This window comes from Tunturibacter gelidoferens (genome assembly GCF_040358255.1).
Classification (GTDB): Bacteria; Acidobacteriota; Terriglobia; order Terriglobales; family Acidobacteriaceae; genus Edaphobacter; species Edaphobacter gelidiferens.
In genome coordinates this window covers 2,018,503-2,076,173 of record NZ_CP132938.1, presented here as the reverse complement: position 1 = coordinate 2,076,173, position 57,671 = coordinate 2,018,503, and the positions used below count along the sequence as shown (strand labels likewise).

The 57,671-nt window shown below is 57.9% G+C and carries 41 protein-coding genes (2 of these 41 only partly in view); 26 read left to right on the top strand and 15 right to left on the bottom strand.

Going from position 1 to position 57,671, the window contains the following annotated elements; translation table 11 throughout:
- The 3 genes in view from RBB81_RS09200 to RBB81_RS09190 are tightly spaced (at most 9 nt apart) and all read right to left on the bottom strand, a layout consistent with a single transcriptional unit that may run on beyond the window.
- A protein-coding gene (locus RBB81_RS09200; RefSeq protein ID WP_179581645.1) for a GumC family protein crosses the window boundary here: on the bottom strand, nucleotides 1-103 show its beginning. Its footprint begins 1,436 nt before the window's first position; only the first 103 of its 1,539 coding nucleotides appear in the window; the start codon lies at nucleotides 101-103; its stop codon lies beyond the left edge, outside the window.
- Nucleotides 104-112: 9 nt separating this feature from the next.
- Nucleotides 113-1,441 (bottom strand): hypothetical protein, encoded by a 1,329-nt coding sequence (locus RBB81_RS09195; protein WP_179581644.1) that lies wholly within the window; start codon nucleotides 1,439-1,441, stop codon nucleotides 113-115.
- An 8-nt stretch (nucleotides 1,442-1,449) separates the two neighbouring features.
- A complete protein-coding gene (locus RBB81_RS09190) occupies nucleotides 1,450-2,178 on the bottom strand; it encodes a polysaccharide biosynthesis/export family protein (RefSeq protein WP_353073471.1) in 729 nt (242 codons plus the stop codon).
- Between the two features lie 439 nt (nucleotides 2,179-2,617).
- On the opposite strand from RBB81_RS09190, the gene RBB81_RS09185 reads away from it, so the two are divergent.
- The 3 genes from RBB81_RS09185 to RBB81_RS09175 all read left to right on the top strand — a co-directional run bounded on the left by RBB81_RS09185 (nucleotide 2,618) and on the right by RBB81_RS09175 (nucleotide 6,609).
- On the top strand, nucleotides 2,618-3,529 hold the full coding sequence (locus RBB81_RS09185) for an exosortase/archaeosortase family protein (RefSeq protein ID WP_353073470.1): 912 nt from the start codon (nucleotides 2,618-2,620) through the stop codon (nucleotides 3,527-3,529).
- Nucleotides 3,526-4,191 carry an exosortase C-terminal domain/associated protein EpsI gene (locus tag RBB81_RS09180; protein WP_353073469.1) on the top strand — a complete coding sequence of 222 codons (666 nt, stop codon included), beginning with the start codon at nucleotides 3,526-3,528 and terminating at the stop codon, nucleotides 4,189-4,191. The genes RBB81_RS09185 and RBB81_RS09180 overlap by 4 nt, the downstream gene beginning before the upstream one ends.
- Nucleotides 4,192-4,311: 120 nt before the next feature.
- A complete protein-coding gene (locus RBB81_RS09175; protein ID WP_183789636.1) occupies nucleotides 4,312-6,609 on the top strand; it encodes a tetratricopeptide repeat protein in 2,298 nt (765 codons plus the stop codon).
- A 52-nt stretch (nucleotides 6,610-6,661) separates the two neighbouring features.
- Here the strand turns inward: RBB81_RS09175 and RBB81_RS09170 are convergent, their stop codons facing one another.
- From RBB81_RS09170 to RBB81_RS09160, 3 genes are all read right to left on the bottom strand, one after another.
- Nucleotides 6,662-7,834, bottom strand: coding sequence for a glycosyltransferase family 4 protein (locus tag RBB81_RS09170; RefSeq protein WP_353073468.1), 1,173 nt, complete (start codon nucleotides 7,832-7,834; stop codon nucleotides 6,662-6,664).
- A 58-nt stretch (nucleotides 7,835-7,892) separates the two neighbouring features.
- Nucleotides 7,893-9,236 (bottom strand): O-antigen ligase family protein, encoded by a 1,344-nt coding sequence (locus tag RBB81_RS09165; RefSeq protein WP_353073467.1) that lies wholly within the window; start codon nucleotides 9,234-9,236, stop codon nucleotides 7,893-7,895.
- 64 nt (nucleotides 9,237-9,300) lie between these two features.
- The gene (locus RBB81_RS09160; RefSeq protein ID WP_353073466.1) at nucleotides 9,301-10,416 is read right to left on the bottom strand and encodes a glycosyltransferase family 2 protein; all 1,116 of its coding nucleotides are present in this window, start codon (nucleotides 10,414-10,416) and stop codon (nucleotides 9,301-9,303) included.
- A gap of 550 nt (nucleotides 10,417-10,966) precedes the next feature.
- Between RBB81_RS09160 and RBB81_RS09155 the strand changes: the two genes are divergently transcribed.
- A complete protein-coding gene (locus RBB81_RS09155) occupies nucleotides 10,967-12,424 on the top strand; it encodes an oligosaccharide flippase family protein (protein WP_179581637.1) in 1,458 nt (485 codons plus the stop codon).
- 59 nt (nucleotides 12,425-12,483) lie between these two features.
- On the opposite strand, the gene RBB81_RS09150 is transcribed toward RBB81_RS09155, so the two are convergent.
- A complete protein-coding gene (locus RBB81_RS09150; RefSeq protein WP_353073465.1) occupies nucleotides 12,484-13,452 on the bottom strand; it encodes a glycosyltransferase in 969 nt (322 codons plus the stop codon).
- A gap of 62 nt (nucleotides 13,453-13,514) precedes the next feature.
- Nucleotides 13,515-14,672: a glycosyltransferase gene (locus tag RBB81_RS09145; RefSeq protein WP_353073464.1), complete on the bottom strand. Its 1,158-nt coding sequence runs from the start codon at nucleotides 14,670-14,672 to the stop codon at nucleotides 13,515-13,517.
- 341 nt (nucleotides 14,673-15,013) lie between these two features.
- On the opposite strand from RBB81_RS09145, the gene RBB81_RS09140 reads away from it, so the two are divergent.
- The 11 genes from RBB81_RS09140 (at nucleotide 15,014) to RBB81_RS09090 (ending at nucleotide 34,454) form a co-directional block, all read left to right on the top strand.
- The gene (locus tag RBB81_RS09140; protein WP_353073463.1) at nucleotides 15,014-15,589 is read left to right on the top strand and encodes a serine O-acetyltransferase; all 576 of its coding nucleotides are present in this window, start codon (nucleotides 15,014-15,016) and stop codon (nucleotides 15,587-15,589) included.
- Nucleotides 15,579-17,489: an HAD-IIIC family phosphatase gene (locus RBB81_RS09135; RefSeq protein WP_353073462.1), complete on the top strand. Its 1,911-nt coding sequence runs from the start codon at nucleotides 15,579-15,581 to the stop codon at nucleotides 17,487-17,489. Before RBB81_RS09140 ends, RBB81_RS09135 begins: the two co-directional genes overlap by 11 nt.
- Nucleotides 17,490-17,494: 5 nt before the next feature.
- The gene (locus tag RBB81_RS09130) at nucleotides 17,495-17,743 is read left to right on the top strand and encodes an acyl carrier protein (protein ID WP_183789654.1); all 249 of its coding nucleotides are present in this window, start codon (nucleotides 17,495-17,497) and stop codon (nucleotides 17,741-17,743) included.
- A complete protein-coding gene (locus RBB81_RS09125; RefSeq protein WP_353073461.1) occupies nucleotides 17,740-18,168 on the top strand; it encodes a VOC family protein in 429 nt (142 codons plus the stop codon). Before RBB81_RS09130 ends, RBB81_RS09125 begins: the two co-directional genes overlap by 4 nt.
- A gap of 84 nt (nucleotides 18,169-18,252) precedes the next feature.
- The gene (locus RBB81_RS09120; protein WP_353073460.1) at nucleotides 18,253-19,044 is read left to right on the top strand and encodes a polysaccharide deacetylase family protein; all 792 of its coding nucleotides are present in this window, start codon (nucleotides 18,253-18,255) and stop codon (nucleotides 19,042-19,044) included.
- A complete protein-coding gene (locus RBB81_RS09115; protein WP_353073459.1) occupies nucleotides 19,019-20,185 on the top strand; it encodes a glycosyltransferase family 4 protein in 1,167 nt (388 codons plus the stop codon). The genes RBB81_RS09120 and RBB81_RS09115 overlap by 26 nt, the downstream gene beginning before the upstream one ends.
- Nucleotides 20,182-21,387, top strand: coding sequence for a glycosyltransferase family 4 protein (locus tag RBB81_RS09110; protein ID WP_353073458.1), 1,206 nt, complete (start codon nucleotides 20,182-20,184; stop codon nucleotides 21,385-21,387). The genes RBB81_RS09115 and RBB81_RS09110 overlap by 4 nt, the downstream gene beginning before the upstream one ends.
- 564 nt (nucleotides 21,388-21,951) lie before the next feature.
- On the top strand, nucleotides 21,952-24,393 hold the full coding sequence (locus RBB81_RS09105; protein ID WP_353073457.1) for an Ig domain-containing protein: 2,442 nt from the start codon (nucleotides 21,952-21,954) through the stop codon (nucleotides 24,391-24,393).
- Nucleotides 24,394-24,987: 594 nt separating this feature from the next.
- A complete protein-coding gene (locus RBB81_RS09100) occupies nucleotides 24,988-31,773 on the top strand; it encodes a beta strand repeat-containing protein (RefSeq protein WP_353073456.1) in 6,786 nt (2,261 codons plus the stop codon).
- Nucleotides 31,770-33,494 (top strand): hypothetical protein, encoded by a 1,725-nt coding sequence (locus RBB81_RS09095; protein WP_353073455.1) that lies wholly within the window; start codon nucleotides 31,770-31,772, stop codon nucleotides 33,492-33,494. The genes RBB81_RS09100 and RBB81_RS09095 overlap by 4 nt, the downstream gene beginning before the upstream one ends.
- A gap of 84 nt (nucleotides 33,495-33,578) precedes the next feature.
- The gene (locus tag RBB81_RS09090) at nucleotides 33,579-34,454 is read left to right on the top strand and encodes an FkbM family methyltransferase (RefSeq protein WP_353073454.1); all 876 of its coding nucleotides are present in this window, start codon (nucleotides 33,579-33,581) and stop codon (nucleotides 34,452-34,454) included.
- A 10-nt stretch (nucleotides 34,455-34,464) separates the two neighbouring features.
- On the opposite strand, the gene RBB81_RS09085 is transcribed toward RBB81_RS09090, so the two are convergent.
- Nucleotides 34,465-35,361, bottom strand: coding sequence for a glycosyltransferase family A protein (locus RBB81_RS09085; RefSeq protein ID WP_179581623.1), 897 nt, complete (start codon nucleotides 35,359-35,361; stop codon nucleotides 34,465-34,467).
- 365 nt (nucleotides 35,362-35,726) lie between these two features.
- On the opposite strand from RBB81_RS09085, the gene RBB81_RS09080 reads away from it, so the two are divergent.
- Nucleotides 35,727-36,638, top strand: coding sequence for a hypothetical protein (locus tag RBB81_RS09080; RefSeq protein WP_353073453.1), 912 nt, complete (start codon nucleotides 35,727-35,729; stop codon nucleotides 36,636-36,638).
- A gap of 121 nt (nucleotides 36,639-36,759) precedes the next feature.
- Here the strand turns inward: RBB81_RS09080 and RBB81_RS09075 are convergent, their stop codons facing one another.
- On the bottom strand, nucleotides 36,760-38,127 hold the full coding sequence (locus tag RBB81_RS09075; protein WP_183792288.1) for a nucleotide sugar dehydrogenase: 1,368 nt from the start codon (nucleotides 38,125-38,127) through the stop codon (nucleotides 36,760-36,762).
- A 393-nt stretch (nucleotides 38,128-38,520) separates the two neighbouring features.
- On the opposite strand from RBB81_RS09075, the gene RBB81_RS09070 reads away from it, so the two are divergent.
- Nucleotides 38,521-39,492 (top strand): SDR family oxidoreductase, encoded by a 972-nt coding sequence (locus RBB81_RS09070; RefSeq protein WP_353073913.1) that lies wholly within the window; start codon nucleotides 38,521-38,523, stop codon nucleotides 39,490-39,492.
- Between the two features lie 97 nt (nucleotides 39,493-39,589).
- Here RBB81_RS09070 and RBB81_RS09065 read toward each other — a convergent pair whose 3' ends face one another.
- Entirely contained in the window at nucleotides 39,590-40,306 is a 717-nt protein-coding gene (locus RBB81_RS09065; RefSeq protein ID WP_353073451.1) for a PEP-CTERM sorting domain-containing protein, read from the bottom strand.
- A 489-nt stretch (nucleotides 40,307-40,795) separates the two neighbouring features.
- Between RBB81_RS09065 and RBB81_RS09060 the strand changes: the two genes are divergently transcribed.
- From RBB81_RS09060 to RBB81_RS09040, 5 genes are all read left to right on the top strand, one after another.
- A complete protein-coding gene (locus RBB81_RS09060; protein ID WP_353073450.1) occupies nucleotides 40,796-41,668 on the top strand; it encodes a hypothetical protein in 873 nt (290 codons plus the stop codon).
- Between the two features lie 164 nt (nucleotides 41,669-41,832).
- On the top strand, nucleotides 41,833-42,909 hold the full coding sequence (locus tag RBB81_RS09055; protein ID WP_353073449.1) for a type III polyketide synthase: 1,077 nt from the start codon (nucleotides 41,833-41,835) through the stop codon (nucleotides 42,907-42,909).
- Nucleotides 42,910-42,954: 45 nt separating this feature from the next.
- Entirely contained in the window at nucleotides 42,955-43,173 is a 219-nt protein-coding gene (locus tag RBB81_RS09050) for a hypothetical protein (RefSeq protein ID WP_353073448.1), read from the top strand.
- Nucleotides 43,174-43,269: 96 nt separating this feature from the next.
- Nucleotides 43,270-43,527 (top strand): acyl carrier protein, encoded by a 258-nt coding sequence (locus tag RBB81_RS09045; RefSeq protein WP_353073447.1) that lies wholly within the window; start codon nucleotides 43,270-43,272, stop codon nucleotides 43,525-43,527.
- 248 nt (nucleotides 43,528-43,775) lie between these two features.
- On the top strand, nucleotides 43,776-45,221 hold the full coding sequence (locus RBB81_RS09040; RefSeq protein ID WP_353073446.1) for a PP2C family protein-serine/threonine phosphatase: 1,446 nt from the start codon (nucleotides 43,776-43,778) through the stop codon (nucleotides 45,219-45,221).
- Nucleotides 45,222-45,257: 36 nt separating this feature from the next.
- Here RBB81_RS09040 and RBB81_RS09035 read toward each other — a convergent pair whose 3' ends face one another.
- Nucleotides 45,258-45,884, bottom strand: a complete 627-nt coding sequence (locus tag RBB81_RS09035; RefSeq protein ID WP_353073445.1) for a class I SAM-dependent methyltransferase — start codon at nucleotides 45,882-45,884, stop codon at nucleotides 45,258-45,260.
- Between the two features lie 561 nt (nucleotides 45,885-46,445).
- Between RBB81_RS09035 and RBB81_RS09030 the strand changes: the two genes are divergently transcribed.
- The gene (locus RBB81_RS09030) at nucleotides 46,446-47,126 is read left to right on the top strand and encodes a VOC family protein (protein ID WP_353073444.1); all 681 of its coding nucleotides are present in this window, start codon (nucleotides 46,446-46,448) and stop codon (nucleotides 47,124-47,126) included.
- A gap of 404 nt (nucleotides 47,127-47,530) precedes the next feature.
- Nucleotides 47,531-48,766 (top strand): beta-ketoacyl-[acyl-carrier-protein] synthase family protein, encoded by a 1,236-nt coding sequence (locus RBB81_RS09025; RefSeq protein WP_353073443.1) that lies wholly within the window; start codon nucleotides 47,531-47,533, stop codon nucleotides 48,764-48,766.
- Between the two features lie 14 nt (nucleotides 48,767-48,780).
- Here RBB81_RS09025 and RBB81_RS09020 read toward each other — a convergent pair whose 3' ends face one another.
- Nucleotides 48,781-50,328: an MFS transporter gene (locus tag RBB81_RS09020; RefSeq protein ID WP_353073442.1), complete on the bottom strand. Its 1,548-nt coding sequence runs from the start codon at nucleotides 50,326-50,328 to the stop codon at nucleotides 48,781-48,783.
- Between the two features lie 225 nt (nucleotides 50,329-50,553).
- Between RBB81_RS09020 and RBB81_RS09015 the strand changes: the two genes are divergently transcribed.
- On the top strand, nucleotides 50,554-51,372 hold the full coding sequence (locus RBB81_RS09015; protein WP_179581611.1) for a glycosyltransferase family 2 protein: 819 nt from the start codon (nucleotides 50,554-50,556) through the stop codon (nucleotides 51,370-51,372).
- Between the two features lie 2 nt (nucleotides 51,373-51,374).
- On the opposite strand, the gene fabF is transcribed toward RBB81_RS09015, so the two are convergent.
- Nucleotides 51,375-52,628 (bottom strand): beta-ketoacyl-ACP synthase II, encoded by a 1,254-nt coding sequence (gene fabF, locus RBB81_RS09010; protein WP_353073912.1) that lies wholly within the window; start codon nucleotides 52,626-52,628, stop codon nucleotides 51,375-51,377.
- A 658-nt stretch (nucleotides 52,629-53,286) separates the two neighbouring features.
- Between fabF and RBB81_RS09005 the strand changes: the two genes are divergently transcribed.
- A complete protein-coding gene (locus RBB81_RS09005) occupies nucleotides 53,287-56,571 on the top strand; it encodes a carboxypeptidase regulatory-like domain-containing protein (protein WP_353073441.1) in 3,285 nt (1,094 codons plus the stop codon).
- 73 nt (nucleotides 56,572-56,644) lie between these two features.
- Here the strand turns inward: RBB81_RS09005 and RBB81_RS09000 are convergent, their stop codons facing one another.
- A protein-coding gene (locus RBB81_RS09000) for a phosphoketolase family protein (protein ID WP_353073440.1) crosses the window boundary here: on the bottom strand, nucleotides 56,645-57,671 show its 3' end. 1,391 nt of this gene lie beyond the right edge of the window; only the last 1,027 of its 2,418 coding nucleotides appear in the window; its start codon lies off the right edge, out of view; the stop codon is at nucleotides 56,645-56,647.

Sequence of the window (57,671 nt, the reverse complement as noted above, 5' to 3'; positions counted from 1 at the left end):
ATCCGACGATGGGAAAGATCGCCGCCGGAATTGCAATCATCCACCATCTTCGTTTCAGAATGGTGATGTAATCCTGCACCGTCAATGCGCGATGGCCAAGCATGTTGTCTCCTTAAAATTGCCCCAGATTTGTAGAACGGGGAGTGAACGTAACTCCAAACCCAAATGTCTGGTAGGTCCCATCCAATACGTTTTGTGTGACCGGCACAATCAGGTTGTTGTTGTTTGACTGACTCGCGGCGGTATAGCTCGCATACCCGGAGAAGTGAGGGCTGAATCGGCGCGTAACCTGAAAGCCACCATAGACGGTGTCATAGGTATCGTTGCTTACGATGATCGAAGAGCCCAGTAGAAATTGGTTGAGACCGGAGCTGCGAGTGTAGGCGCCGCTAAGCGAGACAACCCAGTCCCTGCCATAGGTGCGGCTCGCGGAGGCCACAAAGGAGTCGGAGAGGGCACCGGGCAGCACCCCAGATCCATTGTTTACTCCACGCGTGTAGTTCAGGCCAGCGTGCACATTCCTATTTCCATAGGAGATTCCCGCGCTCACGGCGATGTCGGTCGAGTTGGGAATGGCGGCGCTGTTGGAACTTGATACCCACTGTGGACCGACTGAGGCGCTAAAGCTGAGCGTGCGGGACAACACCCGCTGATAAGAGAGATTTATTCCGCGAGTTTGAAAGTCAGGCGTAGTCAGGCCTGCTCCAGAGCCGCTGTAAGAATAAGTCGAGTAGACACCAGACACGCTGACTGAACTCCGAGCGTCGATTCGACGGTTTAGAGCGACGACTCCCGATACCTGGCTGCTATCGAGCCCCGCGTTGCTGTCGAGATAATGAAGCACCCCCCAATTGCCCGAACCGCTGATGGAGGTATTGCGACTGATTTCCCGTTCAACACTACCGCTCAGGCCGTTGCCGATGCGATCGCCATTCGTTGTCAGGATATCCCCGATCGGTCCCGCCGATGGGCCTTGGATCGGAAGTGCTCCGAGATCTCCCACGCCGGCGATTCCCGATAGCCCTGTCGTGGGAGACTGCGGAAGAAAGCTAAAAGAGTCGGAGATATTGAATATCCAGTGACGAGTCACGTACCCCTGCGAGGCAGAGATGTTCCAGAAGGTTGAGGTTCCGTTGCCGGTCTGGTTGCCCAGAATGACTCCCCCCGCGAAGAGCACGCTGAACGGTCGCGCTGTGCTGCGCGAGGTATAGGCTGCGTTGCCGGAAAGATCGGTCGCATAAGTCGTTTCGCCGGACTTGTAGTATCCGTACTGAATAACCTCCGATGCGCTGAGAGCGTAATGAAAGACCCCATCGAGGTCGGGCAGGTTCGGACCTAAGGTGGAGGCCATCGACGACTCTGCGGTCGGCAAGGCCTGGCCCTGGGCGATGGAGGTGGCCATCGACAGCAACAAGGCCAGAATCAGTGTTTGAATCTTCATACCATCCTTCATGGGACGACGATCGTGTCTCCGGGAAGAAGCGAGACCCCCGCATTTTCGCCCTTGAGCGCTTGCTTGTAGTTGAACGGGATCTTCTGCTGTTTGCCGGCGATCGTTCGAAGGATGTAGATGCGCTTCGAGTTCGCAAACTGCGTCAGACCGCCGCCGGTGACAATCGCCTGAAGCGGGGTCATTCCCGGACTCATGGCGACGGGACCGACCTTACCCACCTCGCCTACCAGAAAGATTCGCTGGCTGTTGACTCCAAGAACCACTACCGTGACCACGGGATCCTGGATGTACTTCTTGAGTCGCTGGCTGATATCGGTCGACAGTGCAGTCGGCGTCATTCCGGCCGCTGGGATATCTCCCACCAACACCATGGAGATCATTCCGTCCGGCCGCACCGGGATCGTACCGGAGAGCGTAGGCTCCTTCCAGACGGTTATCTGCAAGGAGTCCTCGGGGCCGATAATGTAACGCGCTGCATCCATCGGACCTGCATAGCTCGCACTTGCCGTTGCGGGAGACTTCGACGTGTCGGGAGCGGACGTCTGTTGATTTGCTGGCGTCGCGTTCGGTGCTGCACCTGTCGTGGCCGCAGGGTTTGATGTGACTTGTGCTGCGAGTGGCCCGGCCGCAACTGGTAGCAGGAGCAGCATGGCGCCCATGGAACGAAACCGCTTCATCAAATTGCCCTCAACCTTCACTTTGCTCATTCGCTTGGATTGACTCATCTATTCTGACGCATCCCCTTACGCGTGAGAGTACTTCGCCTCGAATCCATTTAGAAGATCACACCCGGGATACACTCTGTCACCCCATCGCCTCAGGATCGGAGTGAAGATCCCTAATCTTCTATCGGCGAAATATGATGCTTCCTGCAACGCGAGGGCCAAAACTCACCATTTGTCCTTTTTTCCCCGAGAAAACCGAAAAATATAGGTATTCTTTGGAAAATTGCCGCGCTGCCCTCCTTGGGTTCCCTGTGGTATGCAGATTATCAGTGCCAGTGTGAAAACTTTTTCCCATAGGACGTATCCTTGCTACCACTTTTGTGTCGATAGACTCCAAATCGGTGAAGAAATCGAAGTTCCAGAAAGAGGCAGGTGAATTGCTTACAGGGATCAGGTGAAGTATAACGTCATACGAGCAACACCGGGGACAACTCACATCATGCCCTATGCAGTGGATGTAGACGCAAAGGAGGCCAATACCGAGCTGCCGCTCACCTCTCCTTCCGGCGCTCCCGCCGGGCTTGGCTGGCTTCCCTACGCTTCCATTGCCCTCCTGGTCGTCGTTCTGTACTACCGCGTGGCTATCAAACTGGTATACGACTGGGCCACTCTTCCGGATTACTCTCATGGCTTTCTGGTCCCCCTTTTCGCGGCCTTTTTAGTCTGGGACAAGAGGAAGGTGCTCCAGACCACCCCGATCCGGCAGAGCTGGTTTGGAGTTCCTCTGATCGTCTTCTCGATCGCGGTTCTGATCCTTGGCGTCTATGGCGTCGAACTATTCACGTCGCGCATGTCCTTCTTATTCCTGATGACCGGCCTGATCTGGACCTTCTTCGGCTGGGCGATGGTGCGTGCGCTCCGTTTTCCCCTCCTCGTTCTGGTTCTCGCGATTCCCTTTCCCGCCATCCTCTTCAACCAGATCACCTTCCCACTGCAGTTGCTGGCGTCGCGGATCGCCAGTGACATTCTTCCGCTGCTGGGGGTGCCGACGCTCCACGAGGGCAACGTGATCGAACTGCCGGTCATGAAGCTGGAGGTCGCCGAGGCCTGCAGCGGCATCCGCTCGCTGATGAGCCTGTTCACGCTTGCGGTCTTCTACGGCTATTTTCTGGAGCGGACCAACAGGCGTCGCGTCCTTCTTGCTCTGGCGAGCATTCCCATCGCCGTCGCGGCCAACGTTGCGCGCATCGTAGGCACCGGCCTGTGCGTCCAGTATTGGGACCCGGAGAAGGCGTTGGGATTCTTCCACGAGTTCTCCGGTTGGGTCATGTTCGTGATCTCTCTCGCCTGCCTCTACCTGGTTCACCGGGCCATGCAGCTGATCTCCCCCGTAAGGGCACAAACCACATGAGATCCCCACGCTTCTGGCTTGTGATCGTTCTGCTCGCCTCGACGGCCTTTATTCTGCAAAGCAGAGGCGACGCGGACCGCATACCCATCAGCCAGCCGCTCAGTCAGATGCCGGAACACTTCGGTGGCTGGACCGCACAGGATGTTCCGCTTACCGACGATACCCTCGCCGTTCTGGGTAAAGGCGACTTCCTGAATCGGATCTACACCAGCCAGCCAGCAGCAACTACTAGCTCGACGACCAGACTTGCCCCCGTCAGCCTCTTTATCGGCTACTTTGCCAGCCAACGCACAGGCCAGACCATGCACTCTCCGCAAAACTGCCTGCCGGGCGCGGGTTGGACCTTCGACTCGCAGAGATACACTGGCCTGCAGGATATTAACGGCAAGCGGTATAAGGTTGGCGAATACGTTATTAGCAACGGAGACATCAAACAGTTTGTTATTTACTGGTATCAGGCGCATGGCCGCAGCATCCCCAACGAGTACAGGGCCAAGCTCTACATGGTCGCCGATGCCATTCGCATGAACCGCACCGATGGAGCCCTGGTTCGGGTCATCACCCAGGTTCTGCCTTCGGAGTCGTTAGACAGCGCTAGGGAACGGGCTACCCAATTCACCCAGCTGATGGCGCCAAATCTGCCCCGGTTTATTCCTGACTGAGAACCGGCAGACCGAACTTTCACCTAAGTTGTATATCGGAGAGCCACGTCGGGCCCCGACAGTATCAATTACAGTGCGAGAATGACAAGATCGTTTGAAGAACAGTTGAGGAAATGCGCGATGCGAACTACCCTCCCCCAGGCAGCCCGTCAAATCGCAACAGTGCTGGCAGTCTCGCTTGCCCTTGGACTCACCGCGGGCTGTCATCGCGATCCCAACAAACAGAAGTTGCGCTATCTCGAAAGCGGCAAGCGCTATGCCGACCAGGGCAAGCTCAAGGAAGCGACGATTCAGTTCGCCAACGCCCTCAAAGTGGACCGCAACTACGCCGATGCTCACTACCAGCTCTCTAAGGTCTTCCTGAAACAAGGATCGGTCATGCCCGCGTACGGTGAGTTGATGCGCACGGTCGATCTGCAGCCTGGCAACCTCCAGGCGCGGATCGATCTCGGCAACATCCTGCTGGCCGGCAAACAGATCGATCGCGCCACCGCCCAGGCCACCGCGGTCCTCGCCATCGACAACAATAACGCTGACGCTCATGCTCTCCTCTCCAGCATCGCCGCAGCCAAGGGGGATCGCATCGAGGCACTGGCGCAGATTCAACAGGCTCTAGCGGCCGACCCGAATCGCGCCGCATTCCATGCCTCCCTGGGTCTGTTACAGAGCAACGATCCCGCCACCGCCGCCGCTGGGGAAGACCAACTCCGTAAGGCTGTTTCGCTGGACGGGAAGAATGTGACCGCGCGTGTGGTCCTGGCCTCGCTTCTGCAGAAGAAGGGTGACCTTCAGGGTGCCGAGGATCAGATGAAGGCTGCCATTGCGGCCGACCCCAAGAGCGTGTTGGCGCGGGCCAGCCTCGCGGATCTCTACATGCGTCAAAAGGACACTGCCAAGGTTGAGCAAACGCTTCGTCAGGCGTCGGAGGATCTCTCGGACTCCGAGAGTGGTGCAGGCATGTTGGCTACCTACTACATACGCACCAACCAGCTCCCTCAGGGCGAGGCCGCCTACGCGGATCTTGTCTCCAAACATCCAAAGAGTGCGCCGCTTAAGATCGCTTATCTGCGACTCCTGATTCTGAACAAAGATCTGCCCAAAGCGAGGACCGTCGGCGCGGAGCTAGCCAAAGCCGACAGCAATATTCCAGAGGTTGCCGTTCTCAATGGCATGCTGCTGCTCAACGATGGCAAGACCGGCGATGCCTTCACCATGCTGCAAAAGGCGGCCAAGGCCAATCCCGACAATCTGGTCGTCAAGCTCTGGCTCGGCCGGGCAGCCCGCGCTAAAGGCGATATGGCAGTTGCTCAGCAGAGCTTCCGCGATGCCGCTAAACTCAGCCCCAATAGTTTGGAGGCGCAGGCCGGCCTCGCAGAGGTCTCAATTGATACCCACGACTTCAGCACGCTTCATCAAGTAGCCGATACGGCCATTTCTATCAACCCACAGATTGCCGGACCCTACATCTGGCGCGGAATGGCCGAAGGCAGCCAGAAGGAGTTCGACAAGGCAGACGCTGACTTCCATCAGGCCATCAAGCTGGACCCGAAGAACCCCACCGGCTATCTGGAACTTGCGCAGCTTCGCCTCTTCCAGCAGAAGACTCCCGAAGCCCAGACCCTGCTCGAACAGTCGCTCGAGCTGAACCCCAACTCCTCACGCGCTCTGCGTCTGCTGGCCTCCGCTCTGCTGTATCAAAAGCAGCCGGCTAAGGCGATCAGCCGAGTTCAGGACCAGATCGCGAAGTCTCCGCAAAACGCCGACATGTACAACCTGCTGGCTGAGTTGCAGTTGAGCACTGGCGACCCCAAAGATGCGCTGACCTCATCCGAGAAAGCGATGCAGCTGAATCCGAACGACAATTCAGCAGTCATCAACTACACTCGAGCCGAAGTTACAGCTGGCGATCCCGCCAAGGCCGTGGCCAAATGGCAACAGTGGACCACGGATCATCCCACAGACGCTCAGGGGTTCACCATGCTGGGTACCATGCAGGAGTCCCAGGGCGACCGCAACGGAGCTATGGCCAGCTACAAGAAGGCTCTGGCCGTGCAGCCCGAACAACCGATTGCAGCCAACAATCTTGCGTACCTTATGGTGGAGACTGGACAAAACCTTGACGTTGCCCTCTCTCTGGCCCAGGTAGCGCGACGCGCCATGCCATCTTCGCCAAACACCGCGGACACCCTGGCCTGGATCTACTATCAGAAGGGCAACTTTGCTTCGGCCCGCGATCTTCTTGAGGATGCCGTCAAAGCAGCTCCCAACAGTGCGTCCATTCACTATCACCTGGGTATGACCTACACCAAGCTCTCCAACACCGCCGATGCAATGACTCACCTGAAGAAAGCGGTAGCCTTGGCGCCGAACACACAGACCGCGAAGGACGCCGACAAGGAACTCGCTCTGTTGAGCTGAATCCCCCTCCGAGGCATCAATGCTGTATCGGCTCCGAACGGCTCATGAGGGACTATTCTCCCCTGAGCAGAGTTGCGTAAACACTGGTGATCTGGCCCATCATGGCCTCGGTCGTGAACTTCTCGGCGGCCAGCCTCTTTCCCTCTGCTCCCATCTTCTTCGCCTTAGCGGTGTCGGAGAGCAGACTGATGATCGCGGACGCCAGAGCATCAGAGTCATCCGGCGGAACGATGATGCCGCTCACACCATCCTGGACGGCCTCTGCGTTGCCACCTACGTCAGTGGCGACTACGGGAAGGGCCGCAGCCATTGCCTCGACGATCGCATTCGAAAAACCTTCGCTCCGTGATGGCAACACGAAGACCTCGGCTGCAGAGAGGTAGCCTCTGAGATCGGTCACGCCTCCAACGAAGTGAAAGCGGCCGGACAGTTTCAGTTCGCTGACCAGTGCCTGCAACTCCGCAAAATACTCCGGCTCCAGAACATCGCCGGCGATACGGAACGACGCGTGGGGAAACTTTCTAATGACAGAGGCGGCGGCGCGAATAAAAACATCATGTCCTTTTACCCGGCGAATATTACCAACCGTCGCCACGATAGATTCTCCAGCGCGTTCTGCCGATCTGGAGTCCGCATTCCAGTCTGCTAGATCGAGCCCGTTGTAGACCGTCTGCACGCGCGACGGATCGATGCCGTCCACCTCAATACAATGCCGGCGCACTTGTTCGGAGACGGCAAACACCTTATCTGGAGCTCCTGCCATAAGGCGGTAGGCTGCATGATGCTTGCCGGTCCGAAGGATACCCATATCTCTTCGACTCCAGATGAGCTTTGCACTGGACATCGCTTTAGTTACAAATCCTGCCCAGATGTCCGAGCTCTCAAAGAACGTCTGAACGATCCGGATTCGTTGCTCCTTGAGGAACCTTCTTAGATCAAGACTGCCTCGTATTGCCTGCAGATCGTAGGTTCGCTGCAAAGGCAGCAGGTACACAGAGCATGGCGGCGACTGAAGACCAGCGCTTGCCGGGTCGGCTGAAAAGGTCAGGATCGAGACGCGGTATCCATATTGAGGAAGGAGAGCGGCGAGCTTGAGTACGATACGTTCTCCGCCGCCAAGTGTTTTGGGAAACTGATCGAGCACGAGCAGCACGTGAGGCAATTCAGCATACGCCGCGTTCCTGCCAGTCGATTCCTCAAGGTGGAGCGCCCGAATCATACTCATTTAGAAATCTTCCAGCCGCACGCAAAGTGAAGAACAGCACAGACAACGCACTCGCACATTACCGATACGCGAGAAATGGATTCGTACTGATCGTTGCATTCGAAGCGGTCGCCTCCGTCACCGGTGCGGCCTCGGAGAATTCAGTGGCGCGAAGAGTGGTTCCGACCAGCAGCCACAGCGGCGAGGTAATTTCGATATACGTCCATCGATCGCCAAAGCAGTTCGCTACGAGACAGGCGCAGATCGCCAGGAAGAGGCCGAGCCCAAGACCGCGATAGAGAGGGTCTTCCGCGATCTTGAAGAGGCGATAGGCCGCCGCAAGCATCTGCTGGAGCATGGCAAGCACAATCAGCATTCCGACGATGCCAGTCTCCACCAATACCTTGATGTACCAGTTATGCGTGTCCCTCAGGTTGTCGACGTGGGCTGTCAGTTGATAGGTGGCGAAGCCTGCCCCGAAGATCGGGTCGGCTGCGATGGCATCCTCAGCATCCTGCCACAATCGTACCCGCTCGTTGGCCGAGGACTCAAGCTGACCATTCGAGTTCTCCGTCATGTTGACTCTTTCACGGACGGCGGTCGGAACGATAGCCTGCCAGGTCACCAAGAAAAGTGCAGCGACGATGAGTAGTTTTCTGTCCTTCAAGAATCCTAGAACAACTACCGAAAAGATGATCGCAAGATAGGAGCCGCGCGAAAACGTGTACATGTCCGTGAAAATGGTCAGCGCGACGATTCCGTAAGAGATCAGCCGCAGTTTCTTCCTTTTTAGAAACTGTGCAAAGCCCCAGAAGAACATCGAAAATTGAGCGAGGTACGCTGCAGTCTGATTTGATCCGAAGCCCAGAGGACCGCCTCCGCGCTTGTTTTCGTCGAAGTTGGACCAACTTCTGGACATGCTGTCCATCAAACAACTTCGGTCGATGGCGACTACTGAAAATGCAGTGAGAAAAATTATGATCCTCACCGACTTTCTGTCTTCTACAACGAGACCCGCCGCGAGAAAGACTAGAGGAATCAGCATGTAGTCTTTCCACGTCACAAAGTTAATGTCCTGCAGCCAGATCGGTGGGGGCGCATTTCCCATCGCTACGCCGAGCCACATGGAGAGATAAAGATAGATCGCGAAGATCAGCCAGATCAGGTAGAGTTTCCCCTTTCCCTTGGGCAGACGCTTGCCTTTGATCAAGGCTCCCACAATCACAGCGATTACCAGGATGGTGAGCATGTTGCCACCCAGAGGATAGTCCAGAAAGTGATCGCGCATGGTGCGATAGGGCAGGAACGGAACCATGTAATAAAGCCCGTAGAGAGGCCTTTTGAGCAGCGACACGACGATCATGACGCAGAAGCCCAGATACGCAACCAACGGAATGTAATGTCCGATTCCTGTTCCTAACATGCAGTCTCATTTCATCGATCTATGAAGGACTAACCCCGCAACTGATAGATCGACTTCCTATCTCCTAATTCCAGACTTCTTTTCGTCCTACGATGAAATTGTAGAACGCCAGTGCGGCGGCCGTATTAAGCATTACGAACGTACTGGCGATTGCGATTGGTCTAAATTTTTTAGCAGATGGAATCAACGTTCCAAACGCGGCTGAGATATAGAACACGATCTGAATCCAGAAGATCGTCGCATAAAGCGGTCCTTTGGCCAACGCAGAGGACACGAGCATCAAAATCATCAGAAATGGAACGAGCAGCCGGAGAAGCTTGTGGCTCACGAAGCGGAAGAGTAGAGGATTCGACGGCGAAAGCAGCCACGGGGCCAGCCGAAGCAACTGGTAGTTCCCGGTCAGCGTACGAACCTTGCGCGAGAACTCCTTTCCTTTCTTGCTGAAGATCCGGTCTCTCGCAATTGCAGAAGGCTGAAACACAATCCGCTTTCCCTTCCGCGCCACATTCATCGGGACAAAGACGTCATCAAGAATCGTCCCTGGGGGAATCTCCGTGTACAGTTCGCGCCGGATTGCGTAGATCGCTCCCGTCACCCCCACGACCGAGCCGGACGCAGACTCGAGTTTGCGCACCGCTTTTTCGATCTTCCAGTAGATCCCGAGGCCCTCTTCACTGGCGTCGCCGGCAGGTGTCTCGAGCAAAAGCTCACCACTCACCGCGCCGATCGTCGGATCGTCAAAGCATGCGACCAACTCCGAGACGGCGTCCTCGTCGACGGTCTGCCGCGCGTCAAGAAATACGAGGATTTCGCCCTGCGCCAGACCCACGGCCTCGTTCAAGGCGGCAGCTTTGCCATTGGACCTCTCGAGAACTACCGGGACGATGCTGGGAGCTTGCTCCCGTAGAATTTCGGCTGTGCGGTCCGTCGATCCGTCGGAGACGATGACGATCTGAAGCCGGTCTCTCGGGAAGGTCAAACGACGAAGATTCTCCAGCTTGGCTGGCAAATTCGCCTCTTCGTTACGCGCCGCCATAATGATCGAGACGTTTGGAGTTGCGGAGCGAGTTCCGGGAAGACGACGTTTGCGGAAGCGAACACAGAACCAAAGCCAGATCGCGTAGCCGAGATACGCGTAACCTGTCAGCGCAAAGCAGTACCAGAAGATCAACTTTGTCATACTGTATGCTTCCGGAGAGCGTGGAGCGGTCTCGGTCGTACGCTAAGGCTAAGAAACGACGCAGATTCGGACTTGAGACGTTTCATTGGCTGATCCGGGGACTTCAACAGCTATTTGCATTGCGAGCCGAAGTCGGCGATGACCCACAGGTCTACGATACGCTGCTATCTCCATACCAGACAACAATATGATTTACACCGAAGTGGTATTGGCGGCGTCGGTGGAACCGCGTAAAAAGTCTCCAGGGTCGCCCGCAAATTTCAAATTGGGCTCTGTTTAAACGATAGTCACGTTCGACCCGACCCGGATGGCCGAACTCCCGAGAGGAACACATCTTGCTGATATAAACTGGTCGTCGAAAGTCATCGACGGCCTCAACGTAGCCGATACTCAGTGAGGCAACGACTTTCGGGACCCTGAGTGAAGCAGCATCACGAAGTTCCTCCGCTTCTAAGCCAAACGTCCATTCTGGAGCCTCAACTTGCCGCAGTTGCGTGTACGACACATTGCTCGGAACGTACTGTTCAATTGGCTGGGAACACTCGCCAATATGGCAGTCGGATTCTTTTTTGCGCCATTCATTCTGCATCGCCTCGGAGACGCCGCCTACGGAGTATGGGTGCTGGCCATCTCGGTCGTAGGCTATCTGGGCCTGATGGACCTGGGCCTGCAAAGTTCTGTCCTGAGGTTTGTCTCGAAGGGCCATACCACCGGAGATCATGAAGGATCCTCGGAGGCAATCTCCGCCGCGCTCTGGGTACGCTTACAGATCGGCGCAGTCTGCCTGGTGCTGAGTGTCGGCCTGGCTGCCATCTTCCCATTGTGGTTCAAAGTCCCACCCGCGCTGGCGAGCGACGCTCGCAAGGCCATTCTTTTGATCGGGCTAACCACAGTCATTGGAATGACCTTCGGTGTCGCTTCGGCTGTTCTTTCTGCGCTCAATCGTTACGATCTGCAAAATTATGTCGGTCTCACGCAGACTGCGATCCGAGTCATGGGAGTTGTCTACGCACTACGCACCGGGCACGGGATTATCTCCATTGCTTTCTGCGAGCTCATCGCGATCATCGTCAGCAGTGCCCTTCTCTTGTATACCGCGCATCGTCTTTATCCTGAACTGAGAGTGAAGCTGCAAAAACCGAAGAGGGAGACCCTGCGAAAACTCTGGGTCTACAGCTCGTATGCCTTTCTGACGACCATCGCAGTCCAGTTGGTCTATCAGGCGGACAATCTGGTTGTCGGCGCCTTCGTCTCCGCGACTGCAGTCACTTACTATGCCATCGGCAACTCCCTCTGTCGATACGCCAGTCAGATCGTAGGCTCGATCGGCGGATCCTTCGTTCCAGCCGCAAGCACCTATGAGGCGGCTGGCGACACGGCTGGACTTCTTGCGCTCTTCAGAAACGGGACGCGAGCGACGATCATGGTCTCCCTGCCGATACTCATCACCCTGGTCGTTCGCGGTCGCACCTTCATTTCACTTTGGATGGGACCGCAGTATGCGCAGAGCTCGGGAACAGTTCTGATCATTCTTTGCACGGCGCTTTTCTTCTCGTTCGCAAACAGAACCGCCGCATCAATTGCCTACGGAGTAGAAAAACATAAGGCCTCCGCTCTCTGGGCGATCTCAGAGGGAGTCACAAATCTGATACTGAGCGTCGTCCTGGTTCGCTGGTACGGCATCTATGGCGTTGCGCTCGGAACCATGATCCCGAGTTTGATCGTCCATGTGGTCTTCTGGCCGCGCTACATCTCAAAGCTGGTCGGACTCAGTGCTTTTGAGGTCATATGGAATGTCTGGGCTCCCATGTTTCTCGCCGGGGTACCCTTCGTCATAGCTTCTTACGCCATGGCAGCCTTCCCGGTCCATAACTTGACGATATTTTTCATCCAGGTTCTAGCTACGTTGCCGGTTTACTTTCTCGCGGTTGCCTTTATCTTCCGAGGCTATGTTCGACAGCAGGTCGTCCCGCGAATACGTTCTTTGTTGTTTACCAGCGCGCACTGAAGCTCTTGTCACTGGCTGGAGATACGTCAGCCCGTCACCGCAGGGCGCACCAACATCCGTCATTCGGACTTAGACAGCATTCGATGCCGGGCGGTCATGATCGTCTTTACGAGACCATATTGCAGCAGGTAATTCCGTATCATCTCTTTGTGAAACATTCCATACGCCTTCGTTGAGCGAAAGTACGTCTTCGGCTTGCCTACAGCAACCGCGGTAGTGACGGCAGCTCTTCGATAGGAGGCCAAATCGGCCAAAGCCACTCTCACCTCCGCGTCGCGAATAGCTTTCCCCCTCAGATCCATCGCATCCTGCGGAGAGAAGCCGGTGAAGAGGAGATCCGCATTCAGCTCCGCCATGGCATCGAAGTAGGTGTGGTACTTCGAATTGGCCTGACCCATCGTACTTGCGGAGTGTTGCCTGTATTTAAGAAGCACCTCCGGCAAATTCGCCAGTTCAGAGATTAAACTCACACGAAACCATAGATCGTGATCCTCAAAAGGCTTCAGATCTCGGTAGTTTCCAGCTTCCAAGATGATGCTGCGCCGAAACATCACGGTGGGATGGCAGATAGGATTAAGCCATCGCACCAGCCAGCGGAGATCCGCGTCCTGTGTCGAATAAGGTGTGATATGAGGGCGTATCGCACCCTTCGAATCGATAAATTCGACCTCGGTACCCAAAACTCCGGCTTCAGGATGTTGTTGCATGAACGCAACTTGCATCCCGAGGCGATGTGGATACAGGACGTCGTCTGCGTCGATCCTGGCACACAACTCCGTCTTCGCCTCGAGAACCAATCTCGCCAGAGAAGGCCCAAGCTTCAGAGGTTCCCCCGAGATGACTCGTCCGGGAAGCCGCGAAGGAATCCAGCGATGCAGCTCCTCAAGCGTTCCATCGGTCGAACCGTTGTCCCATACCAGAATCTCCCAGTTTTTATAATCCTGACGCTCGATCGATTCCAAGGTCTCCGGCAGGAAAGGCATGCCGTTCAGCACAGGCATCAGCAGAGTGAGAGAGGGCTCGCTCATAAAATTTCCGATCTCAAACGAATACAGCCACGCAGCAACGATGTAATTCTTTCTGTCATCAGTCAGCTCGGCAGAAATTCACGATAGATTTGGGCCACATTGGCTGTAAACACCTGAGAGTTGTAGGTGCGTCTGCAATGTTCGCGTGCCGCATCTCCAATTTGCTTAGCCAACTCCGGATGCTCGATACATTTGAGGATCGCATTGGCCAACTCATCGCTCTTCTCGTGACCGTGGAGATATCCGGTTACACCATCGATAATCACCTCAGGAATTCCATCGACTCTGGTTGCAATGACAGTCTTGCCTAATGCCATCGCCTCGAGGATCGAGAGCGGCAGACCCTCCCTGTGAGTGCAGAGCACGAAGAGATCCAGTGCCGAAACGATACGCGGCACATCCGATCGAAAGCCCGTGAAGATAAACCGGTCGGCGATACCAAGGTCAACCAGACGCTGGTGCACATGCCGGTAGTGCTCTCGATTCATCTCCACCACAGAGTTGTCCCCGACCACCAGAAACTGTACATCAGTTCGGTGAGCAAGAACCAACGCAGCCGCGTTGGCCAACGTGTCGTAGTCCTTCTGTGGATTTACCCTGGCAATCATTCCCACCAGGGTCGCGCCCTCGGCCACGCCTAATTCCTTGCGGAGCGTTTTGCTGACGGAAGCCTTTTGTGGTTCGGTGATATCCACTGCGTCATAAAGGACCCGCGCCTTGGCATCGGGAATCCTCAGCGCGAACTGTCGTCTTGAGTCCTGAGAAACAAAAACGTATCCTGCCACTCCGAGAAAGCCAAGCCGATCGCGCAGGCCAATCTCGGGATATCTCGATCGCACATGGGTAATCATCGGCACTCGAGCCAGAAACGCCGCGAGACTGTTGTGATAGGTCGCCTTCGTCTCGGAACAATGGGCCAGATTTACGCCAAGCCGCTTCATCTCTCGCGCCACAGTCAGGGACTGTTTGAAGTAACGCAGTGCATGCCGAACGCTTGGCTCTGGCGGAATGTACGACACCACCACCACTCCCGCTTTTTCGCAGGCTTCCTTCAACTCCAGCGCGGCTGGCTTACAAAACGCCACGTGACGAAACTGATCCCGCGTTGCCTCTATGATTCGGAGAGTCGCAATCTCGACGCCTCCGATGCCGTCCCACGGGAGAAAATGTGCGATTGTCGGCTTTTCAGCCTCAACCACGTTGGAATCTGCGCTTCGCATGTATCCTCATATCCAATCCTACGAGGATGGACACAAAAGATATATCGATATCTCAGCAATCTCGTATCAATCGCTGGTACTTTTGGGGAGTGCGGCGGCGCTGGGGCCGTTGATACAGTCAAGATGATTGCACTCGTTGCCCGACTCCATAAACACTCGGGGTCCCGTCGGTCCTGCAGCCGAACTGTCACAAATCGGGTCATCTTTCCGCAATCTCGCCGAAGATCAATCCCGTATTAATAACGCGCAAGATCGTTTGCCTCGCAAGGATAGAGGACTGATAAGATCGCTGTACCGTAAGGCAAATTGGCAGCTGAGCCCATTTTTTCAGGGCATTGAAGATGAATAAATTCTCCGAAGATATAGCACGTTACCGATCCATGGGCCATAGCGGGAAACAGCTTTGGCTGAACCCCGCGATATGGGCGATCACGATCTATCGATTTGGTAATTGGCTCTACTCTGCGAACCCTTTTGTCTTGATTCGGATTCCTCTAAAGATCGTGTACTTCTTCGCCTACATGTTCTCTGAGGTCGTCATGGAGATGTGTCTCGATCCCCAGGCTACGATCGGCGGCGGCCTCTACATCGCGCACATCGGCGGCGTTCACATCAACCCACAGGCGATTATCGGAAGCAACTGCGACATCGCCCATCGTGTAACCATCGGCGCTTCTGCAATGGGCCGCAAAGGCGCGCCGGTCCTTGGCGACCGGGTCTACATCGGCACAGGCGCGACGCTGGTCGGCAAGATCAAGGTGGGCAGTGGCGCAAAGATTGCCGCCAACACGCTCGTCATGAGCAACATTCCAGAGGGCGCGACGGTCATGGGAGTACCCGGCCGCATCATCATGAGAGCACCGAAGGCGGTCGAATCCCCCGCCCCCGCGGTAGCGGAGACCACAGATGCAAAGTGATACAGAGCGACAGGAATTGCGCCGCGCTATCAAGGATGCCGCGACGTCGCAGGATGCAGCAACTGCGGTAGGGGTTGCGCGAAAGCTCCTCGCCACCTCCAGCAAACCCGCCGACGTTATGTTCTGCGCCTCGTCGTTTACAGCCCTGGGCGACGCTCTCGTGAGCCAACTGCAAGCCAGACGACTCAAAACTCACATCGTCCGGTCAGTAACGATTGAGCCGATCCTACCCTCTCTGACCACCGAAGCGGTGCTGTCAAACTATGTCCTCGATCTGAACATCGGTGGCTACGGCTCTTACGTCGATGAGCTGCTCAATCCCCTAAGCGCCCTCGCCAAGTTCAAGCCTGACCTCGTCTTCATCCTGTTGGATCTCGAAGACATCGCAGGCCGTCTGCCAGATCTCTGTGCGGACGGTATAGGCGACGCTGTTGAGGCAGAGATCGAAGAATCCGTCACGCGCATCGCTCAGCTGCTGGGAAACTTTCGCTCCGGCAGCTCTGCGCGCATTCTCTTTCAAGGCTGCGTTGTTCCCGACCAAACCTCGCTTGGAGACGTCGGAGAGGCGAACCTCCCCCACAGTCTAACCAACGCGGTCTACCAGCTGAACCAAAAGCTCGCGGCCTTATGCCGTTCCGTCTCAGACTGTGTCTTCTTCGATGTGGATCATCTTGCAGCCCGTCACGGCCGCGCAAGCTGGCGCGACGCGCGAATGTTTTTGGCATCCCGCCTTCCCGTAGCCTCTGCCTGCTTCGGAGCTTACTCGCGCGGCCTGGTTCGCTCGTTCTCCCCGCTCTTTCGTGCTCCCCGCAAAGTTCTGTGTACGGACCTCGACAACACCTTATGGGGCGGAGTTCTGGGAGAGGAAGGGCCGGAGGGCATCGCTACCGGCAGCGCCTTCCCGGGCAACTGCTACCTCGAATATCAGAGGTATCTCAAGCAACTATCGTCTCGCGGTATCCTTCTCGCCATCGTCTCAAAGAACAACGACGCAGACGTTCGCGAGGCCTTTCAAATCCGCGCCGCCGACCTGGGACTCACCCTGAATCATTTCGTCGCGACGAAGATCAGCTGGAACGAAAAGGCAACCTCTATTCGTGAGCTTGCAGAAGAGCTTTCTCTCGGCCTCGACTCCTTCGTCTTTGTCGATGACAACCCGGTAGAGTGTGAAGCAATCCGTCAACAACTGCCCGAGGTGGCCGTGATCGCAGCTCCGGTCGAGGAACCATGGAAGCTGGTTGAGCTCCTTTCGTCTCAACCGTTCTTCGACGCCGCTGTCGTCACCGACGACGACCTCAATCGTCTGAACGAATACAAAGCGCAGGCTCAACGAGCAGAGCTCGCCAACACAGCAGGAGATCGCGATGAGTTTCTCGCCTCGCTCGAGATCGTCTGCACCTTCCTCAGTGCTTTGGACGCCCCCCTCGCACGTTCAGTTCAACTTCTCGCCAAGACAAATCAGTTCAATCTCACCACACGCCGGCATTCCACAGCTGAGGTAGAGGAGTTCGCTTCCGCCGCAGGAGGTCAGGCAATCGCCGTTCGCGTACGCGACCGTTTCGGCGATGCTGGAGTTGTCGGGCTAGCCCTCGCACGTACAGAGGGTGATACCTGTTCCATCGATTCCCTGCTGTTATCGTGCCGGGTGATCGGCCGTGGCATCGAAACCGCGCTGTTGGCGCACCTCGGAGCGAATGCCATCAGAGCGGGCGCCATACGTCTGGTCGGCGAATTCATTCCGACGAAGAAAAACGCTCCTTGCGCAGACTTCTATCTCGATCACGGCTTTGTCAAAGATCCCTCATCGAGGGATGCTTCGCCTGACTCTATCTTTTATCAACTTGATCTGACCACCGCGGCGCCTGAGAGCCCCAAGTGGCTAAACCCTGGAAGGAAATGAATCGAATGAGTTCTCAGCAAGTGCCGTCGTCGCTTCGTGACATTCTCGCAGACGTCCTGGAAATCTCGCCCGAAGAGGTCACACCTGAGCTCGGTGTCGGCACCATCGACAACTGGGACTCCTTCCGCCATCTGCAGGCGATACTCGCCATCGAAGGCGAGTATGGCGTTCAGTTCGACCCGTCCCGCATCGCGGAGCTGACCACCGTCTCGCTGATCCAGGCAGAGCTGGTCGCCAAGGGAGCGACACTTTGAACGCTGAGGATCTCGGCTTCAAACTCCGTCATGTAGGAGTAGCGGTTCCCAAACTCGGGCCTACGACGGACGCGCTCGAAGCGCTGTTCGGCTACAAGGTCGTCTCCGGCCCATTCGACGACCCGATCCAAAAAGTCAGCGTAAACTTCCTCGCAAAGTCAGACAACGACGTAGCTGAGATCGAGCTCATCGCGCCTCTCAGCGAAGACTCTCCCATCACTGCGATGCTTGCGAAGGGCGGAGGTGCGGCCTACCACCTCTGCTTCGAGACCAGTGACATCGAGCAAGCCGTGGCTCACGCAAAAAATAACGGCTGCATCATCGTCAGCCCGCCGGTTCCCGCAGTCGCCTTCAACGGCCGCAGAATCGCCTGGATCTACACCCGCTCCCGCCAACTCTTCGAACTCGTCGAAGCTGCGGTTTAGCCGATGCAATCTATGTATGATTCAGCCAATGCCTCCCAATCTGTTTGAGAGAAAATCATCGCTCGTTGAATCGGGACAAATCCGGTGACCAGGCCGCCATACAGACTCTATCTTCTCTATCACGAACTGCGGCCCAGCCGAAGCGAGTACTCCTACGTCGTCGAGACAGACCAGTTTGAAAAACAGGTCGACCTTTTTCTCGAACTAAGAAAAAGACACCCGCCAGGCCTTTTTCCCGAGATCACCTTCGACGACGGGCATGTCTCAAACTTCGAGTTCGCTTTGCCTATCCTGCAATCGCGCGCCATCAAAGCATGGTTCTTCATCACAACAGGCTGGACGGGCCAGAGGCCGGGCTACATGGGATGGCAGGAGCTGCGCGAACTGCAGCAAGCCGGCCAACAGATCGGCGCACACGGATGGTCCCACGCACTCCTCACCCATTGCGACCCGGCGCAGTTACATAAAGAGTTAGTCGAAGCGCGACTCACGCTCGAAGACAAGCTCGGAGTACCAGTCACAGGGATGTCGCTGCCCGGCGGACGATCGAATCAACGCGTTCTCGATGCCTGTCGCGAGGCTGGGTACACCAAGGTTTTTACCTCGGTCCCAAGACCAGAACCGCATCCGACCGGGACAATCGTAGGTCGTCTGAACATTCGCGGCGATATGACGCTGGAGTGGATCGCGAAACTCTTCGAATCGGAGAGCGGCGTCTTATCCAGCCTCAAACGACAGCACCACATAAAGGCCACCGCCAAGACTCTGCTAGGCGACCGGCTCTACGAAAAGCTTTGGGCTCTCCTCAATCAACAAGAGCCGGACACCAACGACGGAGAAGCTGCTACTCATGAAGATCCTGCACATCATCAGTAGCGGAGGCATGTACGGCGCAGAGGCGGTGATCCTGAATATGTCGCGCACTCTGAACGAGAGCTCGCATTCGAGCATCCTCGGGGTCTTTTCGAACTCCGCGAACCCGAACCTGCAGCTTCACGAAGTTGCTATTGCGCAGGGGATCGACTCGCATCTGATCTCCTGCGCGGGACAGATTGATCGGACCGTACCTGCAAGCATCCGAGAGCTTATCGCTCGCACCAACGCGGACATCGTCCACGCGCACGGCTACAAAGCAGACATATACTCCTACTTCGCCCTGCGCCAATCGGCCGTTCCGCTCATCTCCACCTGCCACACTTGGTACGACAACGATCTGGCTGTCTCCCTATACGGGAGGGCGGACCGCTTCGTGCTCCGGAGTTACGCGGCAGTAGTTGCAGTGTCCGAAGAGGTGAGCCAGCGCCTGTTGAAGGCTGGCGTTCGCAAGGACAGGGTTCATATCGTTCGAAACGGCATCGACCTCCGCCCCTTCGATAACGCGTCTCCGTTGCTGCGAAGTGTCTCTTCCCAGGATCAACCTCCAATCGTAGGACTGGTTGGGAGGCTCGCCACGGAGAAGGGCGTAGACATCTTTCTTCGAGCGGCCGCGCGCGTCCTGGTTGAGCTTCCGTCTACAAAGTTCGTCGTGGTCGGCGAGGGGCCGGATCGCGAACAACTTGAATTGCTCATCAACGAGTTGCAGATTCGGAGAAACGTCTCCATGCTCGGACGTCGAGACGACATGCCTTCTGTCTACGCCTCGCTCGACATCATGGTCTCCGCGTCCCGCCAGGAGGGCCTGCCGATCGCCATTCTCGAGGGCATGGCAAGCAGCCTGCCAATCATTGCAACCGCAGTAGGCGCGGTGCCAACTGTAATTCTCGATGGTCGCACGGGAGTGCTCATTCCTGCGGAAAACGTCGAGACTCTGGCGTCGGAGATCATAAAACTCCTGCCAAACCAAACGCGGCGACAGAATCTCGGGAGCGCCGCGAAAAAACTCGTTGAAGAAGAGTTTTCCGCCCAGCGTATGACAGCAGACTACCTCCGCATCTACGAACAGGCGATCGCAACCAAGAAGCAAACCGCAACCACCCCCTCAGATTCCTCCGCAGTCCCGCAAGGAAAGACCAAGTGAGCGAAGATACCCGGCGACCAACCGTCTTCATGATGGATCTCTGGGCCACTGTGCCCTACTACACGGCGTATCTGTCGAAGGCGCTCCTGAAGAAACACGTCAATCTCATGGTCGGTTCCATCTCTTACTATCTCGACCCCGGTTGCTTTTCAAATCGCGGCATCATGCTCGACCCAGGATTGATGGACGTAGTCGGCAAGTTCCGATTGCCGCGACTCCCACGCAGAGTTCTGAAGCTCCTTGAATCACTTCTCAATCTCGCTGCGCTGGCGGTGCGCTTCCTCATCTCTTCGCCCGATGTTGTCCATGTGCAGTTTCTTCCCATGCTGACCTCGCGCCTACCGCTCGATCTCTGGTTCGTTCAGTTCTGCCGCCGACGCGGCTCTAAGATCGTGCTGACGGTCCACGATCTTCTTCCCCATAACACCGGCGAGAGTCACAAGCAGATCTTCCACGACCTCTATCAAATGGCCGACCGGATCATCTGTCACTCGGAGAGCATTCGAGAGAGACTCGCGGTTGAGTTCTCAGTGAAAGGAGAAAAGGTCGCGGTCATCCCTCATGGTCCGTTCTTCTACGACCTCCCTGCCACTGCCGAACAAACATTGCAGAGCTTCGAGCTGGATCCACGAAAGATGCTCGTGCTATGGCAAGGCATCATCTCTCCCTACAAGGGAATCGATCTCCTCCTCGAGGCCTGGCGGAACGTTGAAGCAACCGTCGAGAACGTCGACCTGCTGATCGTTGGTACAGGACCAACAGAACTACTCGATCAAATTCGCGAACAAATTCGCAGCCTGAAACTCCGGCGCGTCCGGCTTCACCCACGCTTCATCTCCACGGAAGAGCTCTTAGCCCTCTATCGAGCCGCAGACATCGTCGTCTATCCGTATGGCGCGATTACGACCAGCGGAGCGCTTGCAACCGGGCTGGCCTTAGGCAAAACCATCGTCGCCAGCGATCTGCCCGTCTTTCGTGAGCTGCTCACCGACCGCGAAAATGTATTTTTCTTCGACCCCCAAAGACCAGTCGAACTTGCCGATGCGCTCGTTCAGCTCCTGGAAGATGCTCTTTTAAGAGAACGACTTGCAGAAAATGTGCGGAAGATGAACTTTGGAGAGGAATCCTGGTTGTCAATTGCGGATAAAACAATTGAGTGTTACAAATTCGTTCAGCCTCTCCGGCTATGGTATAAAAATTAAGTAATCCCTTTTTGAAGCGTTCGTCGTTGTAAGTCGTCGCTCTTTCTATCTGCCGGTTCTGATGCGTTAGGAGATCGCTCTCTCAAGAGCTATCTTTCTCAGGCGGGCAAGACCAATTCGATATAGAACTTATAAATTCGCATCCTCCCTGTTCCCCACCACCATGCATTGCGCTGGACTTGGTTCGTTGGCCTCAACACCTGCCGCGGACATAACGACGTCTGCCTCGTCGAGCGCTAAATCCTGCATACAACGAACGTGGGATAGTTCTATCGGCTTGAGTAGGGTGTACTGCACCAACAAGTTACTTTAGTAATTAAACCTTGGTTCTCCAAGCTCTGTTTCTTTGTGTCATTTGCGAACTCACTGCATGCAAACCTAGCTGGACATGCAGATGAGAGACTTTGCCTCGCGATAGACGAAGTGGGCCCCGGTTTCCGTTGCAGGGTAACTGTAGTAACCATTTCAAAACAAAATATTCATCCGGATGTCCGGGCCCCGATTTACTTTCGGCTCAGGCAGCGTGATTTGACTAACCAATTTCCTCTTTGTACGGAGCATATTTTGCGAAAAGTATTCAGAACCCTCGTAACCAGCATCACCCTCGCACTTATCTTCTTCTGTCTGGATTCGACCTCCCCGTCACAGACAGCGAACGCCGCCACAGCGCTTGCCATCAGCACCACCTCGATACCCCAAGCTACCCTTGAGAAGGCCTATAGCGCCTCTCTCAAAGCGACCGGCGGCACCGTGCCTTACCACTGGAAGGTTGTTTCTGGCACTCATCCCCCAGGGTTCGCTCTCAACGGTGGCACAGGCCTGCTCTACGGCACACCGACGAGGGACGGATCGTTCCCGCTTACCTTCTCTGTGACGGACTCCTCAAAGCCGGCCCAGACCAAGACCGTCAGCCTCACCGTTGCTGTTGCAACTGCCAACGCCTCACCCTCGCCACTCTCGATCACCTCGGCGACGCTAGCCGCAGGTACCGACGGCACAAACTATTCTTCGCAGTTGAAGGCCAGTGGCGGCACTCCGGCCTACACCTGGTCGATCACCTCCGGCAAACTGCCCGCAGGGCTCACCCTGGCTGCGACCACCGGCATCATCTCCGGCACACCCACCGCCGCCGGCACCTCCAGCTTCACTGCAACCGTCACCGACAACAGCAACCCAGACCAGACCAAATCCGCTGCGACCTCCATCGCCGTTGCCGCGGAAGGATCGCAGCAGAGCGGCTCTGGCACGAGCTGGTACATCCGTCCCGACGGCGGAACGCGTTACTCCGCGAACGCCACGACCGGCCAGTGCGACGGCAAGGCCGACGTAGCTTACTCCGGCACCGGCACCAACCAGCACTGCGCCTTCAAGGATCCCCGCTATCTCTGGGATGACCAGAGCTACGGCAACCACGCCTGGGTCATCTCCGGCGGCGATACGGTCATCCTCCGCGGCGGACCGTGGCGCATCGGCTTCGATAAGGCTCCCGGCAGCTGCAGCGGCGCAGGCTGCGGCGCAGGCTACACCTGGTGCTTCGGCGGCGGCGGAAACTACGGCTGCTACAACCCCCCAATCCCCGCAGGAACGGCCAGCCAGCACACCCGCATCCTGGGTGAAAACTACGCCTCCTGCAACAGCGGCGGCGTTACTACCCGCTCGCAGCTCACGCAGATCTTCGGCGGATTCGGCGTCACCGAAGCGCTCAACCTCACCGGAGCGAAGTACGTCGATGTAGAGTGCCTCGAAGTGACTCGCCACTCACAGTGCATCGCATTTGGCAGTCCTGCAGTTCCAGCAAGCTGCGTCAGCGGTTCGGCAGACGACTACGACTCCGACGGCATCCACACCGACAACACCACCCACGATCTACTCATGCAGGACCTCTGGATTCACGGTCACATCGGCCGCGGCATCAAGGGACCCATCGGCGGCCTGGTTACCTGCCTCAGATGCGATATAGCCTTTAACGGCGGCGCAGGCTGGGACTTCGACGATGGCAGCGCCACTCCCATGGTCAACGGCGACTGGCACTTCCTCTACTCCACCATCGAGTGGAGCGGATGCAACCAGGAGTACCCGGCAGTCCACACCATCCCTGTCGCCTCCTGCTACGGCCAGAGCGATGGCGGATACGGTGACGGCGTCGGCACCCCGCACGGCACCGGTCTCTCCGCCACCATCGACCACTCGAAGTTCATCTACAACACTCAGGATGGACTTGACCTCGGCCACATCGACACCGGCGGACCCTACACCCTCAGCATCACCAACTCCATCGCCTACTCCAACAGCGGAGGAACCTTCAAGATCGGAGGCAACTTCGGCACCGCGATGATCACCAACAATGTGGCCATCGGAGACTGCGACAGAATGGCTTACCCGATCAGCGGAGCGCCGAGCACTTACAACGCCCATCTCGGAGACTTCTGCCGGGCAAGCGATGCCTTCCCCTTCGACTTCCGCCAGAACAGCACCTTCACCATCGCCAACAACACCATCGTGACCTACGCACCCACCATCTTCGATATCTCCTGCTGGGACGCTCCAGGCGTCCAGGGAGCAAACGGTAAGGGATGCGGCGGAGCCACGTTGAACTTCCACGACAACATCGTCGTCGGCTATGACAATCCCGCTACCTACCCCCTGGGCAGTCAGGTAGGCGGACCCGGAGCCTGGTACTTCCAGGAAGCAGCCCCCAGTGGGAGCAAGTCTGGCACCGTCATCGGCACGATCAATCGCAGCAACAACCTCTACTACGGCATCGGCCACGGCTTCACCTGCCCCACCGGCTACTCCAGCGAGAAGTGCGTCACCCCGGACTTCGACAAGCAGCCCACTGGAAACGGTACGAGCTTCACCCCTACCGAACTCGATAACTTCAACTTCAACATCTCTTCAGGAAGCGCGGCAGCAGGAACAGGAGTCACCTACTCCGGCGTTCCGGCCACCGACTACAACGGAGTCAGTCGTCCGAACCCGCCCTCCATGGGAGCTGTCGAACCATAAGCCGCAAGTCTGCGTGACTGTCGCCCCTCACAACGATCTCTGTTGTGTCGGGCGACCGGTCGACAACACGAGCAAGTTACAAATTATGCACCGATGGCGGAACGAGTGGTTGGAGCAATTCAACCACTCGTTCCAGATCACCAGCCGTCGGGTCCGCGTCTCTACCAACCCCTCGACCTGGTGTAAAAGCAACACCAACTGAACAAATTCTGAAACTAACTATGGCGTGTCTCTCGAAAGGAGACACGCCATTTCCTTTTAAATTCCGGACAAACTCGGGTCCACATACCACGGAAGTGGGATGTTCCCTTTTTGGCACAGAGTCCCATACTTTTCAAAGTGGTTACTGTTGTGTGCAATTTACGACTTTGACCCGCCCCTGATTGTCTGTCTCACTTTGCAACTCTTCTGCAAGCAAGCCTGAATGAGTCGGTTAGCAATTCCGCCCACTCACACGGAAGTGGCAGCTCAGATCCCCCATCGGGTAACTGTAGTCACCACTTTTAACCTGTAACGTTCATCCCGAGAGCCTCAACCTGGCTGCCAAAGATGCCGTTATACGGATAACAAGTTTGATTTTTTTCGGGGTGCAATTTGGGAAAAGTAATCAAGACGATCGCTGCGAGTCTGAGCATCACCCTCATCATCTTTGGTCTCGGTTGCGGATCGGGCATCACCGGACCGGCAGCTCCAAGCATCAGTCAGGTTACTCCGCAGACGATCCCCGCGGGCTCACAAACTCAGACCCTCAAGGTCACGGGCGCGAACTTTACCAGCGCCGCCGTCATTCTCTGGAACGGCTCGCCAATCTCCACCTCCCTGGTCAGTTCCACAGCTCTGACCGGGACCATCGGTAGCAACAATCTCGCCACGCCCTCCACGGCCAAGCTGCAGGTGCAGAATCAGGATACGAGGGCTGAGTCGCAGACCATTCCCGTAGTTGTCTCGGCAACTGCAACCGGTAACTCCCTCACGCCGCTCGCAATCACGGCGACCTCCTTACCTCAAGCTACTTCCGGCACCGCATACTCTGCAACCCTTTCGGCGACGGGAGGAACCTCTCCCTACATTTGGAGTTTCGTTTCGGGAAACATCCCCGCAGGTCTCAACCTCTCCGCAAGCACCGGCATTCTCTCCGGTACCCCCACGACCAGCGGCAGCTACTCCTTTGTCCTGTCGGTGACCGATTCCAGCTCGCCCACACTGTCGACAACCGCCACAATCTCCTTGTCGGTGGCCCCAGCTGCGCCGATCGTTCCGCCAACGGCTCCCCTGACCATTACCTCGTCCGCTCTTCCCACCGGCACCAGCGGTTCGTCTTATTCAGGTGTTCTGCAGGCTAATGGAGGCGCCGCACCTTACCTCTGGTCGATCACCGGAGGCAGCTTGCCCACCGGCCTCACCCTCGGAGGCAGCGGTCTGATCTCCGGCACACCCACGACGAGCGGCAACTTCCCCATCACCGTAACCGTTCAGGACTCCTCCTCCACTCCGCAGACCACTGCCCTCTCGTTGTCCCTCTCGATCGTGGCCGCAGGATCACCGCTCTCAATCACCTCAAGCACGCTGCCTGCAGCCGCAGCAACCCAGCCCTACAGCGCCACCCTCAACGCAGCGGGAGGCACCGCACCTTACACCTGGTCGCCCAGCAGCTCTCTACCCGCAGGACTCAGCCTCGCCTCCAACGGCTCGATCTCAGGCACGCCGACAACCAGCGGAACCTTCCCCTTCAACGTCACCGTAACTGACTCGTCGAGCCCCACCCAGACGGCACATGCCGCGGTCACGCTCTCCATCGCACCCACGCAGCTGACCATCACGTCCTCAACCTTGGCGCCCGGAACGATCGGTTCAAGTTACTCTCAATCCCTCCAGGCGGCCGGAGGCAGCGCCCCTTATGCCTGGTCGGTCTCCTCAGGCAGTCTCCCCGCAGGACTCAGCCTCGCAACCAGCGGCTCAGTCCTGGGCACACCCACCGCCACTGGAACCTTCAACTTCACCGCCACCGTCACCGACGCGAGCAGTCCCGCACAGAGCAAGTCTGTTCCGGTTTCGCTCACCATCGCCCCCGCAACCCTCGCCATCATCTCTTCCACCCTTCCCTCTGGAACCGTCGGCGCGGGCTATTCGGTCCCCATCCAGGCGCAGGGAGGCACGAGCCCCTACACCTGGTCGATCACCTCAGGCAGCCTGCCTTCAGGGCTTATCTTTGTCTCTTCCACCGGCATCGTCTCCGGAACGCCAACTGCAAGCGGCACCTTCAACTTCACCGCAACCGTCACCGACGCAGCCAGCCCCGCTCAGAGCAAGTCCGTCGCAGTCTCCCTCACCATCGCACCGGCGACACTGGCCATTACCTCTTCCACCCTCCCCTCCGGAACGAACGGTTCAGGCTACTCCAACGCGCTTGAGGCGTCTGGAGGCACCGCCCCCTACACTTGGTCGGTCACCGCAGGCGCTCTGCCGGCCGGTCTCACCCTTGGCTCAACCACTGGCGTAGTCTCCGGCACACCCACCGCCAGCGGAAGCTTCACCTTCACCGCCACCGTCTCTGACGCAGCCAGCCCAGCGCAGAGCAAGTCCGCGATAGTCTCTCTTTCCATCGCTCCCGCAACCCTCAACATCCTCACATCGACGCTCCCCTCCGCCACTCAAGGATCGAGCTACTCGAGCACACTGCGCACGAGCGGAGGCACCGCGCCCTTCACCTGGTCGATCACCGGAGGCAGCCTGCCTGCCGGACTTACTCTCGGCACGGCCACCGGCATCGTCTCCGGGACACCCACCGCAAGCGGCAGCTTCAGCGTCACCGTGATGGTCAAAGACTCAGCCACAACCGCGCAGACAGCAACGGTAACCTTCTCTCTCTCTGTGGTGGCTGCCGGCTCGCCGCTCGCGATCACCTCCAGCACCCTGCACTCCGGTACAACGAACATCCCCTACACCGCCACTCTCAACGCCACCGGGGGCACCGCTCCTTACAGCTGGTCCATCACAGGCGGCAGCCTCCCCAGCGGATTCACCCTCGCATCTAACGGCACTGTCTCCGGCACACCGGCAACCAGCGGAACCGTCAACTTCACCGCCACCGTCTCTGACTCCTCAAGTCCTGCGCAGACACAATCCGCCCCAATCTCATTTGTCATCGCACCTCCGGCTCTGGCCATCATCACCTCGTCCCTGCCCTCTGGAACCCAGGGCTCTGCCTATTCAACCGGCGTCCAGGCAACTGGAGGAACGGCACCCTACAGCTGGTCGATCACCTCTGGCGCTCTGCCAGCCGGACTCAGCCTGGGTACAACCACCGGCATCGTCGCTGGCACCCCAACAGCGAACGGAACATTCAATATCACCGCTACCGTCACTGACGCTGAAAGCCCGGCGCAGACCAAGTCGGTCGCTCTCTCAATCTTCATCACACCGCCGGCGTTGGCAATCACAACCTCGGCCTTCGCGCCAGGCACTCAAGGAACCGCTTACTCCGCCTCCCTGCTCGCAACCGGTGGCACTACCCCATATGCATGGTCGATCAGCACAGGCAGCCTTCCTGCCGGTCTCAGCCTCTCCTCCAGCACGGGCCTGATCTCCGGCACCCCAACGGCCAGCGGAACCTTCAACTTCACCGCGACGGTCACCGACGCAGAGAACCCTGCCCAGACCAGGTCTGCATCCGCGTCGCTCGTCATTGCGGCACCGGCGCTGGTCATCAACACCTCAGCCCTTCCCACCGGAACTCAGGGGGTAGCCTACTCAAACGCCCTTGCAGCAACCGGCGGAACGACACCCTACAGTTGGTCGATCACCGCCGGCAGCTTACCCGCCGGACTTAGCCTCTCCTCCAGCACAGGCCTCATCTCCGGTACTCCCACAGCAAACGGAACCTTCAACATCACCGTCACCGTTGCGGACGCCTCAAATCCCGCCCAGACGAAGTCTGCTGCACTCTCACTCGTCATCGCTCCTCCTGCCCTCGCCATCACCACCACGTCGGTGCCCGCGGGAACCCAGGGCACAACCTACTCAACCGCTCTGCTGGCAACCGGCGGCACCACACCCTACAGCTGGTCGATCACCTCCGGCAGCTTACCCGCCGGACTTAGCCTCTCCGCCGGCACAGGCGTCATCTCCGGTACTCCCACGGCAAACGGAACCTCCAACATCACCGCAACCGTCACCGATGCATCGAACCCTGCTCAATCAAAGTCCGTCGCAGTCTCACTCGTCATCGCACCTCCAGCGCTTCTGCTTACCACCACATCCTTACCCGCCGGAACCCAAAACACGAGCTACTCGAAGACACTCACTGCGACAGGCGGCACAGCCCCCTATAGCTGGTCGATCGTCTCTGGAAGCCTCCCTGCCGGACTCAGCCTCTCCGCCAGCACAGGCATCATCTCCGGCACGCCCACTGCCAGCGGCAGCTTCTCGATTACCGTAGCGGTCAAAGATTCAAGCTCCACCCAACAGACTGCAACCGGCGCCTTCACATTCTACATTGCTCCGCCTGCACTCATCATCACCTCGTCGTCCACTCTCGCCTCAGGTACGGCGAATAAGTCCTACAGCGCCACCCTTACCGCGTCCGGCGGAACAGCTCCCTATAGCTGGTCGATCTCCTCCGGAAGCCTCCCTGCCGGACTCAGCCTCTCGGCCAGCACCGGCATCATCTCAGGCACGCCCACAGCCAGCGGCAGTTTCTCCATCACCGTAGCGGTCAAAGACTCAAGCTCCGCCCAGCAGACAGCAACCGCTACTCTCTCACTCGCAGTCGCTCCACCGGCACTCGCGATCACCTCTTCTTCCACGCTTGTCTCCGGCACGGCGAACAAGGCCTACAGCTCAACCCTCACCGCAACCGGCGGCACAGCCCCCTACGCTTGGTCAATCGCCTCAGGAAGCCTTCCGGCAGGACTCAGCCTCTCGGCCAGCACCGGCATCATCTCCGGCACGCCCACAGCCAATGGGAGCTCCTCGATTACCGTAGCGGTCAAAGACTCGAGTTCCACCCAGCAGACTGCAACTGCAACTCTTTCACTCACCATCGCGGCGGGCACACCTGCACTCGCGATCACCTCTTCCTCCACTCTCGCCTCAGGCACGACGAACAAGGCATACAGCGCGACCCTCACCGCAACCGGCGGCACGACTCCCTATAGTTGGTCCATCACGACGGGAAGCTTGCCCACCGGCCTCAGCCTCGCAGCCAGCACCGGCATCCTCTCCGGCACACCAACCGCAGCCGCAACTGTCAGTCTCACCGTCACAGTCACCGACTCCTCCAGCCCCGTACAGACGAAGTCTGCATCCGTCTCGTTCACCATCACAACTCCGGCGCTCACCATCACCACCGGGACACTAACCTCCGGCACCGACGGCACTGCCTACTCTGCCCCGATGACAGCAACTGGCGGCACCCCGGCCTACACCTGGTCGATCACCTCCGGCAGTCTACCCGCAGGACTCACCCTGGCTGCGACTACAGGCATCATCTCCGGCACGCCCACGGCCACCGGCACCTCCAGCTTCACCGCAACCGTCACTGACAACAGCAGCCCCGCCCAAACCCAATCCGCTTCAGCCGCAATCACCATCGCAGCTGCCGCACCGCCGAACCCAGGCACCACCTGGTACATCCGTCCCGACGGCGGCACCCGCTACTCCGCGCATGTCACGACTGGCCAGTGCGACGGCAAGGCCGACGTGGCTTACTCCGGCACCGGCACCAACCAGCACTGCGCCTTCAAAGATCCGCGCTACCTCTGGGATGACCAGAGCTACGGCAACGACGCCTGGGTCATCGCGGGCGGCGACACCGTCATCCTCCGCGGCGGACCGTGGCGCATCGGCTACGATAAGGCTCCCGGAAGCTGCAGCGGTGCAGGCTGCGGCGCAGGCTACACCTGGTGCTTCGGCGGCGGCGGCAACTACGGCTGCTACAACCCCCCGATCCCCGCAGGAACAGCCAGCCAGCACACCCGCATCCTGGGTGAGAACTACGCCTCCTGCAACAGCGGCGGCGTTACTACCCGCTCGCAGCTCACGCAGATCTTCGGCGGATTCGGTGTCACCGAAGCTCTAAACCTCACCGGCGCCAAGTACGTAGACGTAGAGTGCCTCGAAGTGACACGCCACTCGCAGTGCATAGCCTTCGGCAGCCCTGCAATTCCAGCCTCCTGCACCAGTGGATCGGCAGATGACTACGACTCTGACGGCATTCACACCGACAACACCACCCACGATCTGCTCATGCAGGATATGTGGATCCACGGCCATATCGGCCGCGGCATTAAAGGGCCCATCGGCGGTCTGGTCACCTGCTTGCGATGCGACATAGCCTTCAACGGCGGCGCAGGCTGGGACTTCGACGACGGCAACGCCACTCCCATGGTCAACGGCGACTGGCACTTCCTCTACTCCACCATCGAGTGGAGTGGATGCAACCAGGAGTACCCTGCTGTCCACACCATCCCGGTCGCCTCCTGCTATAGCCAGAGCACCGGCGGCTACGGCGACGGTGTTGGAACCCCGCACGGCACCGGCCTCTCCGCCACCATCGATCACTCCAGCTTCATCTACAACACTCAGGACGGACTTGATCTCGGCCACGTCGACACGGGCGGACCCTACACCCTCAGCATCACCAACTCCATCGCCTACTCCAACAACGGAGGAACCTTCAAGATCGGAGGCAACTTCGGCACCACAGTGCTCACCAACAACGTCGCCATCGGCGATTGCATACGCATGGCGTATCCCATCACCGGTACGCCGAGCACTTACAACGCCAACCTCGCCGACTTCTGCCGTTCTGAAGATACCTTACCCTTCGACTTCCGCCAGAACAGCACGATCACCATCGCCAACAACACAATCGTCACCTACTCGCCCACTATCTTCGACATCTCCTGCTGGGATGCTCCAGGCGTTCAAGACTCAAACAACAACGGATGCGGCGGCGCTACGCTCAACTTCTACGACAACATCGTCGTCGGATACGATAACCCCGCAACCTACAACCTCGGCGGACAAGCGGGCGGACCCGGAGCCTGGTACTTCCAGGAACCACCTCCCAGCGGAAGCAAGTCCGGCTACGTCATCGGCACCATCAACCGCAGCAACAACCTCTACTACGGCATCGGACACGGCTTCACCTGCCCCACCGGCTACGCCAGCGAGAAGTGCGTCACCCCCGACTTCATCAACCAACCGGCGGGTACCGGAAGCAGCTTTGCCCAGTCCGAACTCGATAACTTCAACTTCAACATCTCCTCTGGAAGCGCGGCAGCAGGAACCGGAATAACCTATACTGGCGTTCCGGCCACCGACTACAACGGTGTCAGCCGTCCGAATCCGCCTTCCATGGGAGCCGTTGAACCATGATCTTTCGCCGTACCGCCCTGTTTTTGTTCTTTGCTCTACTAGCTTCGCTGCCTCTGTCTGGAGAAACCTGGTACGTCCGCCACGATGGAGGCACGCGCTCCTCAAAAGAGCACTCAGGGCAGTGCGACGGCAAAACAGACGCACCGTATCGCAAGGGATCCGGCCAGCATTGCGCCTTCAGCGACTACCGCTATCTCTGGGACGATCAGACCTACAACAGTGACGCGTGGGTCATCGCCGGCGGCGACACCGTCATCCTCCACGACGGCCCGTGGCGCGTAGGCTGGGACGCCGCAACCGGCAAGGGCGCCGGATACACATGGTGCCTCGGCGGTGGAACCTCCGGCTGCAGCAATCCTCCCATCCCATCCGGAACAGCAGCTCATCACACTCGCATCCTCGGCGAAAACTACGCAAACTGCGGAAGCCCAGAGTCAACAGACAGATCAAAACTCACCCAGATCTTCGGCGGGTTCGGAGTCTGGACCCCGCTCAATCTTCAAGGCGCCCAGTACGTCGATATAGAGTGCATCGAAGTCACCCGGCACTCGCAATGCGTCTTCTTCGGTGATCCACCCGTCCCTGCCCCCTGCAATCGAGGCGGCCCCAAAGACGACTACGACTCCGACGGCGTCGTCACCGACGTCCATACCCACAATCTCCTCCTGCAGGATATGTGGATTCACGGACACGTCGGTCGTGGAATCAAGGGCCCCATCGGAGGACTCGTCACCTGCACCCGATGCGACATCGCCTACAACGGCGGCGCAGGTTGGGACTTCGACGACGGCAACGGCACCCCCAGCGTTCATGCCACCTGGAACTTCAACTACTCCACCATCGAGTGGAACGGATGCAACCAGGCCTATCCCGGCCCCGGCGCCATCTCCTGCTACGGTCAGAGTAACGGCGGATATGGAGACGGCGTGGGAACCCCGATGGGCATGTGTCTCGCCACAAATATCGATCACTCAAAGTTCATCTACAACACGCAGGACGGGCTCGATCTGGGACACGGCGACAAAGGAACCGATTGCCCGCTCACCATCACCAACTCCATCGCCTACGGTAACGGAGGAGGCTCGTTCAAGTGGGGCGGCAACGAGAATCCCGCCGTCTTCACCAACAACATCGCGATCGGAAACTGCGTCCGGATGTCTGAACCAATCCCCGGCCAGCCAAGCACCTTCAACGCTCACCTGGCAGACTTCTGTCGGGCGGAAGATGCCCTCCCATTCGACTTTCGCCAGGGCGGTACCGTCCTCTTCGCTAACAACACCATCGTCTCCTACGCCCCCACCACCTTCGACATCGACTGCTGGGACCCAAGCTGCTCCGACAGCACGCTCACCTTCAAGAACAACATAGTCCTCGGATATGACAATCCCAAAACCTACAGCCTCGGCGGAAAACCCGAGGGCCCAGGCGGCTTCTACTTCCAAAAACCCATCGGACACATCGTTCGCAGCAACAATATCTTCTATGGACTAAGAGGGCTTCGCTGCCCAACCGGACACTCCAACGAGAAGTGCGAAAATCCGCAGTTCGTATCTCAACCCCGCTTCTCTTCGGAAAAAGATCTCGACGACTTCAACTTTCACCTGTCGCCCACAAGCCCTGCCCGCGGAAACGGAGTACGCATCCCAGAGGTCCAATCCGACTATGAAGGAAAGCCCCGGCCCTCCACCGGCAACTACGACATCGGCGCCAGTCAACACTGACCATCGCCGAACCGTGAGCGCGAGAATCTTCAATGACCCAATTGCGTAGTTGCGGAGCATTTCTGCGGTCAGGCATACTAGGTCATGCCTGAATCTCGCCTGCGCCAACTCCTGAAATTCATTCGAGTATTTGGCATCGCAGCGGGCATCCGTCTCTGGTTTTCTCTACTCCTTCAAACGAATCGCAAGCCTGGCCTGATTCAACTTCATCTTCCAAACCTTCCAGCGCCAATCCACCTGCGCGAACAGGACCTCCCGATCTTTTGGCAGATCCTGGTCATGAAAGAGAACGACTTCGAATCGTTACCTCAGGCCCAGCGAGTAAGAGACACCTACAAGAAGATTCTGTCCGAAGGCAATCAGCCCGTCATCGTTGACTGCGGGGGTCACATCGGGCTCTCCTCCGTATGGTTTGCCTCTCGTTATCCGGAGGCTGCGCTCTACTGCATTGAACCCGACAAAAATAACTTCGCCCTCCTCCAGCAAAACACCGCGACATATCCAAACGTAACCTGCCTGAATGGCGGCGTATGGAACAAGTCGTGCCATCTGGAGATTCAGAATCCGCTCTCAGGAAGCGCCTCGTTTCGTCTGCAGGAGACATCGGCCCCTTCAGACTCCTCATCCTCCAGCGTGCTGCGCGCCTACACCGTTCTCGAAGTCCTTCAACGCGCCGAGAAGAACCGCCTCTTCCTGGTAAAAATGGATATCGAGGGAGGCGAAGCACAGGTCTTTCAGGACTCCGCGGAGTGGCTGAAACTCACCGCGGTGCTGATCATCGAACTGCACGACTGGCTCATGCCGGCACAAGGCACCAGCAGAAACTTCTTCAAGCGGCTCGGCGAAAATAACTTCGATGTCGTTCTTCGAGGCGAGAATCTGCTCCTCTTCCAGGTTCCAGGTCGGGACACAACAACAGCCCGGCACCTTCGCGAAGAAGTCCTGGTTTCCAAATCCTGAGACCCACCGATCATCGGTAAAGCCCCGCATACCGCAGTAGAAACGACCCTGCAGTCCGCACGTTGCTCAGGTCAAGCGGATACAAGGCCAACGCACGCAGCGAACTCTGTACCGCTCCCTGCATCTGTTGCCTAAGCCCGAACGCCTCGGCTCGCTGACGATAGATATGGCTCAAAGCAATCCTGCGAGCTGTCATGCCGCATCCTGGAGACCCATAGTGCTTTTCAATGAATTGCAGTTGAGCCTTAAGCATTCCGTCGGAATCAGTGGTCAGCGAGTCATCTGAGGTTCTGTAGAGAGAGATCACTCTCGGAGCAAATCCAACCTCATAGTGAAACGCCATCCGGAGCCAGAGATCGCGATCCTCTGTCTGCTTCAAGGTCTCATCGAACACCCCAACCTTATCCGTACAGGCTTTGCGAAACATCATCGACGAAGTAGGAAGCTGCACGCTCCTCATGTAGATGTAAGGGGCAATCTTTCCCTGGGCATTGCGCCGATTGCCTTTGAACGTATCGATGACCGTGCCTTCTGAATCGATGCGCGAAATCAATCCATACGCGAGTCCAACCTCCGGTCGATCCTCAAAGCATCGCAGCGACTCTTCCAGACGCCAGGGCAGCCACACATCATCCGCATCCAGCAACGCCAGAAACTCCGCAGTCGCGTGGCGTATTCCGTTGTTCCGCGCCGCAGACACCCCGCCATTCGCCTGTTTGATGTACACAAGTTTAGGGCCCAATCGCTCCTGGTAAGAAGCGACAATATCGGCAGTGTTGTCCGTGCTGCCGTCATCGATCAGCAGAATCCTCCAGTCTTCGAAGGTCTGCGCCAGGACGCTATCAAGAGCAATCGGCAAATATTTTGCGGTGTTGTACGTCGGTACAATAATGTCAACTGTCGCCATTACCACAATCTCTCTTCCTAAACGCCCCGCCTAGTACAACCCGAATTGCATCGGCAAAGTCAGGATCTATTCTGACACGGCAAATCTCACAATGACTTGAAAGCCTAATAACCGCAGTATTACAGATGATTGACACACGTTTGCTCTCTTTTCGCCTCGATCCAAAGAACTATCTCCCAATTTGGATAACGAGAAACCAAGTCACGGAATACTTCGTCGAAATCCCATGTGGGCCGACGTAACCTAAGTCACCATTCATCTCATAGGATCTGACCCCGAATAGCTACTACCCAAAAGATACTTGCCCAACAATCGGAACCACGAAACAATGAACTCCAGTAACACGGACAGGAGAGAGGCTCAGCATGTTTTTTCGCGCACGGCGGGCGCTTCAAAGGGCCTGGTTTGATTTCAACTGTCGGTCTCTCCTCAAAACTTCTCCCATTGCCTCCAGTGACCCCTCTCTCACCCTTGTCTCGATGGTCTGTCACGGCGAGGTCCTCATGTATCTCCTCGCCGCAAAGTCCTTTTGCAATCAACTGGGCCGAAATCCGCAGGTCGTCGTCCTTAATGACGGATCGTTTACCGAATCCGACTACACAATGATCCGCAAACATATTCCTGCAGCAAAGATCGTCTCCATCTCTGAAGTAGCCCCGGCCAACACACCGAAAGGAAGCTGCTGGGAGCGCCTTCTTCTCATCAGCGACCTTGTAGCCGACACCTTCGTCGTCCAGCTCGACTCCGACACCCTCACAACCGGCTCCATCGCGGAAGTCGTGCGATGCATCGACGCAAACCGCAGCTTCACGCTCCTCGGCGACCGTTCCTTCCCCGAAGTTGAATCTATGACCGACGCCTGCCTGCGCTCAAAGACCAATCTCCATCCCATGGTGCAGGCAGTCTGCGAACGAAACTTCGACCAGCTTCCCGAAGCCGCCTCCCTCCAGTACGTACGCGGCAACGCCGGCTTCAACGGCTTCGCCAGAGGATCGATCGACCGTGAAAAAGTGGAGTGGTTCTCCGAGCTCATGCGCCGTCTTGCCAAGGAGCAGTGGAACGAGTGGGGTAGCGAGCAGCTCACCTCGAATCTCCTCATCGCAAACTCAGACGGTGCCACCCCTCTACCAGCCCCGAAGTACCTCTCCTACTGGGCCCACCCCGACGTCCCCTACGAAGCCTCGGCATTCATCCACTTCATCGGACCCTATCGCTTCTCCAAGGGTCTCTACCTGAGGAAGGCGAAGAAAGCGATCGCGTCTCTAGCCCCCGCTTGATTCCGACCAACGGGAGGACCGACGCTGGTTTTCACCAATCAAAGACCGGTATACAAGTCACGAAGTGACCGCCCCACGCGTAGTGGGCCCGTCCGGCAGGACTCGCCTTTGTCAGCCCAACCTAGCAGCGAACGATCTTGTCCGACTTGATCCCCTTCGTAGCGTTCCGCGAGTCCACCACCAGCTTCGACTTGCTCACAATATCCTTGTAGTCATAGTCCGTGTGGTCCGTCATGATCAGAACGCAGTCGTACTGCCCCAGATCATCGAGTGGCGTACAGGTCATATTCAGGTTGTAGTGCCGCCCTCTGCCCACCGTCGGGAAGTAAGGATCGTTGTACTGCACCTCAGCGCCCTGCTCCCGCAGCAACTCGATCACGGTCAACGACGGTGACTCCCGAAGATCGTCGATGTCCTTTTTATAAGCCATCCCCAGCATCAGAATGCGTGACCCGTTCAGAGCCTTCTTATTCTGGTTCAGCCCCTTCGCAACATACTGCACCACATGCGCAGGCATCGCTTCATTCACCTCTCCGGCCAGTTCAATGAAGCGCGTGTTGAAGTCGTACTCCTTAGCCTTCCAGCTCAGATAAAACGGATCGATCGGGATGCAGTGTCCACCGAGCCCCGGCCCAGGATAGAACGGATGAAATCCGAACGGCTTCGTCGCCGCAGCGTCGATCACCTCCCAGATATCCATACCCATCTTCAGCGCCAGCACCTTCAGCTCGTTGACAAGAGCAATGTTCACGCAGCGATAGATATTCTCCAGCAGCTTCGTCATCTCGGCCGCGCGCGTCGACGACACCCTCACCGACCGCGTAAAAATGCCCTCATACATCACCGCCGCCAGCTCCGTGGCAATCTCCTCATGGCCGCCCACGACCTTCGGAATATTGTGCCGCGCCACGGTGGTATTGCCCGGATCTTCGCGCTCAGGCGAGAACGCGACATAAAACACTCCATGCTCGGCCACCGCTCCCTGGCTCTGCACCTTCAGCCCGTTGCGGTTTTCCGCCTCGAGGATCGGAATCATCAGATCCTCCGTGGTCCCCGGGTACGTCGTACTCTCCAGCACCACCAGCTGCCCCTCCTGCAACCACGGAGCGGCCGCCTTCGCCGTATTCTCCACGTAACTCAGGTCCGGCTCGCGATGTTCGGTCAGCGGCGTCGGCACGCACATGATGATGGCGTCCTGATCAGAGAGGCCAGCGAAGTCCGCCGTAGCCTTGAAACCCTGTTTCCGCGCGCTCTGAATCTCTTCTGCGGGAATCCGAAAGATGTAAGACCGGCCCGCCTCGAGATCTGTAACTTTTTTTGTATCAATATCAAATCCCGTCACCTTGAAACCCGCCTCTGACAGAAGCAGGGACAGCGGCAACCCTACATACCCGAGCCCGATCACTCCGATCTTCGCGGTACGGTTCTCCAGACGCGCCATGCGCACTTGTGCAATCTTTGGTAAAACAACCTGGCTCTGTGTCGACATAGTCTCGATTATCGCATCCGCCTTCGGCACTTCCATCTCCTGAAACTCGATCAAAACAATCGAATTCCTCGTAAATTATTCGCCTTCGCAAACTGGCTTCACACTCCGCACTCAAATTGCATGCAACAATACGGGCAATTTCACCAGAAAACTCAAAAAGTACTATCCTTAGTTTCTAATTCATCACCGCACCAATCGTTCAGTCCTCTTCCGTCGTCCAGGTCGCACGAAAGTCGCATTAACTTGCATCTTCTCGCTCATCAAAATTTAATTCATGTCGTCCATCTGCCCTCGGCACTAGCTTTCGTCCTGCAAACCCTGATAATAAGGGAGGCATAACGTCACGAAACATCTTTTGAACACCCCAGCACGGTACGTCTGGGTGGAGGAATGATGGCCCGTTATCTCATCACCGGAATCGCAGGCTTCATCGGCTCATCCCTGGCCCACGCTCTCGTCGAGCAGGGACACGACGTACGCGGCATCGACAATCTCTCCACAGGAGACCTCGACAACCTCGCCGACATCCGCCACTCCATCGACTTCCAGGAGATGGACCTCCAGGACGCCGCCGGCATGAGATCCGCCTGCGAAGGCGTTGACTTCATCCTCCATCAGGGAGCCCTCGCCTCGGTCCCACGCTCCGTCAAAGATCCCCTCACCTCGCACGAGTCCAACATCAACGGGACCCTGAACCTCCTCATCGCCGCGCGCGACGCCAAGGTTCGCCGCATCGTCTACGCGGCCTCATCTTCAGCCTATGGCGACCAGCCCACCCAGCCCAAGCAGGAAGACATGCTCCCCCGGCCGCTCTCGCCCTACGCCGTCCAGAAGCTCACCTGCGAGTACTACATCCAATCCTTTTACCGAGCCTACGGCCTCGAAGGCGTCTGCCTGCGCTACTTCAACATCTTCGGCCCGCGCCAGGCAGCCGACTCGCCCTACTCCGGCGTCATCGCCCAGTTCACCTTCAAGATGATGGAGGGCATCACCCCCACCATCCTCGGCGACGGCCTCACCAGCCGCGACTTCAACTACGTCGACAACGCCGTCAGCGCCAACCTCCTCGCATGCCTCGCGCCCAGCGAAGTCGCCACAGGCCGCGTCTTCAACATCGGCACCGGCAGAAGCCACACGCTCAACGAGGTCTACGCCACCATCGCCGAACATCTCGGCTTCACCGCCCAGCCAATCTACGGTCCCCCCAGGGCGGGCGACATCCAGCACTCCCTGGCCGACATCACCCGCGCCACCCAGGAACTCGGCTATCAGCCGAAAGCTCACTTCCACGAGGGCCTGAAGAAGACCGTGGCCTGGTACCTCGAAGAGAAGCAGAAGAAGGAAGTCACGGCTATCAGAGTCTGAGAAAAAGGCTGCCAGAATACCTGGCAGCCATCGAAGCAACACATCGGCACGACTGCCCTCGAGACCGATATCTCTCGCAGGGACGTCAGTCCGAAACTTACGCGCGCATCCGCCGCATCAGCGCAGCTGCAGAGCCAATCAAGCCCGTCCCAAGAAGCAAAAGCGAGCTGGGCTCAGGAACAGACGAGACTGTCCCGTCGAAGTCGACTCCAAAGTCCGCTCCTCCAGCCTGAACGACCTGGAACGTCAGCGTATTGACCCCACTCACAAAATCACTCGAAGGAAGGTAGATCAACGTGCCAGAGCCTGTGCAGGTCGGCGTTCCGTTTGAGCAATGCGGATAAGATGACCCCGTCGGGACGTTCAATATCTGCCCGTTCAAAAACACAATCGCAGTGTCGTCTGCCAGGACGGAGATCGCACCACTGTAATCGGATGGATCTTTGGTCTCGATATCAAACGTGCTGGTGAAGAAATAATTGCCATTCGGTGTGTTGACGAAAGGACTCGACTCCGGACTGGTCTGCGCGTACGACACCCAGCTCGAATCACCGATCGGCAGACTCCACACCGAGCTATTGGTAATCTGAAGATATTGTGTACCAATCAACGGATCTACCGGTGCTGTGAAGTCAGGTAGTCCATCGTTATACGCATAGCTCGGCGGCGCGATCACCGCTAAAGCCGAGTTATTGTTGCCCCCACTACCGGCATCCTGACCGTAGCTTCCCAAAGAGAGAGTATCGGCAGAGGCGAACGTAGTTGCAACCACGAACACCACTCCCAAGGCAGAGAGTTTCGAAAATAATTGCATGAAAGGGCCTCCTGAATTCCGCTTAAGCGGTTCATCCTGAACCATGGTTTGCCACGGTCTCGTACATGCGCGCCTGTCACTGCCCTCAATAGGCCAGCCGATTTAGCGGCGGCTCTGAAAGGCGATCACGCAACCCTTTATGCAGCTTGGTACCCAAACGAAAACCATTTTGAATCAATTATTTAGAGCTCAAGAGTGAAAACAGACGGCAAGATTTTGCATAGTTCTGCCGCGAATGTGACAATCTTTGCCACTTTCCTGCCAAATCTTGCGCATCCACGCTAAACATCCCAAGAGTTCTCCCACCGAACTTGCCGAAATAGCGAAATAGATCCCGGCGATCGCGTCCGCCAACTGCCCCTCCCAATTCGCATCTCAGTAAAAAGAACCGCCGCGGACACTATTACTTGAGCGAAAATTCCTTTCGCAAAGCTCTAAATCCGAACCCGCGTTTTCAAGCCAATGAGGTAAAAGAAGATAATGCATGTTATGTCTCCGGCAGCCCGGACCGCCCCATCCTCGGCCAGAATCACCCGGCGCATCGCGCTCTCCGGAGCTCTCTTGCTGCTTCTCCTCGCAGCTCCCGTCCTCGCCTTCAGCGCGCCGCTTACCGGCACGCCCCTCAATGACGGCTACTACGCCCTCTACAATCTGGACTTCGACGCCGCCCACGCCCACTTCGGTCAATGGATGGCCGCCCACCCAGACGACTGCCTTGGCTCAGCGTCTGACGCGGCCGCTTATATCTTCAATGAGTTCAACCTCCTCGGCGTCCTCGACATCGAGCTCTTCGCCGATGACAATCGCTTCCAGTCCCGTACCCGTCCTCCCGTTGATCCCGCGCTCAAACAGGGCTTCAACAATCGCATCGACCAGTCCAACCGCCTCGCCGACATCGCTCTCCAGCACAACCCCAATGACTCCAACGCCCTCTACTGCAAAGCCGTCACCTCCGGCATGCAGGCCGACTGGGCTTCCCTGATCGACCGCCACGAGTACGGAGCCTTCAAATACAGCGAGCTCGCCAGCAAATACGCCAAACAGGCGCTCGCCGTCAATCCAACTCTTTACGACGCCAACCTCGCCGTGGGCATTGAAAATTACATGCTAAGCCTCAAGGCCGCGCCCATCCGCTGGTTCCTTGGCATGGCTGGCGCCGGCACTAACAAGGCCGAAGGTGTCCGCCTCCTCAAACTCACCGCAGAACAGGGTCACTATCTCGCCCCCTTCGCCCGCCTCATGCTCGCCGTCGGAGAGCTTCGCGACGGCCGCACCCAGTCAGGCAAACAGATCCTGATCGGCCTCTCCCAAGAGTTTCCCAAGAACGACCTCTACCAGCGTCAGATCGCCCGCCTTCATTAGCCCCCTGCCGAAATTCAACACTGAATCTCTCTCAACGTGTACCTTTAAACGATCGCTACATCCCACGCCTCCAGAGAGACGGTTGCAGGCGTGCAACTCTCGACTACTACGCAACGTCAACCAAACGCAGTCAATTTACGTCACCACAAAGGGTTCTCATAAGCATGCGCATTGCATCTGTCGGCACAGCCTATCCACCTCATCGCTACTCCCAGGCACAAATCTCAGAAGCACTCACGGCGCGCTGGCAGGATCGCATGGAAGAGCCCAGGCTCATCAACCGGCTCTTCGTCAACTGCGGTGTCGACTTCCGCAATCTCGTATTCCCTTTGGATGTCTATGAGAACCTCTCCGGCTTCGGCCCCACCAACGACGCCTGGATCGTCGCCGCCGTCGAACTCGGCGAGAAAGCCATCGACACCGCCCTCTCCCGCGTAGGCCTCACCCCAGTCGACATCTCCGCTATCTTCTTCGCCTCCGTCACCGGCATCGCGAGTCCCACCATCGACGCGCGCCTCATCAACCGCATGCCCTTCCCCACCAGCATCAAGCGCACGCCTATCTTCGGCCTTGGCTGCGTCGCCGGTGCCGCAGGCATCTCCCGCGCCTCCGACTACGTTCGCGCCTTCCCCAATCAATACGCTCTGCTCCTCTCCGTCGAACTCTGCTCCCTCACCTGGCAGGACAACGACCAGTCCATCGCCAACCTCATCTCCTGCGGTCTCTTCGGCGACGGCGCCGCCGCCGTCATCATCGCAGGCTCCGAGACCGCGCTCGCCAAGCGCACCTGCGTCACCTGCATCTCAGGCCCCAAAATCCTCGACACGCGCTCTACCTTCTATCGCCACACCGAGCACATCATGGGCTGGGACATCGGCGACATGGGCTTCAAGATCGTTCTCTCCCCCGACGTCCCCAAGGTCGTCAACGAGCATCTTCGCGGGAACGTTGAATCGTTTTTGACCGACAACGGTCTAACCCTCGATGACATTTCGAGCTACATCTTCCACTCCGGCGGCCCCAAAGTTCTCGAAGCCATGGAAACCACCCTCAACCTCCCCGACAACGCCCTCGAACCTTCATGGCGCAGCCTGCGTGAGGTCGGCAATCTCTCCGCAGCGTCGGTCCTCGCCGTCCTCGAAGACGTTCTCGTCAACGCCCCCGGCAAACCCGGCACCTACAGCATCCTCGCTGCCATGGGCCCAGCCTTCTGTTCGGAGCTTGTTCTCCTCCAGTGGTAACCGCCTCCTCTGCAGCTCTGTGACCCAAGACAAAAGCAGCACCCGATGAACCTCCGCAGCAGCAAGCCTGCCGCGGAGGTTTTCATCGTTGGCGCAGGTCCCGCCGGCCTCGCCGCCGCAATCAAGGTCTCCACGTCGAAAATCACGACGCCATGCAGCCTTCCCTCGATCCTCTTCCAGCGTCTCCTCGAGGTACACATCGACCACCGCCCTGCATCTTCCCGGGTATTGACGAACTACTTGCTACCGGATTACACATGCTGACAAGCTAAACTAGATCAGGACGGCGGCCTCAACGAACTTTACAGCGGCACTCGCCTCCCTGTAAGTTGAGGCTATCCCCGAGGACGCCGGAGTTCCATGAACGATATCGCCACACGCTGCATTGACATCATCGCTAAATCTAAAAGCATCCCCGCGGACTCCATCTCTCTCGCCAACACCTTCGACGAGCTCAACATCGACTCCCTCGACAAGATCAACATCTCCTTCGAGGTCGAAGAGGCCTTCAACATCGAGATTCCCGACGAAGCCCTCAGCACCCTCCGCACCGTAGGCGACATGGTCGAGGGCGTCGCCAAACTCACCACCGCCCCCGCCCACATCACCACCCCCTAACAACCGCTCAACAGGCAAGCAACACAGCCTCCCATCCCCGAAGTTGATGCGCCATCACCGCCTTGTCTTTCTGGTTGTCATCCCCGAAGGGGATCTGCTGTTTCGTCCTCCCTCACCCCAAAAATCTCGCCATGCAGATCCACGCGCCCTCATCCCGCAAAGTTGCATAGAGCTTTTTTGGTCCTTCCACAGCATTTAAACCACCACATTATCGGTCGGTCCCACCCCTCCGTGTATCATTCGCTCGTATGTACGTAGGCGACCCTCAGCTGACGGCCAGTCAGGTCCTGCGGACCTTTCATCACGACGAGCTCTACCTCTTCCTGGGAGCCGCATTCACTGCCGTCGGGCTCGTCTCGATAGCATTCGCCTTCCTCGGTCGCAAGTTCGACGCCATGCTCTTCTGGCTCGCTCTCTTCGCCATCTTCTACGGTCAAAGGCTTTGGCTCCACTTGGGGCTTCTCACCCTCATCATCCCACCCTCGCACTTCTTCGATGACCTTCGCGCCATAGGGAATTACCTGGTGCCAATTCCCGCCTTCTTCTACTTTGAGGCGGCAGGCTTTCTGGGCCGCTCAGGCCGCAAGATCGCCATCGTTCTCACCTCCGTGTTCCTGGGTCTCGCCGTCGCAACGATGTTGTTCGGTCAACGGCCCGCCTTTCAGCTGACAAACAACCTGGTCGTCATCGCCAGTCTGCTCGCACTCATCATCCAATCGCTCACCCAGAAACAGACAGACAGAGACTTCGTCATCGCTCGCCGAGGCATCATCGTCTTCGTCATCTTCGCACTCTTCGATAACATCGGCGGCGCCCTCGGATACCGTTGGTTCATAGAGCCCTTAGGCTTTACCTTCTTCCTTGCAACCCTCGGCTATGTCGCCGCAAAGCGCGGCCTCCATCGCGATCAACAGTTCAACGCCCTCCAAAAGGAACTCGAGATCGCACGCCGCATCCAAACCTCGATTCTGCCGCCAGCCTACCCTCAATCCCCCCACTTCCACGTAGCCGCCCGCTACGTCCCCATGACGGCCGTCGCTGGAGACTTCTACGACTTCCTCGTCGCCGATCAAACCCAGGCAGGCCTCCTCATCGCCGACGTCTCCGGGCACGGCGTTCCCGCCGCATTAATCGCCTCCATGGTCAAGCTCGCCGCCACCTCTCAGCGCGCCAACGCAGCCGATCCCGCACTCCTCCTCGCCGGAATGAACTCCGTCCTCTGCGGCAACACGCAGGAGCAGTTCGTCACCGCCGCCTACGTCTATCTCGACGCCGAATCCTCCACCCTCCGATACTCCGCCGCAGCCCATCCCCCCATGTTGCTTCTGCGCGACGGAGACGTAATCGAACTCACCGAAAACGGCCTCATGCTCGCAGCCTTTTCCTTCGCCACCTACACCACCGCCGAGTACCCCCTCGAGCCCCGCGACCGCCTGCTCCTCTATACCGACGGCATCCTCGAAGCCACCAACGCCCAGGGAGAAGAGTTCGGATCAAGCCGCCTCCACACTCTCCTCAAGGAAGCCGCGAACCTAAGCGCTGAAGAAGCAGCCGCCAGCATCCTCTCCTCCATCGAGCTCTGGTCATCCAAGTCCCAGAACGACGACCTCACCCTCCTCGTCTGCGACTATCTCTGCGCAAACACTCCCTCCCCAGGCGCGTATCTTGCCGACCCAGCTGAAGCTCTCGCCTGAAGCCGATAGCCTAACGAACATCCCGGGCCCAAACATTCAATCGCGAGAACAAAAGAGTGCGATCCGATCCGTCTCTGGCGCCGCAGCGGCCTCAAGCCAGCGCTCTTCAGCGACAACAGACGTACAAGGGCCATACGTGCAGACTCGGATTCGGCGAGTAGCCGCCTCACGCCTCAGGCGCTTGAGCACGTCGCTCAGGATAGACCCCACAAACGGAGTGTAAAGATAGAACACCGTGCCGATGGACAGATCCGCCACCCGCGCATCCTCCTCAAGAAACGTAACCTTATTCAGATTCAGCCTCTGTGCACACTCCCGCGCACGTTGTGCGTATCTCGCCTCCAACTCGATCCCTATGCCGCCAGCGCCGGTGCACGCAGAGACCAGCAACGGAACATGGCCCAACCCGGAGCCAAGATCGACAAGAACATCGGTTTCATCGAGCGCAGTCAAGCCCATAAGATTGAAGATATGGCGCACAGGGGTCGGCTGATAAAACACCATCTCGGCCTCCCGTCGAACATCCTCAGCCCCAGGCTCTTCAAACTGAAACACTCCACTGACCAGCTCATCCAGGTAGTCATAGCCCATACCGCCGCCGGGCTTATTGTCCGGCCCGGGCACCTCTTCCATCTCCGGTGAGGCATCGATCCACCGAAGCAAAGTCTCAGGCCGCTCCCGGCGCTGAATCTCACATCGAATGGCTTCATAAAGTTCACAATTCACAGCCTCCAGCCTGCCGCAAATTGCTCTCGCTCGGCGATAGAGTCCGGCCGCGATCGACTCAGCACCAAATACTGGTTCAGCGGTGTCCGGAAAATAAGCATCAAGCCGGTCAAGAGCCTCTAAACGTTGGCGAAGCTGACTTCGCTCGAGCAGCGACGGCTCATCTTCCAACTGGCACACAAGACGCTCGAGCGGATCGATCAACGGTTGAAAGCTCCATTCCTAAGCAATAAAGCGTTTCCTGCTGACTCAGGGTACAACCCCGATTGACCATGCCGCTCTTCTTCCTCTTCGCCCAACACCCTCCAGGAGTGCACCGAACCCCTAAGGATTCCGGCTCAATGGCGCATCGGACTGTCTTCTTCAATACCTTCGTCTCATTGAATCGCCCTCTGGTTCGGACTAAATTGGATCGCAACACACCCGATTCACAGGCCCGCTTGATCAACAATTAAATGTCGTAATACCATTTCATCCCGCGCAAATCAGGAGGGAGCCATGAGCACGGACGAAGTTCGTAGTAACGACGCGGCCAGCGTCGCGAGAATCGACACGAAGCTCGAGATAGTCGTCATCCCCGTCTCGGATGTCGACCGCGCGAAGGAGTTCTACGGGAGACTCGGTTGGCGACTCGACGCCGACTACGACAACGGTACCGACTTCCGCGTCATCCAGTTCACGCCGCCCGGCTCCGGGTGCTCGGTCATCTTCGGCAAGAACGTCACCGCGGCAGAACCCGGCTCCGCCCAGGGCCTGTACCTGATCGTCTCCGACATCGCGACCGCCCGCAGCGAGATGCTCCGTCGCGGCGCAGAGATCAGCGATGTCTTCCACGACGCAGGCGATGTGTACGCTGGCCCGGACGATCCCTACCTCTTTGGGCGGCGCAGGGTCAGCGGTCCGGATCCCGAGCATCGCAGCTACCGCTCGTTCGCCTCCTTCCGTGATCCCGACGGCAACGGCTGGCTACTCCAGGAGATCACGACGCGGCTTCCCGGGCGTGTGACCGGCGACACGACCTACGCGTCGGCGAACGATCTGGCGAGCGCGCTTCGGCGGGCGGGGGCGGCCCACGGCGAGCATGAAAAGCGCACCGGCGGCCAGCGCGACGAGAACTGGCCGGACTGGTACGCCGAGTACATGGTGCGCGAGCAATCCGGCGAAGAGCCGCCGCAATAAAACGACTACGACGCCATCAAGCGCAAAGATGGGAACAGCTAGCGATTACAGTCACCAGCAGGCCCTCCTGTCCGTAAAATCCTGTCAACCCCCGAAATCATCAAACCCCGCGTCAATCCAGCACAAAAGCGTGGCGTATGAGTTCGGTCCCGACCGCTATAATAGAAACAGAACAGGAAAGCCCCTGAAACCACAGGGGCTTTTTAATTTTTTGTCGGCCCGTAACTCGTCTGAATGGAATATTTTGCGCGTAAACCCTTTCAATGCAATATTTTACAGACACCAACCATCTGTAAACTATTCAAAACAAGTATTTTAGCCGCAAAATACCCCCGGGGGGAGGGGGAGGGTAGGCCGATTCCTCAAAGAATCTACAATCACCAAGAGCACTACCAGGAGAAGAAGTGAATCGTGTCGTAGTCACCGGCCTCGGATGCATCACCCCCATCGGCAACACCGTCGCGGACTTCCGCACCTCCCTCTTCGCCGGCACCACCGGCATCGCCCCCTTCCCACCCTACCCGGAAGCACCCGCCCGCGAAGCGCACGACAAGACCCAGGGGCTCCGCTTCACCCAGACCGCCGCCGTCAAAGACTTCGACGCCAGCCAGCACCTCGACTCCGGCATCCTCACTGCCACCGACCGCACCGTACACTTCGCCGTCGTAGCCGCCCGCCAGGCCGCCGCAGAGTCCCAGCTAACCAACCACTACACACCAGACAAGATCGCCATCATCGTAGGCTGCGCCTGCGGTGGCCGACAGGCCGAAGAGACCGAGACCGCCAAGCTCTACACCCGTGACGCCCGCGTCCATCCCCTCACCGTCGTCCGCACCATGGCCTCCGCCGGAGCCAGCAACATCTCCATCGACCTCAAGATCACCGGCCCCGCCCTCAACATCTCCACCGCCTGCTCCTCCGGCGCTCACGCCATCGGCCTCGCCTTCCAGATGATCCGCAGCGGCATGATCGACGCCGCCATCACCGGCGGCCACGAAGCCCCACTTACCTTCGGCTTCCTCCGCGCCTGGGACAGCATGCGCGTCGTCTCCCCCACCCAGTGCCGCCCCTTCTCCGCCGACCGCGACGGCATGACCCTCGGCGAAGGCGCCGCCATGTTTACCCTCGAAACCCTCGAGTCTGCCCTGACCCGCAACGCCACCATCTACGCCGAGATCGTCGGCACCGGCAGCTCCGCCGACGCCAGCCACATCACCCAGCCCCACCCCGACGGCGCCGCCGCCGCCATGCGCATCGCCCTCAAAGACGCCAACGCCTCACCGGACGAGGTCGGCTACCTCAGCGCCCACGGCACCGGCACCCTGGTCAACGACACCACCGAAGCCGCCGCCATCCATCAGGTCTTCGGCCCGCTCGCAGCAAAAATCCCCGTCAGCTCCACCAAATCCCTGCACGGCCACTCCATCGGAGCGAGCGGAGCCCTCGAAGCCCTCGCCACCATCCTCGCCCTCAAGGAAAGTCTCCTCCCCGCCAACACTGGCATCACGCAAGTCGACCCGGCCATCAACCTCGACATCATCCTCGGCGCACCCCGCAAAGCCTCTCCAAAGCTAGCCCTGTCCAACTCCCTGGCCTTCGGAGGCCTGAACGCGGTACTCGCCTTCCGTCCTATCGAATAATTCGACTGAAAAACTCACTCAACGCGCGCCGGCGTCGGCCTGCCTTCAATCAGCAACGCCGCACTCAAAGCACTCGCTACCGAGAGCCCCACTGCAATCCACAACACCACCCCATAAGCACTGACAAACGACTCCCCGATCAACCGCTGCACCCGCACATCCTCGCTCCTCGCAGCAGCCAGCTTCGCCCTCTGGGCCTCGACACTCTGCCGCTCCGCCGCAGGCACCCCCAGCTCATCCAGCCCCCTCCCCAGCCGCCCGTTGAAGGTGATCGAAAACACCAGCCCCATCACCGCAACCGCCAGCAACCCAGCCACACGCGATACCGCGTTATTGATCCCCGAAGCCACACCCGCCCGGCTCTGGTCGATCGAACTCATCACCGTAGTCGTCAACGGAGCCACACTCACCGCCAGCCCCAGCCCAAGGACAATCACCGCCGGAAACACCGTCGACCAGTAAGACCCACCCACCCCGCCCCGCCGAAACAATCCAAATCCCACCCCCGCAATCAAAGGCCCAACAATGAGCGGCAGCCGCGCCCCATACTTCACGATCAACCCACCCGACCACCGCGACAGCACAAAGATCAGCAAAATCAGCGGAAGCAAAGCCCCACCCGCCTGCGTAGCCGAGTAGTGCTGCACCTGAATCAGATCCAAAGGAAGAAAGAACAACACCCCACCCAGCGCCGCATACAAAAACAACGTCATCAGATTCGCCCCGCTAAAGGTCCGCGATCGAAACAGACCCAGCGGCAGCATCGGAGCCTCAGACCGCGACTCCACCACGAAGAAAACCACAAGCGCCGCCACGCCAACCACACCAGCAACCAACGCCCGCCTCCCCCCACTCCCAGCCTCAATCAACGCAAACGTAATCCCGCACAATCCCACCGTAGCCAGACCAGCCCCCCAACCATCCAGCCTCTGAACCATCCCCTCATCGCGACTCTCCGGCACCCTCGCCAACGAAATCAACACCACCAGCACCGCCAGCGGCAAGTTGATAAAGAACACCCAACGCCAAGAGAGATGCTCAATCAACCAACCGCCCAACACAGGGCCCACCGCCGTGGTGATCGCAGTAAAGCCCGACCAGGTCCCAATCGCCCTCCCTCTCTCCTCCGCGCAGAACGATGAGCTGATCAACGCGAGGCTACCCGGCACCAGCAAAGCCCCACCCACCCCCTGCAGACCCCGCGCGACAATCAGCGCACGAACATCGGAAGCAAACCCGCACCAGGCCGAGGCCCCTGCAAACAACACGACCCCAACCAAAAATATCTTCCGCCGCCCATAAAGATCGCCGAGCGACCCCGCCACCAACAGAAGCGCCGACAAAAACAACGCGTAAGCCTCAACCACCCACTGCACATCAGTCACAGTTGCATTTAGAGAGGTCTGCAACGCCGGCAACGCAACATTCACCACCGTCCCATCAATGAACACCATGCTCGATCCAAGAATCGTAGCTGCGAGCACCCACACCCCGCCCCGCGTCTTCTCGGGCGCAGAGGCCACGCTGCGAATCGCACCTTCTTCACAAGGTAAATTTGGCATGGTTCTTTACTCCCACCGCCGCCGATCATACCAGCTATCCGTAACGATGCCCTACCGTTGGCAGGAGGCATGGATACCACCATTAAACGATCCCGACTGGCGCATTGCCAACTACCTCTACAGCCCCCCGTATCTCTCAGCGGGGCCTCACCCGTCACCCGCAGTGCCTTACTCGTTATCGCTTCTAACCTCAACCGGAGATCATCGCGATACCATACCCGATAGATGATCTCCGTTCTCATCCTCACCCGCAACGAGCAGCGCGACCTCCCCGCCTGTCTCTCCTCCGTCTCCTGGTCCGACGACATTCACGTCTTCGACTCCCACTCCACAGACAACACCGTCGAGATCGCCAAAGCTGCCGGCACCCACATCCACACCCGCCCCTTCGACGACTACGCCACCCACCGCAACGCCGCCCTCACCACCCTGCCCTTCAAACACCAGTGGGTCTTCATCCTCGACGCCGATGAGCGACCCACCCCCGAGCTCTCCCGCGAGATGCAGCAGCTCGCACTCGCCGCCCCCGACCAGACCGCCGCCTTCCGCGTACGCCGCCGCGACTTCCTCTTCGACACCTGGCTCAAACACGCGCAGATCTCTCCGTTCTACATCCGTCTCGTACGCCCCGAGCGCGCCCGCTACACCCGCGCGATCAACGAAGTCCTTGAGATCGACGGCCCCGTAGCCGAACTCAGCTATCCACTCGATCACTACCCCTTCTCCAAGGGCATCGCCCGCTGGGTCGAGAAGCACAACCTCTACTCCACCATGGAGGCCGAGCTCATCGTCCGCAACCAGGGCCTGCAGAATCCCTCCTTCATCACAGCCCTCCGCGACCCGGACTTCCACACCCGCCGCCTCCACCAGAAGGCCATCTTCTACCGCCTTCCAGGCCGCCCTCTCATCAAGTGGCTTTACATGGTCTTCTTCCGCGGTGCAATACTCGACGGCGCCGCCGGCCTCACCTACGCCACCCTGCAGGCCTTCTATGAGTACCTCATCGTTCTCAAGACTAAAGAACTTCGCAGCGGCGGAGCATAGCTTTACACATCAGGATGGTGTACCCGGAATATCAGCGAAGCGTTGGTTCCTCCAAATCCGAACGAGTTCGACATCGCATACTCCATCGGCACGCTGACAACTTTGTCCTTCACCAATCCAAACTGAACCACCTCATCCAGATCTTCGATGTTCGTCGTCGGAGGAGCAATCTGATCCCGCAAGGCCAATACCGTAATGCCTGCCTCAAGACTTCCCGCGCCACCCAGCAGATGCCCCGTCATCGACTTCGTCGAACTCACCAGAAGGCTCAACGCGTGATCGCCAAACGTCTCGCTAATCGCCCTCGCCTCCGCTCTGTCTCCAAGCGGAGTAGAGGTAGCATGCGCATTCAAATACTGAATCGCACTCGGCTCAAGCCCGGCATCCTTGAGCGCCAACTGCATCACTCGGCGGACTCCGCGCCCATCCTCAGGCGGAGCATTTGTATGAAACGCATCCGAGTTCGCCGCGTAACCCACGATCTCAGCCAAAATCGTCGCGCCACGCCGCACCGCATGCTCTCGCTCTTCAAGCACAAGAATCCCTGCGCCCTCGCCCACAACGAACCCATCGCGCCCGCGATCCCACGGCCGCGACGCCCGCACAGGATCGTCATTCCGCGTCGACAGCGCCCGCATCGCACCAAACCCGCCTACCGAAAGCGGCGTAACAGCTGCTTCACTCCCGCCGCAGATCATCGCATCCGCATCGCCTCTCTGAATAATCCGAAATGCTTCGCCAACTCCATGCGCTCCCGTCGTACAAGCAGTGGCGCACGTCAGATTCGGCCCAGTAGCCCCATACCGTATCGAGATCTGCCCCGCCGCCAGATTCGCAATCGTTGCCGTAATAAAGAACGGCGATATTCTGTCCGGCCCTCCGCTCTGCAGCTTCGCATGTTCCCGCTCGATCACCTCGAACGCCCCGATCCCACTGCCGACGTACACGCCCACCCGCTCCGCGTCCTCAGCAGACATATCCAGTCCCGACTGCTCCATCGCAAACTGCGCCGCAGCCATCGCAAACTGAATGAAGCGCCCCATCTTCTTCACATCCTTGCGATCGACAAAGTTCTCAGGAATAAAACCCTTCACCTCCCCAGCAAACTGGCAGCTGAATCTCTCCGGATCAAAGAGTGAGATTCTATCGATGCCGGAGTCCCCCCTTTGCAGCGCGGCCCAGGTCATCTCCGTGCCAACCCCTACCGGACTCACCAGCCCAACACCGGTCACCACAACGCGAAACTGTTCTCTCATATCTGTCTTCGAAGTCATCCAACTCCCTCTCTTCGCTGCAACGGACTGTCATCGCCTTGGCCATGTCCAACGCCTCGCTTCGGAACAAGTTCACTCCCCGGAGGCACTTTTTACATGACAATCATAATTTATTTTCGCAACTCCCTATGTGGGAGCCGCTTCGCGAAGTCGCTCCTGAAGGCAACAATCTAAAGTTCTGACTCTCGATATTTGGCTGATAACCCGCAACCATACGGACGTGCAAGACCCACGGAAAAATCGGCACGTCACGCAAGTTCGAATCGGCCCTGCAGACTTCTGTCGACTCTTACCCTGACTGCAAAACTTACGGCGTCATTCAGCCCAAAGACTTTGTCAGAACTCTCAAAGTTACAAATCTGGGCGCTGCGCCTGATTTTCCAGTCATATCAGCTGCGCTCACTTCACGTTTGCGTGATATCTCAAAAAAATTCTTGCAATATTCGTGAAAGCCATTTAAGGTTGGCTCACTCTTTCTTAATTTGCCGTTTTCGCCACACTTCTAGCAGCCGCTTGGCCCTTGGAACACAGTGACGTACCCGCAGCATCCCGCTGCGACGCCGGCTTGTTGTCTAAAACGAACAAAAAAAATCGCGCCAAAGCGATCACAGAGACTCTTTGTCTTTTTTCCGGAGGTTCTATGCGTAGGCAATCGGTAAGATCCTTACAGGCTGTGCTCTACAGTCTCGCCGCCATTCTGCTAACCATTCTCGGAACATCGTTTGCAAACGCCCAGACCTTCCGCGGCGGAATCAACGGTACCGTAACTGACCGCACCGGCGCTGCCATTGCGAACGCAACCGTCGTCGCCGTCCAAACCGATACTGACGTCAAGCACACAACCACCAGCTCCAGTGGTGGCGAGTTCCTCTTCCAGGATCTTCCCCTCGGCAACTACAGCGTCACCGTCAGTTTCTCTGGATTTCAGACTGTAAAGACCGACAAGATCGCGGTCCAGGCCGGCGTAATCTTCACTCTGCCAGTCTCTCTTCCACTCTCGAGTTCGGCCACAACTGTAGAAGTCGATGCAGCAGCCGTAGCTCTCGATACCACAACCACCACGCAGACCACCGTGCTCGATGCCAAAGTCGTGTCAGACCTGCCACTCAACGGTCGCGACTTCACTCAGATGATCTCGCTCACGGCGGGCTACGCCGGCTATAGCGGCGGCGGCTTCGGCTCCCTCAACGGAACCCGCGCCAATCAAATGAACTGGCAGATCGACGGCGTCGATAACAACGATCTCTGGCATAACGTCCCTGCAGTTAACCAGGGCGGCGTCTCCGGCATCGCCGGCATCATCCTCCCACTCGACGCAGTCGACCAGTTCTCCGCCCAGACACAGTCCGGTCCCGAAGGCGGACGCAACCCAGGTGGCACCATCAACCTGACCCTCCGCTCTGGTACCAATCAACTTCACGGCACCGCATACTACTTCAATCGCAATGAACTCTTCGGGGCCAAGAGCCCCTTCGCAACCACCAAGCAGAAGGTCCGCAACTACAACACCGGCTTCTCCCTCGGTGGCCCGTTCCTCAAAGACAAGCTCTTCGGCTTTGCCACCTTCGAACATCAGCGCTTCACCATCGGCCAATCTGGAACCGCTACCGAACCATCGATCGGCTGGCAAACCCAGGCCGAAGCGATCCTCGCTGCCAAAGGCGTTCCAGTCAATCCCGTGATGGTGTCTGTCCTCAACAGGTTGTGGGGCTCCAATGTTCTCGCTCAGGACACCGTCGGAGTCGTCAACAACTACCACTCCAGCGATCCCGAGTTCGGATACAGCTGGAATGGTCTCGGCAAGATTGACTATCGAATCAGCGACAAAGATAACCTCAGCGCTCACTGGTTCGTCGGCCAGGGCAGTCAGGTTGCGCCCGTCGGATCCCAGCTTCTCGCTTACTACGAAGTCGCACCAATTCACGTACAGAACATCGCCATCGTCTACAACCGCGTCATCTCTTCCAGCATCTCGAACCAGGTTCTCGCCGGAGTCAACTACTTCAATCAGGTCTTCAACGACAACGAAACCGGTCAGGATGTTCAAAGCCTCGGTTTCATTACCGGCGCCACCTTTCCTAACGCTCCGAACATCACCATCGGCAGGCCCGCCAGCTCAGGCGGCGGCACAACCGCCCAAAGCAGCAACTTTGATCCCGTCGGTCTGACGCCGCCCGAGGGACGAAATGACATCACGGGCCACCTCACAGACCAGCTCTCATGGACCAAGGGCAGGCACCAGATGCGCTTCGGCGGAGAATATCGGCAGGCGCAGCTCGACGAGTTCTACCATCGCCACTCCACCGGCTCCTTCACCTTTGATGGCAGCCAGGTCGGCGGCCCCGGTTACGCAGGTGCACTCGCCGATTTCCTGGCGGGCGAAACTTCCTCAGCCAGCATCACCATCGGAGATCCAGAGCGTCAGGTCTTCGTCAATACTTGGTTCCTGAACGCCGGCGACTCCTGGCAGCTCACTCCGAAGCTCAACGTAAACTACGGCATTCGTTACGACTATGAAGGTCCACTTCACAACTCCAACAAGGATCTGGCCGTGTTCCGTCCAGCTCTCATCTCAAATCAAGGCCTCGCCTTCCAGGGAAATCAGATCAGCTCGCTCTATCCTCAGTACTACAAAAACTTCAGCCCCCGTGTCGGTTTCAGCTACGCGATCGACCAGAATACAGTCGTCCGCGCTGGCTACGGCTGGTTTGCTGATACTCCCAACCTCAATCCCTTCCTCGACAATCGTCCGGGCAACCAGGCTCCCAACGGAGTCGAAGGCAATCCCGGCGGTGCAAGCCCCGTCTACTCCGTCTCGGCTGCCAAGGGCGGTTCGAACACCACCATAGTTGGAGGCGTTCCGATCTTTCCCTCGTCAGTTGGTTACCCTTGCAAACCAACTTCACCGTGCGGCGTCTTCTCCGTCAACCCCAACTTCCGCCCCTCCTACAACGAGAACTACAGCGTAAACCTCGAGCACACGCTGGCGTCCAGCGTTATCTTTCAACTAGGGTATGTGGGCTCCTCAGCCCGTCACCTCCTCAGCCTTCTCGACATCAATCAAGCCGCTCCCGGAGTCTATACAGACACGCTCGACCCTATTACCGGCGCAGTACTGGTCGGCTCCGACTTCAAGCGCCAGCAGACACGCCCCTACTATAGCCAGTATGGCCAGTACGGCAACATCAACCAGATTGAAAGCATCGGGACTGCAAACTATAACTCCTTCCAGGCGCAGATTCGCGTTACCAACTGGCATCGCTTCTCCTCCCAAACCGTCTTCACCTGGTCACACGCCCTTGACGAAGTCACCGCTTACCGCGGCGCTCTTCCTCAAGACAGTACCAACTTCAAAGGGGACTACAGCAACTCAGACTTCGATACCAGGGCCACCTTCGTCAGCTTCCTGAGCTACGATGTTCCCGGTTCGCAGCACCTGAAGGGGCTCACCGGTGGCTGGCAGGTCAATGGTCTGCTTACCTTCCATGGTGGCCAGCCCTTTACGGTTCGTGCCTCCGGAGACATCAGCGGCACCAACGAAGGCAACGACCGCGCAGTTCAAATTGCTCCAGCACGCGTCGGCTACCAAGGCCAGTCCACTACCGCAAACTGGATCGATCTCAGCGCCTTCCAGGATCCGGCTCCGGGCACCTTCGGCACCGTTCGCCGCAACTCCTTCTACGCTCCCGGCTACAATGACGTCGATCTCTCCGTCTTCAAAAACACGAAGATCGGCGAGCGTCTCACCATCCAGCTCCGCGCAGAGATGTTCAACCTCTTCAACCGAAATAACTTCGCTCCTCCTTCCCCATCCGTCGGCGGCAGCTCGCAACTCAGCGATACCATCGGCGACTATAACGGCGCACCCGGCATCGGAGCCGGCGAAGCATTCAACACTCAATTCGGTGGAAAGATCATCTTCTAACCCAAACCACAACGAAAAGCCCCATCCAGCAGAGCATCGCCGGATGGGGCTTTTTCACGTCCGCCTATTCAACCTACAAAGGCCACTTCCACTCCCGAATCTCCTTGCTGTCAATCCCGTTCTCATGCGCGTAGTTCACCGCTTCGATGATCTGCCCCTTCAGCCACTCCTTCGTATGAGCCGCCGTCATCTGCAGCCGAGGCACTCGATCGATCACATCGATAGCCAGGTCAAACCGATCGATCTGATTCAGAATCGCCAACTCCAGCGGAGTATTGATATTGCCCTTCTCCTTGTACCCGCGCACATGGAAGTTCTCATGATTCGTCCGCTTGTACGTCAGCTTGTGGACCAGCGAAGCATAGGCATGGAAGTTGAAGATCACCGGCTTGTTCTTCGTAAACAAGCTATCGAACTCCTTCTCCGAAAGCCCATGCGGATGCTCCGTCTCCGGCATCAACCGGAACAGATCCACCACATTCACAAACCGAATCTTCACATCCGGACATCGCTCTCGCAGAATCGCGACAGCAGCCAACGCCTCTTCCGTCGGAATATCCCCCGCACACGCAATCACCGCATCCGGCTCATCCCCCGCATCATTACTCGCGAAGTCCCAGATCCCAATTCCCTTCGTGCAATGCTTCACCGCATCATCCATATTCAAATACTGCAGATGCGGCGCCTTGTCCGCAACAATCACATTCACATAATTGGAGCTGCGCAGACAGTGATCCCCAACACTCAACAAACAATTCGCATCCGGCGGCAGATAGATCCGCGTCACCTCCGGGCTCTTATTCGTCACTACATCCAGAAATCCAGGATCCTGATGCGTAAATCCATTGTGATCCTGCCGCCACACCAACGAAGTAATCAGCAGATTGATCGATGAAATCGGCGCTCGCCACCTCAACTCCAACTTGCTCTTCTCCAGCCACTTCGCATGTTGGTTGAACATCGAATCGATGATGTGCACAAACGACTCATACGTCGAAAAGAAGCCATGCCTTCCCGTCAGCACGTAGCCTTCGAACCATCCCTCCAGCGTATGCTCGCTCAGAATCTCCATCACGCGGCCATCTCGCGCAAGATCCCCG

Bases quoted from the DNA above. Each gene is read 5' to 3' on its own strand.
- RBB81_RS09045 (WP_353073447.1), top strand. From the start codon at position 43,270: ATGAACGATATCGCCACACGCTGCATTGACATCATCGCTAAATCTAAA.
- RBB81_RS09090 (WP_353073454.1), top strand. From the start codon at position 33,579: ATGCCTGAATCTCGCCTGCGCCAACTCCTGAAATTCATTCGAGTATTT.
- RBB81_RS09005 (WP_353073441.1), top strand. From the start codon at position 53,287: ATGCGTAGGCAATCGGTAAGATCCTTACAGGCTGTGCTCTACAGTCTC.
- RBB81_RS09160 (WP_353073466.1), bottom strand. From the start codon at position 10,416: ATGACAAAGTTGATCTTCTGGTACTGCTTTGCGCTGACAGGTTACGCG.
- RBB81_RS09170 (WP_353073468.1), bottom strand. From the start codon at position 7,834: ATGAGTATGATTCGGGCGCTCCACCTTGAGGAATCGACTGGCAGGAAC.
- RBB81_RS09190 (WP_353073471.1), bottom strand. From the start codon at position 2,178: ATGAGTCAATCCAAGCGAATGAGCAAAGTGAAGGTTGAGGGCAATTTG.
- fabF (WP_353073912.1), bottom strand. From the start codon at position 52,628: ATGAGAGAACAGTTTCGCGTTGTGGTGACCGGTGTTGGGCTGGTGAGT.
- RBB81_RS09145 (WP_353073464.1), bottom strand. From the start codon at position 14,672: ATGCGAAGCGCAGATTCCAACGTGGTTGAGGCTGAAAAGCCGACAATC.
- RBB81_RS09015 (WP_179581611.1), top strand. From the start codon at position 50,554: ATGATCTCCGTTCTCATCCTCACCCGCAACGAGCAGCGCGACCTCCCC.
- RBB81_RS09020 (WP_353073442.1), bottom strand. From the start codon at position 50,328: ATGCCAAATTTACCTTGTGAAGAAGGTGCGATTCGCAGCGTGGCCTCT.
- RBB81_RS09055 (WP_353073449.1), top strand. From the start codon at position 41,833: ATGCGCATTGCATCTGTCGGCACAGCCTATCCACCTCATCGCTACTCC.
- RBB81_RS09175 (WP_183789636.1), top strand. From the start codon at position 4,312: ATGCGAACTACCCTCCCCCAGGCAGCCCGTCAAATCGCAACAGTGCTG.
- RBB81_RS09135 (WP_353073462.1), top strand. From the start codon at position 15,579: ATGCAAAGTGATACAGAGCGACAGGAATTGCGCCGCGCTATCAAGGAT.
- RBB81_RS09085 (WP_179581623.1), bottom strand. From the start codon at position 35,361: ATGGCGACAGTTGACATTATTGTACCGACGTACAACACCGCAAAATAT.
- RBB81_RS09115 (WP_353073459.1), top strand. From the start codon at position 19,019: ATGAAGATCCTGCACATCATCAGTAGCGGAGGCATGTACGGCGCAGAG.
- RBB81_RS09180 (WP_353073469.1), top strand. From the start codon at position 3,526: ATGAGATCCCCACGCTTCTGGCTTGTGATCGTTCTGCTCGCCTCGACG.
- RBB81_RS09070 (WP_353073913.1), top strand. From the start codon at position 38,521: ATGGCCCGTTATCTCATCACCGGAATCGCAGGCTTCATCGGCTCATCC.
- RBB81_RS09030 (WP_353073444.1), top strand. From the start codon at position 46,446: ATGAGCACGGACGAAGTTCGTAGTAACGACGCGGCCAGCGTCGCGAGA.
- RBB81_RS09080 (WP_353073453.1), top strand. From the start codon at position 35,727: ATGTTTTTTCGCGCACGGCGGGCGCTTCAAAGGGCCTGGTTTGATTTC.
- RBB81_RS09195 (WP_179581644.1), bottom strand. From the start codon at position 1,441: ATGAAGATTCAAACACTGATTCTGGCCTTGTTGCTGTCGATGGCCACC.
- RBB81_RS09130 (WP_183789654.1), top strand. From the start codon at position 17,495: ATGAGTTCTCAGCAAGTGCCGTCGTCGCTTCGTGACATTCTCGCAGAC.
- RBB81_RS09075 (WP_183792288.1), bottom strand. From the start codon at position 38,127: ATGTCGACACAGAGCCAGGTTGTTTTACCAAAGATTGCACAAGTGCGC.
- RBB81_RS09065 (WP_353073451.1), bottom strand. From the start codon at position 40,306: ATGCAATTATTTTCGAAACTCTCTGCCTTGGGAGTGGTGTTCGTGGTT.
- RBB81_RS09155 (WP_179581637.1), top strand. From the start codon at position 10,967: ATGGCAGTCGGATTCTTTTTTGCGCCATTCATTCTGCATCGCCTCGGA.
- RBB81_RS09050 (WP_353073448.1), top strand. From the start codon at position 42,955: ATGAACCTCCGCAGCAGCAAGCCTGCCGCGGAGGTTTTCATCGTTGGC.
- RBB81_RS09150 (WP_353073465.1), bottom strand. From the start codon at position 13,452: ATGAGCGAGCCCTCTCTCACTCTGCTGATGCCTGTGCTGAACGGCATG.
- RBB81_RS09060 (WP_353073450.1), top strand. From the start codon at position 40,796: ATGTCTCCGGCAGCCCGGACCGCCCCATCCTCGGCCAGAATCACCCGG.
- RBB81_RS09140 (WP_353073463.1), top strand. From the start codon at position 15,014: ATGAATAAATTCTCCGAAGATATAGCACGTTACCGATCCATGGGCCAT.
- RBB81_RS09040 (WP_353073446.1), top strand. From the start codon at position 43,776: ATGTACGTAGGCGACCCTCAGCTGACGGCCAGTCAGGTCCTGCGGACC.
- RBB81_RS09185 (WP_353073470.1), top strand. From the start codon at position 2,618: ATGCCCTATGCAGTGGATGTAGACGCAAAGGAGGCCAATACCGAGCTG.
- RBB81_RS09165 (WP_353073467.1), bottom strand. From the start codon at position 9,236: ATGTTAGGAACAGGAATCGGACATTACATTCCGTTGGTTGCGTATCTG.
- RBB81_RS09095 (WP_353073455.1), top strand. From the start codon at position 31,770: ATGATCTTTCGCCGTACCGCCCTGTTTTTGTTCTTTGCTCTACTAGCT.